Source organism: Streptococcus sobrinus DSM 20742 = ATCC 33478, from assembly GCF_000686605.1.
Lineage (GTDB): Bacteria > Bacillota > Bacilli > Lactobacillales > Streptococcaceae > Streptococcus > Streptococcus sobrinus.
In genome coordinates this window covers 1-47,364 of record NZ_JMLC01000016.1, presented here as the reverse complement: position 1 = coordinate 47,364, position 47,364 = coordinate 1, and the positions used below count along the sequence as shown (strand labels likewise).

Sequence of the window (47,364 nt, the reverse complement as noted above, 5' to 3'; positions counted from 1 at the left end):
TTTCCCATAACGTTAAGTTAGTAAGAGCCCTGAGAGAAGATCAGGTAGATAGGTTAGGAGTGGACGTGTGGTGACACATGGAGCGGACTAATACTAATCGCTCGAGGACTTGACCAAGGTAAGGTTCAGAAGGTATTGACAGTATTGGTTTAGGCTTGATACAATAGATAGGTATTCAATTTTGAGTGAGCACACTCAAGGAGTTAAGTGACGCTAGCCTAGGAGATACACCTGTACCCATGCCGAACACAGCAGTTAAGCCCTAGTACGCCTGAAGTAGTTGGGGGTTGCCCCCTGTTAGATATGGGAGTCGCTTAGCTTTTATCCACCATAGCTCAGTTGGTAGTAGCGCATGACTGTTAATCATGATGTCGTAGGTTCGAGTCCTACTGGTGGAGTTAGGAAGATGAGAGAAGCCTGTTTTGTGGGCTTCTTTTTTGTTTGGAAATGATGCTTTGACTGGTCAAGTTCTTGGGAAGCAGGGCGGAATAAGTAGTTATACTCTTTGCAACTCATACTCAATGAAATTCGAAATCTGATTAGGCAACGAGTTGAAGATAGAACTGAAGTTCATCGAAACGAGTTAACGACATCAGATTTTGAATGACGAAGAGTATCAAAAGTTTCCGATGGGTAAAGCTAATAAGGTGTTGCCTGATGACACGAGAATATCAGTGGTTTGATTTAGGACTAGGACTAGGCAAGGCGTTGCAGATAGCTTTGACAGTCTGGGGACTGTCAAAGGTTGGAAGTGAAACTTGCGTAGCAAGTGTCAAAACAGTCTAGTAGCCTGTTTGAGCTGGGGATAGAGAAAGCTCTGCTTTCTACTTGATTCATCAAGACGCGTTAACGACAGCCTAACCTAAATTCAAATCGTTATAAAACAGTTGTTCTACGATTTTATTCGGGTTAGTGCGGGTGCTAGGCAACTGCTTTGGCAGTTGCCGTTAGAACTCTGTCTCTTTAGTGGCTGAGGTCTTTGTTCCTTATTACTTCTGATTTTTAGTGAGTATAGGGATGGAAAGAGTGGGGAATTCCTTTTTTTAAGTTTGTTGCATGAATTTTTATTTGCTTTCTGGATATTAGTAACTAACTTGTAACGCTTTTTTATTTAATAATAAATTATGATTTTGGTATAATGGTATAGATATTTATTAATTTAATGCATGTTAATTCATGTTTATTGTAAAAAGAAAGGATATATATGGGGACAATTTTAAAAGTTAGTCATTTGACCAAGATTTTTGGAAAAAAGCGGAAAGCTGCTTTACAGATGGTCAAAGAGGCAAAAAGTAAGACCGAAATTTTAGAGAAAACCGGTTGTACAGTCGGTGTTTATGATGCTAATTTTGAGGTTCAAGAAGGTGAAGTCTTTGTTATCATGGGGCTATCAGGAAGCGGAAAGTCAACCTTGATTCGTTTGATTAACCGTCTAATCGAACCCTCTTCTGGTACCATTGAAATCAATGGTCAAGATGTTTCTGAAATGACTGCCAATGAGCTGCGTGAGATTCGCCGTCACTCTGTTAATATGGTATTTCAGAATTTTGGTCTCTTTCCGCATAAGACGATTTTGGAAAACACCGAGTATGGCTTGGAATTACGAGGAGTTCCTAAGGAGGAAAGAGAAAAATCGGCTGAACAAGCCTTGGATAATTCGAACTTATTGCCTTTTAAAGATCAATATCCTGATCAGTTATCCGGTGGGATGCAACAACGGGTTGGTTTGGCTAGGGCTCTGGCTAATGATCCTGATATTCTTTTGATGGACGAAGCCTTCTCTGCCTTGGATCCTTTGATTCGTAAGGAGATGCAGGATGAGCTCTTGGATTTACAAGATCGAGTTCAAAAGACTATTATCTTTATCACTCATGATCTTAATGAAGCCTTGCGGATTGGTGACAGAATCGCTCTGATGAAGGATGGCCAAATCATGCAAATTGGTACGGGTGAAGAAATCTTGACCCAACCAGCCAATGATTTTGTTCGAGAGTTTGTTGAAGATGTCGATCGCTCTAAAGTATTAACGGCTCAAAATATTATGATTAAGCCAATTACTGCAAATGTTGACAGTGACGGCCCTAATGTAGCTCTGAAGCGGATGGATGTAGAAGAAGTGTCCATGTTGGTTGCTACCAATCGGAAACGGCAGCTTTTAGGGGTTATTTCTGCTGATGCAGCTTATGATGCTCGTAAGGCAGGCAAGAAACTGGCTGATGTTGTTGATCCTAATATTCGGACTGTGCCTCAGGATATGGTGTTGACGGATATTCTGCCTTTGATTTATGACTCAGCAGCTCCGATTGCTGTTTTGAATGAAAATAAGCGTCCTGTTGGTGTTATTATCAAGGGTCGTGTGATTGAAGCCCTTACCAAACAGGGTATTGAAGTAGAAGGGTAGGTGAGAAATTTGGAAAGCTTATTATTAGCAGGGATTGGGAAATTACCAATTTCTAACTATATGGATTCTTTTGTTGACTGGCTGACTAAAACTTTCTCAGGTCTCTTTAGTGTTCTGAAAATCATTGGTGATGGTCTTATGGGATTTATTTCCAGTACCTTGACTTTCATCAATCCTTGGATTTTAATGCTTCTCATTGTGGCTTTGGCTTACCTGATTTCCAAAAAATGGAGCTTTACGATTTTAACAGCTATTGGTTTGCTCTATATTTATAATCAGGAGCTTTGGGGAGATTTAATTAATACCTTCACCTTAGTTCTTTTATCCAGTTTGATTTCGATTTTGATCGGGATTCCGCTGGGAATTTGGATGGCTAAGAATGAGACGGCTAAGAAGGTTATCAACCCTATTCTGGACTTTATGCAAACTATGCCGGCTTTTGTTTATTTGATTCCGGCGGTTGCTTTCTTTGGTATTGGCATGGTACCGGGGGTTTTTGCCTCTGTTATCTTTGCTTTGCCTCCAACGGTACGAATGACCAATCTTGGAATTCGAGAAATTCCTACTGAATTAGTTGAAGCTTCCGATGCCTTTGGTAGTACCAGTCAGCAGAAGCTCTTCGGTGTTGAATTGCCACTCGCTAAAAACACGATTATGGCTGGGATTAACCAGACTATCATGCTGTCTCTATCCATGGTAGTGACTGCTTCTATGATTGGAGCTCCTGGTCTCGGTAACGGTGTCCTTTCAGCCTTGCAGCACGCTGAAATTGGTAATGGTTTTGTCAATGGTTTGGCTCTGGTTATTTTGGCCATCATCATTGACCGCTTTACTCAAAAATTGAATGCACCAGTCGGTCAAAAACAAGCCAACAAACCTAAATGGCAGAAATGGTTGGCTCCTGCTTTGATCCTAGCCTTTCTGGCTACAGGGATTACTCAAGCGGTTGTCAGTCATACGGGCTCCCATAAGGAAAAGGTTACTCTAGCTTATGTAGAATGGGATTCGGAAGTTGCTTCGACTAATGTTTTAGCCGAGGCACTGAAGCAAGAAGGTTATGATGTTGACATTAAACCTTTGGACAATGCAGTTGCTTGGAAGTCAGTTGCTGATGGCAGCGTTGACGCTTCTGTTTCAGCTTGGCTGCCAGCTACTCACAAAGCTCAATATGACAAGTATAAGGGGCAATTGGATGATCTTGGTGTGAATCTCAAGGGAACTAAACTTGGTTTAGCCGTTCCTTCTTATATGAAGGATGTTAATTCCATTGAGGATCTTTCAGATCAAGCGGATTCAACGATTACAGGTATTGAACCGGGTGCTGGAATTATGTCTGGTGCTGAAAAAGCGCAGAAGGAATACTCTAATTTGTCCAGCTGGAAAGTTTCCTCCTCATCAACGGGTGCTATGACTACCAGTCTGGAGCAGGCGATTAAGAACAAGGATGAGATTGTTATAACGGCCTGGAAACCTCACTGGATGTTTGCTAAGTATGACTTGAAATTTCTAAAGGATCCTAAAGGTGTCTTTGGTAAGTCTGAAAATATTCACACTATTGCTAAGAAGGGACTTAAGGATGAGAATCCAGGTGCCTATAAACTTATTAATAACTTCCATTGGAGTTCTAGTGATATGGAATCTGTTATGCTAGACATCAATAAAGGAACTTCTCCAGAAAAGGCTGCACAAAAATGGATTAAAAATCATAAGAGTCAAGTAGCCGAGTGGTCTAAATAAGTACTTTAAATCAACCTTTCATGTGTGAGGTTGATTTTTTAGAGAATTAAGTTAAGAATTTAAGTGCTATTTAAGTAGCTCTGGTTATACTATAGTCATCCTAAATAAACTTTTCTTTTTCATAATCTCCGAGAAGTGGTTCAGTCTAGTCTGAGCCTCTTCTTTTTTGTTTTTAAGGGTATCAACTTTCTCTGGTGGTACTTTGCTGTACAAGGGTTCGTTGGTCTGGGCTGCTGTGGGTTTATACTGATTTAAAATCAGAACTTTCAATTTTGATACTTTCTACCCTAGCCAGTTTATTATGCTCAATGAAAATCAAAAACAGACGAGGCAACGAACTGCAGACAGTACTGACGTACGGCAAAGTGAGTTAACGAAGTATCTTTTTGATTTTAGAAGAGTATTAGTAATTAAAAGTCACTGATAAACTAGGGTAATCGCTAAAGCGAGTTCCTAGCCACCCTACTCATTCCATTTTCAAAATAGCATCGATGTTGAAAATGAAATATCGTTAAAAAGGGCGGATGCAAGCAACCTCCTCCGGAGTTTCATTGCTTAAGATGAGCCTCTATTAAGGGTCTCAAAATTTCCGTTATTCGTAACAGCGCAACTGTTACGAATAATACCACAAGGGCGAAAGTATCCCAATTTGTCTATTCTGTTTACATAAACTGAGATTAAAACAGTGGATATTCTTTGTAACAACTGCTATTTTGAATTTAAATGAGTATTAGCTGAACCTACTTGGGCTCACTTATCAATGGGGGTTCTGTGGTATAATAAGAGCATGGCTAATAAGAATAAATTACTATTGATTGATGGTTCATCTATCGCTTTTCGGGCATTTTTTGCCCTCTATAATCAGATTGATCGGTTTAAAAATCCTGTAGGTCTGCATACCAATGCCATCTATGGTTTTCACCTCATGTTGGATCACATGATGAAGCGGATTGAACCGACTCATGTCTTGGTAGCTTTTGATGCGGGCAAGACCACTTTTCGGACGGAGATGTACGCCGATTACAAGGGCGGTCGAGACAAGACCCCAGATGAGTTCCGCGAGCAGTTTCCTTATATTCGGGAAATGTTGGACCATCTGGGGATTGCCTACTATGATTTAGAAAATTACGAAGCCGACGATATTATCGGTACCTTGGACAAATTGGCTGAAAATGGAGAGTTTGATGTAACCATTGTCAGCGGGGACAAGGACCTGATTCAGCTGGCTGATGACAATACAGTCGTGGAAATTTCCCGCAAGGGTGTGGCGGAATTTGAGGAATATACGCCCCAGCACCTGATGGATAAAATGGGGATTACGCCGACCCAGTTTATTGACCTCAAGGCTCTGATGGGGGATAAGTCGGATAATATTCCTGGTGTGACTAAGATTGGTGAGAAGACGGGGCTCAAGCTCCTGTTAGAGCACGGTAGTTTGGAAGCCATTTACGATCATATCGACAGCTTCAAGCCGTCTAAGATGAAGGAGAACCTTATTAATGATAGGGAACAGGCCTTTATGTCCAAGACCCTAGCGACCATTAATACCCAGTCGCCGATAAAGATTGGTTTGGATGATACCCTTTATCAAGGACCCCACGTGAAGGAGCTGGCTCAGTTCTATGATGAAATGGATTTCAAACAGCTTAAGGCTGGCTTAGGTCTCAGAGAAGAAGAGGTCAATCAGGTTCAAATCAACTATCAGCATGTTGAGAAATTAGAAGCCACAATGTTTGGCCCAGACCAATTTTTCTATTTTGAGGTTTTCAATGATAATTACCACCGCGAGGACATTTTGGCCTTTGCTTGGGGTAATGAAAAGGCTATTTATGTCAGCAAGAACTTAGATTTGCTCAAGGATTCCCTCTTTCTTAAGGATCTTTCTCAACCAATCAAGACCTATGATTTCAAGCGGGCCAAGGTTCTCCTCAGCCACTTGGGCATTGACTTGCCGACGGCTGATTTTGATAGTCGCTTGGCTAAATATCTGCTGTCAACGGTGGAAGACAATGAGCTTTCTACCATAGCCAGCCTCTATGGACAGACCCCACTAGCCAAGGATGTAGAAGTCTATGGCAAGGGGGCCAAGAAGGCTGTGCCTGAGGACCAAGTTCTCTTCCAACACCTGGCAACCAAGTTGCAGGTCCTAGTGGAGACCGAACCAGTTCTCAAGGAAAAATTGGCTGAGCATGGCCAGTCCGACCTGCTCTTTGATATGGAATTGCCTCTGGCTAATGTCCTAGCTAAGATGGAAATTACTGGCATCAAGGTCAATCGCCAGACCCTCAAGGATATGGAAGTAGAAAACCAGGTGACCTTGGATGCTTTGACCCAGGAAATCTATGATATGGCTGGTCAGGAGTTCAACATCAATTCACCTAAACAGCTAGGGACCATTCTTTTTGAAGAGATGGGCCTACCTACTTCCATGACCAAGAAGACCAAGACAGGTTATTCAACAGCTGTTGATGTTCTGGAACGTCTAGCTCCTCATGCTCCGATTGTGGCTAAGATTCTCGAATATCGGCAAATTGCAAAATTGCAATCTACCTATGTAGTTGGCTTGCAAGACTTTATCTTGGATGATGGAAAGATCCATACTCGTTACTTGCAAGATTTGACCCAGACTGGACGGCTTTCCAGTGTTGATCCCAACCTGCAAAATATTCCCGTTCGGCTGGAGCAGGGACGGCTGATTCGTAAGGCCTTCACACCTGAATGGGAGGATAGTGTCCTGCTTAGCTCGGACTACTCGCAAATTGAGCTGCGAGTGCTGGCTCATATTTCAGGAGATGAGCATCTGATTGCTGCCTTTAAAAATGGAGAGGATATTCACACGGCGACAGCCATGCGAGTTTTCAATATTGCTAGACCTGAGGATGTCACACCGAATGACCGCCGCAATGCCAAGGCAGTCAACTTCGGCGTTGTTTATGGTATTTCGGACTACGGCCTATCTCAAAATTTAGGCATTAGCCGAAAGGCGGCTAAGAATTATATCGCCACCTACTTTGAACGCTTCCCTGGTATCAAGGATTATATGGAGCGAGTGGTCCGTGAGGCCAAGGACAAGGGCTATGTTGAGACCCTCTTTAAACGCCGACGGACCTTGCCAGATATCAACTCACGCAACTTCAATATTCGTAATTTTGCAGAGCGGACAGCTATCAATTCCCCAATCCAAGGGAGTGCCGCTGACATTCTCAAGATTGCTATGATTAATCTGGATCAGGCTCTGGAAGCAGGCAGCTTTAAGACCAAGATGCTTTTGCAGGTGCATGATGAAATTGTTTTGGAAGTGCCCAATGCAGAACTGTCTGCCATTAAGAAACTGGTCAAGAAGACCATGGAATCAGCTATTGTGCTGGCTGTTCCCCTTCTGGCAGATGAAAATTCCGGAAAGACTTGGTATGAGGCTAAATAAGTCAATACTAATTAATGATATTCAAAAACTGAATCTGTCTGCCACTCTGTAAAATTTGATACAACCATCTAGCTGCAGTAGCCCCAATGATTTTCTTAAAATTCTTTGAGTTGTTATAAGGGCCTAGTAGCTTATAAAGGAGGTTCTTATGACCTATCACTTTAAAAATCCTAGTGATGCCACCATCAAATCCTATCTGCAAGAAGCAAAGATCATTGCGGTCGTCGGTCTCTCCAATCGAATTGAAACAGCTGCCTATAAGGTGGCCCAGATTCTGCAGGAGGCTGGTTATCAGATTATTCCTGTCAATCCCAAGCTGGTCGGTCAAGAAATTTTGGGGCAGACGGTCTATGCTTCCTTGCAGGATATTCCAGTTCCTATTGATATTGTGGATGTCTTCAGACGCAGTGAATTTTTGATTGATGTGGCCCGTGATTTTGTTCAAACGGATGCCCGTGTTTTCTGGGCTCAATTGGGCTTGGAAGCTCAGGATGCTGAAGAATTTTTACGCCAGTCTGGGCGTGATCAGATTGTCATGAATCGTTGCATCAAGATTGAATACAACCGCCTCCTAGGCTCTGATGCTTGAGCGGTATCCCTAATTAAAGGGAGTTAGTAAGGAAAATCGCCAGTCCAACTTTAGTGGCTGGCCTTTAAGGTCAAGCACGTTAGTGCTCAGACCTTATTCTTCCCTCAAACAGCGCTCTTTTAGAGACCTAGTAGTAGTTTGTGCTATAATGAGAATAAATAAGACTCTTCGAAAATCAAAAGATCCGTCCTTAACTCACGTTGCCGTACCTTAGCACTACCTGCAGTTCGGATAACAGGCGACACTCAGATAGAATGGTCGTTTTCCTATTTTACCTGAATTAGTGAGCGAGCTAGGACATCGCTATAGAGATTGCCGTTAGGGAGTAGGACAGAAGGACTTTGACAATCAAATCTTCGTTGACCTCCCAGCAAGGGTGGCTATCTGTCTGCTGTATCACGAGATGATATCAAGACAGCAGTCACCTATTGCGACATCAGTTACTTTAGAGGCTGAGGTCTATGCTCCTTCCGACTTTTGATTTTCGTTGAGATAAGACTAGAGAAAATGGGAGGTGGCGATGGAAAAAGATCGCATGGCTTTGGAAGCATATGAGACTGTTCTGGAGCATCTGAGAAGCAAGCATATTCGGATTACAGAAACCCGCAAGGCTATCATCCGTTACATGATTGCTACCAAAAGTCATCCAAGTGCCGAGATGATTTATGAGGATTTGCTGCCAGATTTTCCAAGCATGAGTTTGGCCACAGTTTATAATAATCTCAAGGTTTTGGTTGATGAGGGTTTTGTGACGGAGCTCAAGCTCTGCAACTACAGTACGACCTGTTATGATTTTCTGGGCCACCATGAGGTTCACATTGCCTGTGAGAAATGTGGCAAGATTACTGATTTCTTAGATGGCGATTTGCGGGATATGTACCAGGAAGCTAGTCAGCAGACGGGCTATAAGGTGACCCGCAGTCAGGTTATGCTCTATGGTCTTTGTCCTGATTGTCAGGCTAAGGAAAGAGGCTAGGATGCAAATGAGGCTCCCATCTTTATAAAAGTTCAACCCTAATTATAAAAAGCGAATTAAGTTGGCTTTCTGCCATTCAGCATTCTACCTTATTCGCTTTTATTTTTTATCAAGTCTAAGAAGGAGGAATTTCTAAAATCAGAACTTTTTTCTGCTTATCCTGATGATTTCTGGAATTCCCTTAATTTCAGTTAGCTTTTATGTTATAATGAATCTACAGAAAATTTAGACAATAAGGAAAAGGAGAGTTTATGCTAACAGCTACTGATGTTGTCAAGGCTCACGAGGTCCTTAAAAATGTGGTTGAGCGGACACCGCTGGAATTTGACCGCTACCTGTCGGAAAAATATCAGGCCACAATCTACCTCAAACGAGAAAATATGCAAAAGGTTCGTTCCTTTAAGTTGCGGGGGGCCTATTATGCTATCCACCAACTGTCGGATGAAGACAAGGCTAATGGCGTTGTCTGTGCTTCAGCTGGGAATCATGCTCAAGGGGTTGCTTACACTTGTAACGAAATGAAGATTTCGGCCACGATCTTTATGCCGATTACGACTCCTCAGCAAAAGATTACACAGGTTAAGTTCTTCGGTGGGGCTTATGTGGATATTCAGCTAGTCGGTGACACCTTTGATGCTTCCTCTCAAGCAGCTCAAGAGTTTACCAAGGCACAGGGCCGTACCTTTATTCCTCCTTTTGATGATGACAATGTTCAGGCCGGTCAGGGGACAGTTGCCTACGAAATTTATGAACAAGCTAAGGACGAAGGGGTTGATTTTGACAGCATCCTCGTACCTGTTGGCGGCGGAGGCCTGATTGCTGGTGTTGCCACCTATATGAAGGACGTATCGCCTGACATTCGGGTAATTGGTGTTGAATCCAATGGAGCCCGTAGTATGCGGGCTGCCTTTGATAAGGGCTATCCGGTTAAGTTGGAGCATATTGATAAGTTTGCAGATGGGATTGCTGTTCAGAAGGTTGGCCAAAAGACTTATGAAGTGGCCCGACGGACAGTTGACCAGTTGATTGGTGTCGATGAGGGCCTGATTTCCGAAACCTTGATTGATATGTATTCCCGCCAAGGGATCATCGCTGAACCTGCGGGGGCGGCGTCAATTGCGGCTCTGGAGGTACTCAAGGATGAGATTAAGGGTAAGACCCTAGTCTGCATCATCTCGGGTGGTAATAATGATATCAACCGGATGCAGGAGATGGAAGAAAGAGCTCTGATTTACGATGGCATCAAGCATTATTTTGTTGTTAACTTCCCTCAAAGGCCTGGTGCTCTGCGGGAATTTGTGAATAATATCTTGGGTCCCCATGATGATATTACTCGGTTCGAGTACATCAAGCGGGCCGCCAAGGGAACGGGGCCTTGTCTGGTGGGGGTGACCTTGTCTGATAAATGTGATTATGATGGTTTGCTCAATCGCTTGGCAGGCTTTGACCCTAATTATATCAACTTGCACGGGAATGAAAGCCTTTATAATATGTTGGTCTGACTTCAGTCGGATTAGCTTATGATTACCCCAGATTTAATGTGACAGTCAGATAAGCGAGCCTATAATGCTTGATTATCTGACATAGTAAGAAGTTTAGGCCAGCCACCCTAGTGGTTGCCGTAGGAAATAGAGGCATTTTAATGGCCTATTTCCTTAACTTATTGAATGAACTCGCCTACATCACTGTGGAAAAAGAAGAAGCTTCCTAGATGCTTAGTTGCATCTGCGTCTCCTTCCCTATTTCCTGTGTGGTGCTTAACTGCTTAGTATCTTATTTGAAAGGAAAGCCTCATGGGTGTATTTTTAGTATTTTTATTATTTTGTTTGATTGTCTTTATCTTCTTTTTGGTCAGCTCCCTCTATGTGGTTCGGCAACAATCAGTTGCTATTATTGAACGTTTTGGTCGCTACCAAACGACCTCTGGCAGTGGAATTCATATGCGTCTGCCCTTTGGGATGGATAAGATTGCGGCTCGGGTCCAGTTGCGACTCTTGCAAAGTGAGATTGTCGTTGAGACCAAGACTAAGGATAATGTTTTTGTCATGATGAATGTGGCAACCCAGTACCGAGTTAATGAGCAAAATGTTATTGATGCCTACTACAAACTGATGCGGCCAGAAGCTCAAATTAAGTCTTATATTGAAGATGCTCTGCGGTCTTCTGTTCCCAAATTGACCTTGGATGAACTCTTTGAGAAGAAGGATGAAATCGCATTGGAAGTGCAGCATCAAGTAGCTGAAGAAATGTCCACCTACGGCTATATCATCGTTAAGACCTTGATTACTAAAGTTGAGCCCGATGGAGAAGTTAAACAATCCATGAACGAAATTAATGCGGCTCAACGGAAACGTGTGGCTGCCCAAGAATTGGCCGAAGCCGATAAGATTAAAATCGTGACTGCTGCGTCTGCCGAAGCTGAAAAAGACCGCCTGCATGGGGTTGGTATCGCCCAACAACGGAAGGCTATCGTTGATGGTCTGGCTGAATCTATCGCTGAACTCAAGCAAGCTAATGTTGGTATGACTGAGGAGCAAATCATGTCCATCCTCTTGACCAACCAATACTTGGATACTCTCAATACCTTCGCTAACCACGGTAATCAAACCCTCTTCTTGCCAAATAATCCAGAAGGGGTAGAAGATATCCGCACGCAAATCCTCTCGGCCCTCAAGGCTAAATAGGATTTGAATAGTTAAAAGGCCCGCTCTCATTAATGGGGGTGGGTCTTTGTCTAGGTATTCGGTATTCGTTTGTAATGAGAAAATTTTCTTAACTGAAGAGGTTTTGATTGATTAGATTGAAAAATACTCCTAGTTAGAGAGATTTCTCCTTGGGTTTAGTCTTATTTTCAGAATTCTTTAGTGGCTTGAAGCCTGTCAGGCTAAGACCGACAACCAGGCCGATGACTGCAAAACTAATCCAGCCCATATTGTAACTACCTAGTGGTAGGGTCTTAGTGAAGAAGTTGGTCAGAGCACTTGGCAAGGTGAAGAGCTGGGTTTGAGCTGACAAGGTACTGAAGGCATCAAAGAGTCCTGCAATGGCAGTGAACCCGAGAGTTGCCTTGTAAACTAGAGGGTTGTAACCAATCCATTTTTTCAAGAAGATGAGAATGACGGTTACGATAGTCAGTGGGTATAGCAGATAAAGAACGGGAATTGACCATTTGATAATTTGATCAAGGCCGCCGAAATAAAGGATAATGCCAATCAGGGTGAAAGCAGTTGCCCAGACAATGTGAGAAACCTTAGGAAAGACCTTGTGGAAATATTCCGCACAGGCAGTAATCAGACCCGTAGCCGTTGTCAGGCAGGCAAGGAAGATAGCCATGCCTAAGACAATTTGTCCTAAATTTCCCATATAGTGGGCAGCTGATTGGATAAGGACAGGGCCACCGTCGGAAATTGGAGCAGAGCCTTGGATAAAGAGCCCCTTTGACAGACTAAAGAGGGATTGTGAGGTTGCTCCCAGACGGGCAACGAAGATATAGATAGCTGCCAAAATGGCTGCAGCAATCAGGCCAGACTTGAGGGTCAGAGCAGCAACAGCATTAGAAGTTGTTGCGCCATGTCCCTTAGCGGCATCAATGACCAGGATAGCAAAGGCCAGAGAAGCCAAGGCATCCATGGTACTATAGCCCTGAATTAATCCAGCGACGAAAGGCAGGTTTTTGAAGCTATCGCCGACAGCAGGAGAAGCATTGTGAGCAGCCCCAAAAGGACCAGCAGGGAAGATAAAGGAAGCGACAATCAGAATTCCCAAGAAAATCAAGAGAGCTGGAGTCAAATATTTCCCAATCCGGTCAGCAATCTTACTTGGCCGGACGGCAATCAGGTAGGAGAGACCAAAGAAGACCAGACCGTAGATGATGTGGGCGACTTGACCGCTACCAAAGAAGGGTTTAATCCCAATCTCATAGGAAACGGCTCCGGTCCGAGGGATGGCAAAGAAGGGACCGATGGTCAGGTAGAGGGCGATAGCAAAAAAGAGAGCGTAGGCCTTGGAAGCAGGTTTGGCGATGGATTCGACATCGGTCTTACCTGAGTAGGCCACTGCTACAACGCCTAGCAAGGGAAGAGATACGCCTGTGATACAGAAACCTAGAATTGCTAGGGCCAGGTTGGTCCCAGAATAGATACCAAGATAGGCGGGGAAAATCAGGTTACCAGCCCCAAAGAAGAGGGCAAAGAGCATAAAACCGATAATCCAGTAGGTGGATTTTTTTTGCATGTGTTCCTCCAATATAGGTATGCAAAATTAGAATTGCATATAATTGTATAAAATTGTTTGACAGTTTATTATAACAAGCGAAAGTTAGGGCTGTCAAGGGGTGAAGTGCCTCTAAAACCAAGCGTTTAGAGGCACTACGGAAACTGCTACGACAGTTTCCTACTCCCCTTACTAACTCAGCAAAAGTGGTATTATCGATCACTTTTGCTTCCCGTCGCAAGAGGCCCTTGCCAGGCTATCATTTCCGTCAAGCCTATCTACGAGCCCCACTATGGCGGGTCCCTATGTCCCTTACTAACCTAGTTTGGCTAGTATTATCGATAAGCGTCACAAATGGGAAAGTCCCCCTAAAATCAAGCGTTTAGAGGCACTACGAAAACTGCTATGACAGTTTCCTATCCCCTTACTAACTCAGCGAAAGTGGTATTATCTACCCCTCTTCCCAGCTCCTCAGGTTGTCAAATTGATTGTCTGGCTTAGCCGTCATCTCTATAATGTCAACTCATTTTTTAAAAGTTCTGGGCAAATTTTGTCTGGTTTTGGTTAATGGGCGGGGTACCATATTTTCCGATGCCCAATTAATTATTTGGCAAGAAAAAAAGCTCCACAGTTTGAGGCTGTGGAGCGGTTGACTTTTCTAGATGTTTAGCCTAAGAAGCGCTGCAAGAATTCTTTGGTGCGGGCTTCTTGGGGATTTTCAAAGATTTGTTGGGGCGTGCCTTGTTCGGCAATGACTCCCTTATCCATGAAGATAACACGGTCAGAGACTTCTTTAGCGAATTCCATTTCGTGGGTTACAATCAGCATGGTCAAGCCAGATTTGGCCAGGTCTTGCATGGTTTTGAGAACTTCGCCGACCATTTCTGGGTCCAGAGCCGAGGTTGGTTCGTCAAAGAGGATGGCTTCTGGATTGACAGAGAGGGCACGGGCGATAGCGACCCTTTGCTTTTGTCCCCCTGAGAGCTGGGCGGGTTTAGCCTTCCAGTATTGTTCGCTCATGCCGACCTTTTCCAGATTGGCCTTGGCAATTTTAGTGGCCTCAGCCTTGTCCCGCTTGAGGACGGTTGTTTGAGGGACAATGGCATTGTCCAAGACATTGAGGTTGGCAAAGAGGTTGAAGGATTGGAAAACCATGCCCAGTCTTTCGCGGTAGGTGGTCAGGTCATAGCCTTTTTCCAAGACATTTTGCCCGTGGTAGAGGATTCGTCCTTCGGTCGGGTCTTCCAAGAGGTTGATAGAGCGCAGGAAGGTTGACTTCCCAGAACCTGAACTACCAATGATGGAAATAACTTCTCCCTTGTTGACACTGAGGGAGATGTCCTTGAGGACTTCATTTTGTCCGTAGGATTTTTTTAAATGCTTGATTTCTAAAATTGGCTCAGCCATTAGTGGGCACCTCCTTGGGTGTAATTATCTTGGTCCAGACGGCGTTCCAAATAACGCAGGATACGGGTTACCGTGAAGGTCAGGATGAAGTAGATAACGGCGATGATGAGGAAGGTTTGGAAATACTTGTAGGTCTGGGTTGCCACGGTATTACCAGAGAAGTAGAGCTCGACAACCGAGATAACATTAAGGACTGAGGTGTCCTTGATGTTGATGACGAATTCATTACCGGTTGCTGGCAGGATGTTTCGCACAACCTGAGGCAGGACGATCTTGCGCATGGTTTGATTGTGGCTGAAGCCGAGGGCGGTGGCTGCTTCAAATTGGCCCTTGTCAACGGCGTAGATACCACCACGCACGATTTCACTCATGTAGGCACCGGTATTGATGGAAACAATGAAGATGGCAGCCCAGGTCCGATCCAGGTTGACCCCAAAGGCTTGGGCGGTTCCGTAATAGATAACCATGGCCTGAACAATCATTGGGGTACCACGGAAGATTTCAATGTAGACATTGAGAATCCAGCCGAAGACCTTTTGCAGGAGGGCTAGCGCCTTGTTGCCTGCTTGTGGCGCTGTTCGGTAGACACCGATTAAGAGGCCAATGACCAAGCCGACCAAGGTACCGACGATTGAAATCAAAAGGGTAATTCCAGTTCCACGTAGGAATTGGTGCCAGTTGTTTTTGAGGATGGTCCAAGCCTGGCTGAGGAAGCCTGCATTCTTCTTGCTGTTAGATGGCTGCTCGGTAATCATCTTATCCATGAGCTTGAGCCGTTCTTTTTCTGGAATAGTCGTCAAGATTTGGTTGACTTTTTCCTGGGTAGCGGTGTCATCCTTGCGCAGACCAACAGAAAGGGCCGTATCTGAAGGACTAGTCTTGAAACTCTGTTTGAGGGAAATCATCTTGAAGTCCTTGCTGGAAGCCATGGCCGTCTTAGCCTCTGGTCGCTCAGAAACATAGGCATCGATGACCCCTGAGGAGAGGGCCTGCCGCATTTGCGAGAAGTCGCCCATAGCGGTCTGTTTCTTAACGCCAGAAATTTGGTCAATCAGACCATAAAGGTAAACCCCTTGTTGGGCAGTTACCTTGGCTCCCTTGAAATCAGAGAGTTTAGTGGCACTAGCATACTTGCCGTCTGACTTGACAACTAGAACAGGCTCGCTGGTGTAGTAGCTGTTGGAGAAATTGATTTCTTTCTTACGCTCCTCGGTTGGGCTCATCCCAGCGATGATGAGGTCAATCTTCTTGGAGGTCAGGGCGGGTAGGAGGCCGTCCCATTTGGTCTTGACCACCAAGAGTTTCTTGCCCATGCCCTTGGCAATTTTCTTACCGATTTGGACATCATAGCCATTGGCGTATTGCTGGCTACCTTCGATGGGAACGGCTCCGTTGGAGTCGTCATTTTGAGTCCAGTTGAAGGGAGCGTAGGCCGCTTCCATTCCGACACGCAAGTATTGGTCAGCCTTAGCCCTAGAGAGCCCTCCAAAAAGGATGGCCAGAGCTAAAATCAGACTGAAACTTATTTTTTTAATGTGATTCATCTCTTACTCCTATGAATAGCTTGAAACATAAATCAAGGCATAAATATACATATTAACCTATTTTACAGGAAATGAGGGAGTATTTCAATGGGAGGTGATTGGTATTTTTACCGGATTTTTTCTATCTTCTAAACTATGATAGAATAGAATTACTAATAGAAAAGGGGAAGCCGATAATGAAAAAGAAACTTCTGTTAACTTGCTTAGGATTACTGGCTCTGGTATTGTTTTTCCAAAAAATTTCTTTGGCTGATGATGTTGATTATAAAATTAGTCGCTATGACGGTCTTTTAGAAATTCATCAGGATAATACGGCAACCTTTAGCCAGACTATTACCTATCATTTTGATTCAGACTATCATGGTCAGTATGTCAGTCTAGGCAAGGCTGGAAATATACCACAAGACTTTGACATTGACGGGGACCATACAAAATCTGAGGTTGCCATAAATAATGGCAAGGCTTTTAGACCAAAGACGGAACTAGAGAAGCTTGATGATGGATACCGTCTGAAAATTTATGATGGTGGAGAATCAGGGGACACTGTTAAAGTAAAAGTAACTTGGCAGTTAAAAAATATTCTGACCATTCATCAGGATATTGCCGAGTTAAATTGGAAGCCCATTTCCGATGGTGATGAAGTTGCCCATAATGTGACTTTTAGGGTGAGTGGACCTGAAACTAGTCAATCGCAGCTTTTTGCCCATCTAGGCTTCTTGCAACCGAATGTTAAGGTGACAAAAACAGGCGATGCTTACCAACTATCGACTGATTATATCGGTGCTGGAAAGGCATTAGAATTACACGGTTATTGGGATTCCCAAGCCTTCTCCGTTGATAAGCCTGTTCAAGGAAAAGGCCTTCCTCACTTTAAAGAACAAGAGGAAACCATTAAGCGGAAAACGAAACTCTATCAAAAGATATTCTATGTGATCATTCCCGTCGCAGGACTTATCATCTTAGTATTAGCTCTTCTCTTATTTAGTTACTATAAACTTTCACTACGAGGTCGAGTTAGTGGTAGAGGACCCAAGTGGCTCTATTCAGCCCCGAATGACTGGTCTCCTCAGATAGTTGCTTCGCTTGTCTATAGTACGGATTGGTCAGAGGTAAATCCTATCAGTGCTGGCAGGGGAAATTTGCGTTTTGAAAATATGGTCCAAGCCAGTCTCCTAGATTTGATTGATCGGGGGAATTTGAAATTGGAATCCTCTGAAGATGGCCTTTGGCTTTGTCATGTTCATTCGGACAATCTCTCAGCCTCCGAATTAACATTTTTGGAGATGGCCCTAGGTCCGAATTTAGGTGCTAAGGTCGCAATGTCTGACCTATTTCCAACTTATCGTGTTGATAAAAGTATTAGTGTAAAAAATGGTTATCGTGTTGAAGAGGTCAATCGCTATGGTCGCAGGATGACTTCTGTTTTTGAAAAAGATTTAGAAGAATTGACTCAGAATGTTGCGGAAGACAAACGTTCCCTAGGTTTAGACGATTACTACCGACCTTTGACGGCTGGTGAAAATATGAGGCGCCGCTTCAGCCTTGTGATGCTTTCTCTGACCATAGCTCTGGTCTTTATTTCCCTAGTTTATGCTGGTATCACGAATCTTTTAAGTGGGCTAAACTGGCCCATGATTCTAGGCTACCTTGCTATGATTCTGCTAGCCATTGTTTTGTTGGTTATCCTCATAAGGTTTAGCAGATTTGATAAGCGAGATGGCGCTCCAAGAGATGAAGCCAAGACTGATTACCAAGCCTGGCAAGCTTTTCGTCGGATGATGAAGGACATCAAACGCTTTGATAAGGCTCAGTTAGAGTCCATTGTCGTCTGGAATCGTATTTTAGTTTATGCGACCCTTTTTGGCTATGCCAAACAGGTTGAGGAAGTTCTTAAAATGCAGGATATTGCAGTTCCTCCAGTCGTTAATCAGTATCTAAGCTACAATCTCTTCCCTTATCTCTATCTAAGCTCTCAAAACTTTGCCAACTTTGGTCATCAAGCTGTCGCTGCCCAGAATTTCCACGTTTCCAGTGGTGGCGGTTTCTCTGGTGGTGGCGGCTTCTCCGGCGGAGGTGGCGGCGGTGGATTCGGGGCCTTCTAGCCAAGTCACCATTGTAGAAATTTTGCCTTTATCAAGTCAGCCCTTGGGCTGGCTTTTTGGTTCTAGCCGATTGTTTTAGGGATTGCTGTTGCCATCTTATCCTCTAGTAGTGGTTGAGCCTTATGTGGCTATATACTTGAGGTAAGACAGCAAAAACAGGGTCTAAGGCTTGCGATTTTTCTTCAACTGCCATTTTAAAAACCACTGCTTTTTGTTATAATGAAGCAAATTGATTTTCAAAAAACAGGAGATATTATGCTAGTCATCGAACTGATTAAGGCCATTTTTCTCGGAATTGTCGAAGGGATTACTGAGTGGCTGCCAATTTCCAGTACCGGTCACTTGATTCTGGTTCAGGAGTTTGTCAAACTCAATCAAGGTCATGCCTTCAATGAACTTTTCAATATTGTCATCCAGCTGGGGGCCATCTTGGCGGTTATGGTCATCTATTTTGAACGTCTCAATCCCTTCCAGAAGGGTAAGACGGCTCGGGAGGTGCGGCTGACCTGGCAACTCTGGATGAAGGTGATTATCGCCTGCATCCCTTCGGCCATTATCGGTCTCCTCTTGGACGATTGGATGGATGCTCATTTCAGTAATTTCACCAGCGTAGCGACCATGCTCATCGTCTACGGGATTGCCTTTATTTGGATTGAACGTCGCAACCGCGATGTGGAGCCTCAGGTGACTGACCTGGCCCGCATGCACTACAAGACAGCTCTCTACATCGGGCTTTTCCAAGTTCTCAGTATTATTCCGGGGACCAGCCGCTCGGGGGCTACGATCTTAGGGGCTATCTTGGTTGGCACCAGCCGGAGTGTGGCAGCGGATTTCACCTTTTTCCTAGGGATTCCGACCATGTTTGGCTACAGCGGACTCAAGTTTGTCAAGTTCCTGTTGGATGGCAATCACTTAAATTTTGCTCAGTGGTTGGTGCTCCTAGTTTCTTCTCTGGTGGCCTTTGCGGTCAGCATGGTTGTAATTAAATTCCTGACCAACTTCGTTAAAAAACATGATTTTACTGTTTTTGGTTGGTACCGCATTGTTTTAGGAATCATCTTGCTGATTTATGCAGCTGCCAAGGTTTTGATGGTATAAGTTATGAATTGAGGACCGAAGGGAAACTTTCGGCCTTTTTGTCTGTTTCAGATAAGCAAGAGGAGCCCTGATAGGATTGAGTAGTTTGTGCTAGTTCTGAAACTCTGGTGCTTTCCGTTTCGTTGAACTTTTAGCCCTTTTCTTGTATAATGTAGTAACTACTCGTGCGAGGTAAAAACGATGGAAATGAAACAAATTAATGAGTCAACGCTCAAGATTTCGGTGAGTCTTGACGATTTGGACTCATATGGCATGGAATTAAAAGATTTCCTCATGCCTCAAGAAAAAACAGAAGAATTTTTCTACACAATATTGGACGAATTAGATATTCCGGATAGCTTTAAATCAACAGGGATGTTAAGCTTTCGAGTGACTCCCCGCAAGGATCGCATTGATGTTTTTGTGACCAAATCTGAGCTCAATGAAAGTCTAGATTTTGAGCAGTTGGCTCAAGATATGGGTGATATGTCAGACATGAATCCTGAAGATTTTTTCAAGAATCTTGAAAAGAATATGATGGCTCAGGGTGATACTGAGGCTCATGAAAAACTGAAGAATCTGGAGGCTATGCTGGACGATGCAATCAGCGGGCTGCCCCTTGAGGATGGTAAGTCTGGAACGACGAGTTCAGAGGATGATGAAGAGGACACTTTCTTTAAAATCAAAGAGGAGGACTTTATTCCTATTACCAGTTATGCTCATTATGTGGCTGATTTTCCTAGTTTAGAAGCCGCTATCGTAGCAGCCAAGGCTCTAGCAGTTCCAACCGAAGCTTCGGAACTTTTCAAATCTGAAGAAGGTTATCATTTGGCAGTTCTCTTTAGTGTGGAAGATGAAGATCAGCTGAGAGCGAAACAGTTGCAGGCCCATCTCTTGGAATACGGAGATCCAGCTAGGCACACCCGTGCTTACCTCTTGGAACATGCCGTCAAGCTCTTAGATCATACGGCGGTGAAACAATTGAAGCTAATAGATTTGGTGTAGGGAATGATTAGTCAATTTCGCTTACAGTATATTTTAGTTTTAATCGGTGTTTTTTTGATTCCTTTGGTTTTGACACCTCTGATACGTTTCCTAGCCTTTCACATTGGAGCTGTTGACAATCCCAATGCTAGGCGGATTAACAAAGTTCCCATGCCAAGCAGCGGTGGCTTAGGAATTTTGATTGCCTTTTTAGTTGGGACTTTGATTTTAATGCCCATTATCACGGTAAGAAATCACTATTTCATGTCCTACTTTGATTATATATTGCCGGTTACTATTGGTGGGTTAATTGTTTCAATGACGGGCTTTATTGATGATATTTTTGAGCTCAAGCCTCGCTCCAAGATGCTGGGAATTATCTTGGGAGCCCTTGTTGTTTGGGCCTTTACCGATTACCGCTTTGATAGTTTTAAAATTCCATTTGGTGGTCCCATGCTCTATTTTGGACCGGTTTTAAGTTTTTTCCTTACTGTGCTTTGGATTGTGGCAATTACTAATGCTATCAATCTGATAGATGGGCTGGATGGCTTAGTCTGTGGGGTATCGGTTATCAGTTTAACCACTATGGGTTTGATTTCCTATTTCTTTCTTTTTGACAGTAATCTCTACACAACCTTGACCATCTTTCTCTTGATTGCTGCTATTGCAGGTTTCTTCCCCTATAACTATAATCCTGCCATTATCTATTTGGGAGATACTGGGGCCCTCTTTATCGGCTTTATGATTGGTGTTCTGTCCTTACAGGGCTTGAAAAATTCGACAGCCGTAGCGGTTATTACACCGGTTATCATTTTGGGGGTGCCTATTTTGGATACCTTCGTGGCTATTATTCGTCGGAAATTATCGGGACGACCGGCAACAGAGGCTGATAAAATGCACCTCCACCACCGTCTTTTAGCTATGGGCTTCACCCATCGGGGAGCCGTCTTGGTGGTCTATGGTATTACTATGGTCTTCTCGCTGACTTCCCTGCTTTTGAATGTCTCTAGCCGTTTAGGGGGAGTTCTCCTCATGGTTGGCCTCCTCTTTACGGCAGAAGTCCTGATTGAAGGCCTGCAAATTTGGAGTGTGGGGCGGACGCCGCTCTTTGACTGTCTCAAATTTATTGGTAACAGTTCCTACCGTCAAGCTGTTCTGGACGAGTGGAAACGAAAGTTTAAAAAGTAGTTCAAATCCGTTCCTAGTGAGCGGTTTTTTGTTATAATGAAAGGGAAATTGAGCAAGAAGGGAACTTGGTTAGTTACCAAGCCAATGCTCAATTAAAATCAAAGTTAGCATTTTTGCTACTTTCTTAAAAAGTGCGGACGCAAGCAAACTCCTCTTGGAGTTTCATTGCTAAATTTTGAGACTCGGTCTCAAAATTTCCGTTACAAGCAACTATTATGATTGTTGCTTATAATACCACTTTGGCGAAAGTATCACTTTGCAACTGTTTTGTTAGTTAAAGATATATATCCATTTTCCAGATGTAATCATATTGACAGAGTGAATCGCTAGTTTTGAAGTTTGGTGAGTATAAGCTTTTAACTTCAAGCCTTTGGACTGCCAAGTTTTCGAACATCTGGTGGTTACTTTACTACTTTTCAAGTTCCAACCTTACGACCGACAGCTTTAGCATGGTCCCATCTGACTAAATTGCAGAGCTCCTTAGTCGATAAGGTATGGGCGGAGTGCTACTTAGGCCAAACTGGTAGTTTTGATTTAATTCAGTAGTCATTTCCCTTCTTGCCTTAAAATTGTTGTTGAGCTTCTTTGAGAAGCTGTTTTTATAGATAGAGGAGGAAAGTTTTGTCTGTACTCGAAATTAAAGATTTGCATGTGTCTATTGAAGATAGGGAAATTCTCAAGGGCCTGAATTTGACCTTGAAGACGGGTCAAATTGCTGCCATCATGGGGCCTAATGGGACTGGGAAATCAACCCTGTCTGCTGCCATTATGGGGAATCCCAACTACCAGGTGACCCAGGGGCAAATTCTCTTTGATGGTCAAGACATTCTGGAGTTGGCAACTGATGAAAGAGCTCGTCTGGGGCTTTTCCTGGCTATGCAATACCCTGCTGAAATTCCAGGGATTACCAATGCCGAATTTATTCGGGCAGCCATGAATGCTGGTAAGGAAGATGATGAGAAAATTTCTATCCGCCAATTCCTGACCAAATTGGACGAAAAGATGGAACTTTTGGGCATGAAGGAAGAGATGGCCGAGCGGTACCTCAACGAAGGTTTCTCCGGTGGTGAAAAGAAACGTAATGAAATCCTGCAGCTCCTCATGCTGGAACCTAAGTTTGCCCTCCTAGATGAAATTGATTCAGGTCTTGATATTGATGCTCTCAAGGTCGTGTCTAAAGGGGTTAATGCCATGCGGGGCGAAGGCTTTGGTGCCATGATTATCACCCACTACCAACGCTTGCTCAACTATATCAAACCTGATGTCGTTCATATTATGATGGATGGCCGCATCGTCATGACGGGGGATGCTGACCTAGCGGCCCGTCTGGAAAAAGAAGGTTATGCTCATTTGGCTGAAGAGCTGGGTATTGACTATCAGGAAGAAGTCTAATGATGAAGAGCTTTCTAATGCCCATTTAAAGTCAAAATTTACACTTTTGATACTTTCTAACGTAGCAAGTTTATCAGTGATTAAAAGTCACTGATAAACCACGGTAATCGCTATGGTGACTTACCTAGCTACCTTACTAATTTCCTTTTCAAAATAATATCGATTTTGAAAAGGAAATGTCGTTTAAAAGTGCGGACGCAAGCAAACTCCTCACAAGATACAGAGCCGTTAAGCACCACAAAGGATTAAAAAGGTCTGGGAGACCTTTTTTACCCGAACTCGAAAATAGTAAGGTGAGGCAGGAAATCTGACGAAGGAGCAACAGAGCTTCAAGGCAGATTTATACCTCAAGGTAGCCGCGGCTGTAGATTGACTAAAGTCAAAACAGCCACCTCTCTTTTTCCACAGTGGTGTAGGCGAGTTCAATTGCGGAGTTTCATTACTAAATTTTGAGACTGGGTCTCAAAATTTCCGTTATTAGCAACAACCATCTTTGTTACTAATAATGCCATTTTGGCGAAAGTATCATGCTATCTTTGCAGCCTTACTCAAAGGACGATGTCTTTTTAACAAGGTAGGACTTTGCAAAGGATGTAATCTGAAATTTTGAACTTAAAAAGTATGAGGCCTGATTATAGAGCAGGTCCCCCTTGCTCAAGGTCATTTAGAAAGCTAAACAATTAATCTTTTACTCGAAATATTTAGCTAGAAATGGAGTAAGCATCATTATGACAAAAGAAGCCATTATAAATTTTTCTCAGCTCAAGGCTGAACCAGCCTGGTTGCAAGACCGCCGTCTGGCTGCCTTTGAGCAAATTGACCAATTGGAGTTGCCTCGGATTGAAAAGGTTCGCTTTAACCGCTGGAATCTGGGTGACGGTAGCCTGGCTGAAAATGAGGCGACTGCTAATGTTCCTGATTTTGCAGCCCTGAGCCAGAATCCTAAGCTGGTTCAAGTGGGTAGCCAAACCGTTCTGGAACAATTGAGTCCTGACCTGATTGACAAGGGCGTGGTCTTTACAGATTTCGCAAGTGCTCTGGAAACTATTCCAGAAGTTCTGGAAGCCAATTTCGGCAATGCCCTGCCCTACAATGAAGACAAGTTGGCGGCCTATCACTATGCCTATTTTAATAGTAGTGCCGTCCTCTACGTGCCGGATAATATTGAGATTGACCAACCCTTGGAAGGTCTCTACTACCAGGATAGCGATTCCGATGCCCCTTTCAACAAGCATGTCTTGGTCATTGCTGGTCGCAACAGTAAGTTTAGCTACTTGGAACGCTTTGAATCCATTGGCCAAGCTGGAGCCAAGGCGACAGCCGATATCAGTGTGGAAGTCATTGCTGGAGCTGGCAGTCAGGTTAAGTTTTCAGCCATTGACCGTCTGGGCCAAAATCTGACCACCTACATGAGCCGGCGAGGTCGTCTGGACCGCGATGCCAGCATTGATTGGGCTCTGGGAGTCATGAATGAAGGTAATGTCATCGGCGACTTTGATAGCGATTTGATTGGGGATGGCAGTTATGCCGACCTCAAGGTTGTTGCGGCCTCTAGTGGTCGTCAGGTTCAAGGGATTGATACCCGAGTGACCAACTATGGTCGCAATTCTGTCGGCCATATCCTGCAACATGGGGTTATCCTAGAAAAAGGAACCCTGACCTTCAATGGCATCGGCCACATCGTCAAGGGTGCCAAGGGTGCCGATGCCCAGCAGGAAAGCCGGGTTCTCATGCTTTCGGACAAGGCTCGCTCGGATGCCAATCCTATCCTTTTGATTGATGAAAATGATGTCACCGCTGGGCACGCCGCTTCCATCGGCCAAATTGACCCAGATGACATGTACTATCTGATGAGTCGGGGCCTCAAGCATGAAGAGGCTGAACGCTTGGTTATCCTCGGTTTCTTGGGAGCCGTGATTACAGAAATTCCAAGCAAGGATGTGCGTGATGAAATGATTGCCGTCCTTGACCACAAGTTAGATAAACGTTAATAGTCAATGAAAATCAAAAATAGGATGGCACAAAGCAGGTAAAATCGCCCCGGTTTGTTTAGCATGGCCCAGTAAGAAAGTGCTGGCCATACTAAACTTTAAGTCGGGCAGAGTGAGCTAACGATGTCAATTGAAAAAAGAAAAGGCAACTATCGCTGGGCTTCCCCTTTGGTGCTCGTGTCAGAGGCAGGGGCGGACCGCAAGAGCGACTTGCCTTGCCTATCAAGATTTTTTCATCTTTGACCTGCTTTCACAACTAAATCTATTGATTTTCGATAATAATAATTACCTCAAGGAGGTTGTCCTTGTTAGATACAAACACGATAAGAAAAGATTTTAAAATTTTAGACCAAGTCGTTAATGATGAACCCTTGGTCTATCTGGATAATGCCGCAACTACCCAAAAACCTCAAGCCGTCCTTGAGGTTTTGCGTGCTTATTATGAGACAGACAATGCCAATGTTCACCGTGGTGTCCATACCCTAGCTGAGCGGGCGACGGCAGCCTATGAAGCCAGTCGGGAGAAGGCTCGGGCCTTTATCAAGGCTAAGTCAACCAAGGAAGTCCTTTTTACTAGAGGGACGACGACTGGTCTTAACTGGGTTGCCTCCTTTGCCAAGGAGGTCTTGCAGCCGGGGGACCAGATTTTGATTTCCATCATGGAGCACCATTCCAATGTCATTCCCTGGCAGGAGGCCTGTCGGGCGACGGGAGCCCAGTTGGTCTACGTCTACCTTAAGGATGGTCAGCTGGATATGGCAGACCTGAAGGCCAAGCTCAGTGAGAAGACCAAGTTTGTCAGCATCGCCCAGGCTTCTAATGTCCTAGGCTGTCTCAATCCTGTCAAGGAAATTGCCGGACTGGCTCACCAGGTCGGAGCTTACATGGTTGTTGATGGAGCCCAGTCTGCCCCCCACATGCCGATTGATGTTCAGGATTTGGACTGCGATTTCTTCGCCTTTTCAGGTCACAAGATGCTGGGGCCAACCGGTATCGGGATTCTTTACGGTAAGGAAGAAATCCTTAACCGCATGTCCCCTGTTGAATTTGGCGGTGAAATGATTGATTTCGTCTACGAGCAGGAGGCCAACTGGAAGGAACTCCCTTGGAAATTTGAAGCGGGCACGCCCAATATTGCCGGAGCCATTGCCCTGGGAGCGGCTCTGGATTATTTGGATGAGATTGGCATGGCGGAAATTCACGCCCACGAGCAAGAACTGGTCGCTTATGTTTTACCTAAGTTGCAGGCAATTGGGGGCTTGACCCTTTACGGCCCTGAAAATCCTAGCCAGCATACTGGAGTCATCGCCTTTAATCTTGATGGCGTCCACCCCCATGATTTGGCGACTGCTCTGGATTATGAGGGCCTAGCTGTTCGGGCCGGCCACCATTGTGCCCAACCCCTGATTAACCATCTGGGTATTCATTCGGCCGCTAGGGCAAGTTTTTACCTCTATAATAGTAGGGAAGATTGCGATAAATTGGTCCAGGCAATCTTAGCAGCAAAGGAGTTTTTCAATGGCACTCTCTAGTTTGAATAATCTCTATAAAATGGTCATCGCTGAGCATTCGCAAAGCCCCCATCACCATGGATTCCTAGAGGGGGTGGAACAGCTTCAACTCAACAATCCCACCTGTGGTGATGTCATCAATTTGTCGGTCAAATTTGATGGTGATGTTATCGAGGATATTGCCTTTGCTGGTGACGGTTGTACTATTTCAACGGCTTCTTCCAGCATGATGACCGATGCTGTCATCGGTAAGACCAAGGCTGAGGCTCTGCGTCTGGCAGAAATTTTCTCTGAGATGGTGCAAGGTCAAGAGGATGACCAGCAAAAAGAATTGGGAGAAGCCGAGCTTATGGCCGGCGTTGCCAAATTCCCCCAAAGAATCAAATGCGCCACCCTCTCCTGGAATGCTCTGAAAAAGGCTATCGAGAGAGATGGTCAAAACCAGCCCCAATAGGGCCCAAATAAATCAATAAAGAAGGACTTCGTGAGAGGTCTTTTTATTTTGCCAGAAAAGTGATAGGTCGAATGGCATTAGCGGGGCTGTTTGAAAAATCCAAATCAACTGTGCGGGGTGGGAGTAGAGTTTTTGTTCAGTGGCTAAAAACTTCCTGAGTCTGGAAGTAAAGAAGCGAGGGGAGTCTGTGATAGACTTTTAGTTTGCGACAGATTCCTTTCAAACTTGCTGATTATTTGCAAGGAATGTAGTAGGAAAGGCAGGTAGTTCGCAAAATAGCGTCTCCTGTAGCGACTCGCTTGAAGCCTTAAAACTAGGGAGTGAGGGGAGATTGCTGGCTTCGTCAGAGCAATTTCCGTTCCCCTTTTTCTAATCCTTTTACGAATAAATAGGTGAGACATATTTGTGAATTGAACTTGCCTACAGCTTTGCGGAAAAAGGAAGTCTGCTCCAATAGTTGCCATGTTACCTCGCTTCCTTATTTTCAGGATCGATTAAAGAAATCTACAAGACTTTTTAATTCTTTGAGTTGTTTTATGGTTGGGGATACGAAGATAAAGCAGTCTACTGCTTTATCGGACATAGAAAGCTTAGATGGTAGCTTTCGTAATCACTCTAAAGCGTAAAACTGGAGTGACTTTGGCTGTGGCAATACGAAAACCAGACAGTCGGAATTACTGGCCGTTTGGAGTTGTCAGGGAGCTAGGCAATCAGACCAGCGATTGCCGTTAGCTATCTCTTGCTTGGTCAAGAAGATGCCTTTTCTCTCTGATACCTTAAGAAAGGAGTTGCTAGTTGTGAAAAAAGAGAAATTTCTATCACTGATACTTCTATTCATCTTGTCGGGCTCTTATCTGGCTCCAGGGGTAACCTTGGCAGAGACTGTCGGTAGATTAGCTCGTAGGCCTAGGCAGGAGCAGGGCAAATTTAGAGACCATGAAAGTAACGAGGTAAGCACCTCGGAAGATGGAAAAGAATCTGAGAATGAAGAGGCAAGAAGTGAGTCTGGGGAGTCCGCTGAGGCACCATCTCAAGGTGCTAGTGCAGGTTCTTCATCTCAGGACAAGCAAGAACAGAAGCCGTCAAATTCTCAAGCCAATCAAGAAGAGAAACGGGCAGATTCTAAAACAAGCCAGGATAGTTCAAGCTCAAGTCAGGGGGAGGCTTCCCTAGAACAGCCCTCTGATGGGCAACCAGATAGCCGTCAGGGAGCCGACCACCAAACTGAACAGACCAATTCTTCTAGTAGCACCGGGTCGTCTTCAGGAACAGGCTTTGGTTCTGACCAAGATCAGCAGACAGAATCTAAGCAGGTAGATCATAATCAGGCTAAACAGCTAGAAAAATCAGAGTCCAAGGCGAAGGCAAAATCAGGTCAGCCGGCTGGCAAGTCCAAGTCAATTCCTGCTCACCAGCAAAATCAAGCATCGTTTGGTCAAGCTGATATCCTAGTTAGTCCCTTTTTTGACGGCTATCGGATGAGTCAGCCTAATGCTACTTATTTGTCTGATGATGATAAGAATTCTAAAGGCCCCCTCACCTACACCACCTATGTAGAGCACTGGTCAGGTTCGGATGCTTATAGTCACAATCTCCTCTCCCATCGTTATGGTATCAAGGCAGAGCAGTTGGACGGTTATTTGCAGTCCTTAGGTATAGCCTATGATCAGCGGCGAATTAATGGACAGCTCCTGCTCAAGTGGGAGAAGGAAACGGGGCTTGATGTGCGAGCCATTATTGCCATAGCTCTTCACGAGAGTTCCCTAGGGACAGCTGGGGTGGCAACCCTGCCAGGCTCTAATATGTTTGGCTATGGGGCCTTTGATAGCAATCCCAATAATGCCAGTCATTTCAGCGATGATCAAGCCATTCACAAAATGGTGGCCCAAACCTTGATTCAAAATAAAAATTGGACCTTCAAAATACAGGACGACAAGGCAGCCAAAAATGCCACAGGACAGTTAAATGTCCTTCTTGATGGGGGTGTCTATTTTACTGATACTTCAGGAAGTGGTAAGAGGCGAGCTCAAACCATGCAGGACATTGATACTTGGATTGACCAGCATGGTGACACTCCGAAAATTCCAGAAAAGCTCAAGCACCTAACAGGAAACAGCCAAGTTAATCTACCAGCAGGTTACCGACTGTCATGTCCCATAAATCCGAAGACCTATCTGGCCAATTCCTATCCATGGGGTCAATGCACTTGGTATGTCTATAATCGGGCCTATGAACTGGGCTATAATTTCGATCCCTATATGGGCAATGGTGGTGACTGGCAATTTAAGTCAGGTTATGACCTCAGCCATCAGCCCAAGGTGGGCTATGCCATTTCCTTCGCACCAGGTCAGGCTGGTGCAGATCCAGATTATGGTCATGTGGCCATTGTTGAGCAGGTAAAAAAGGATGGTTCCATTCTTATTTCTGAATCCAATGCCTTGGGTTCAGGAGTCGTTTCTTATCGTACCTTTACGGCTGATCAGGCAGCCGAGTTGACTTATGTCATTGGCAAAAGATCTTAGTTAAAGTTTGTCATGTTTTTGGAGCTTTTTGCCTTTCCAGAGATTAGAGTAAAAGCTCGGCTTTTTCATCTATCCATGCTATAATGGTCGAAGATTTGTTTTTTTAACTATTATACTTACTCGGGATAAGGAGTCTTTATGACCTATTTTGAAAATTTTATCAAGGCTAATCAGGCCTATGTTGATTTGCACGGAAGGGCTCATCTTCCTATCAAGCCCAAGACCAGGGTGGCTATTATAACTTGTATGGATTCCCGTCTCCATGTTGCTCCTGCTCTAGGCTTGGCTCTGGGGGATGCCCATATTCTGCGGAATGCTGGTGGTCGAGTAACAGACGATGTGATTCGTTCCTTGGTTATTTCCCAGCAACAGCTGGGAACTCGGGAAGTTGTTGTCCTTCATCATACCGATTGTGGGGCTCAAACTTTTAAAAATGCTGATTTTGTAGCAGACTTGGAGGAACGATTCCAAGTAGATCTGCAGGACAGGGATTTTCTGCCCTTTGAAAATGTAGAAGAGAGTGTCCGTCAGGATGTTGCCCTTTTGAAGGCCTCACCCTTAATTCCGAAAGATATTGCCATCTTCGGAGCCGTCTACGATGTTGATACTGGACGGATTTCACCGGTTCAATGAATTTTTTCAGTCTCAGTCTCGGGGCTGATTTTTTCTCTAGTGTATTGACAGCAGAGGAAACCGGCAGTTATACTAGTTTTTAAGCCTAGAGAAAAGTGAGGTGGTCCTATGTCAGATAATCACATGAACTATCGGATTGATAGCAAAATGCAGTTCCCCTTAGTTGAGATTTTCCTTGAAGCGGGGGAGTCCGCCTATATTCAGCGGGGGAGTATGGTTTTCCATACGCCATCAGTGACCCTCAACACCAAGCTCAATGCCAAGGAAAGTGGCCTAGGTAAATTCTTCAAGGTGGTCGGGCGTTCTATGACTTCTGGTGAGTCTGCCTTAATCACTCAAGCCATTTCCAATGCAGATGATGGCAGGTTAGCTATTGCTCCCGCCACGCCTGGTCAGATTATTGCCCTGGAATTGGGAGTCAAGCAGTACCGCCTCAATGATGGAGCTTTCTTGGCTCTGGATGGTTCAGCTCAATATACTATGGAGCGGCAATCCCTTGGTCGGGCCTTCTTTGGCGGTCAGGGTGGTCTATACGTTATGTCGACGCAAGGTCAGGGAACCCTTCTGGTTAATAGTTTTGGCTCCATCCAGAAAATTGAGCTCAAGCAAGAGGAAATGACCATTGATAATGCCCATGTTGTAGCCTGGTCCAGCACGCTAGATTACCAGATTCATGTGGAAAATGATTTCTTGCAATCGATGGGCAACGGTGAGGGGGTCGTTAATACTTTTTCTGGTAGTGGTGAAATCTATGTCCAAAGCCTCAATATCGAGACCTTTGCTCAAGTTATCGGCGGTCACTTGGCCAGCCCATCCACCAGCAGCAAGGGCTCTGGTGTGATGGATCTATTATAGGGTGAGTTGGCCTTCTAATCCCCTAATACTCTTCGAAAATCAAAACTATCCATCGTTAACTCACTTTGCCGTACCCAAGTACTGCCTGCAGTTCGTTGCCTCGGCTATTTTCGATTTTCATTGAGTATAAAGATAAAACTTGCCATCTCAGCCCTCATTCCTTCTTCTTAATCTCCCAAATTTCCCTCAGCCCATCTCTAGAAAGGCTCCCCATGCGAAAGTCAATTTTAGGAATCCTTTTGATTCTGCTAGCCCTCCTCATCCTCTTTCAAGCCTTGTTTGTTCCAGCCCTAATTGATGGCTGGGCTCTTTTGGGCCTCTCCTTTACGGCTATCTGGTTTCTGGGAAGTCTCCTATCTGCTGCCTTTACCAGTAGTTTTCTAGGATTAGCCTTCTTCCTGATTATCCTAAATAGTCAATGGCATTTTCTAAATCTCCCCAATGCGACCATTTGTCTCATTGCCTTTCTGGCCGGTCTGGGCCTGGATATTCTATTTAGGGGAAAGAAGGCTTGGCGTTTTAGATGGCGCCCCCAGATAAATAATAGCTACAGCTATCAGCCTTACACTAGTCATACGGTTCATATCAGAGATGATAATTTTATCTCTGACGGGGCAGAAGTATCCTTTGGCAAGAAGGTAATCTATCTTGATGAGGCTGTTATTTTGGGGGACATTGCTAACTTTGAGGTTGCAGTTTCCTTTGCCAGTATGGTTCTCTATATTCCTAGAGATTGGTCGGTTGTTTGTAAGGTTTCAAGTCCTCTAGGCTCCATCAGCCTGCCTAGCCAATCTTCTAAAGGGAGCAAGACCTTGGAGTTGACCGGCAGTGTGTCGTTCGGAAATCTAGAGGTTATTTATCTTTAGTTAATTATTTATGATTAAAAAATAGGTTCACTTTAAGCTGTGAACCTATTTAGATTAAATTTTTAATGACTGTTTCCACATTATATCTTCCCCAGATTGATAAATTTTCAAGGAAGTCTCCGAGTTCAGGGCTGGCAAAATGACTTTTAATTAGATAACAAGCATGGCCAGATATTTTATAAAATTCATCAATTTGAGGGGATTTTGTGATGAAGTTCTCGAAGTTTTTGAAATCATTACTGTCCATGTAAATCATAATAAATTGTTGGTTGGGATAGTTAATAGTGGTAGAGAAGGCGGCAATCGTACCGTCTTCTTTTAATTTCATAATGCGTTGTCCCACAGCTTGGCCGGTCAAATGCACTTGTTTGCCGATTTCTTTGTTGGTTAGCTGGCTATTGGCTTTTAGAAGTTTCAAAATCTCTTTGTCAATTTTATCCATGTTTACCTTTTTCAAATTGAAAGTCAGATTATCAATATAATTTCATCAACTTATATACGATTAATATATTTAGCATTATACTAATCATATCATAATTTAAGGAGATGTAAGATGCAGCAAGGACTATTAGTGATAGATGTACAAAACGACTATTTCTCGGGTGGAAAATGTGAGTTATTTCAATCACAAAAAGCTCTAGAAAATATCAATCTGTTAGTAGAGAGTTTTAACCAAAAAGGGTCACCAGTTATTTATATTCAACATATTAAAGATGATGAAAATGCAGACTTCTTTGCCAGAAATAGCGATGGAGTCAAGTTACATAGAGATTTAAGGATGGCCCAAAACAACAGGCTTGTTACGAAAAAATTTCCAAATAGTTTTTTAGGAACTAATCTTTATGGTATATTGAAAGAATTGAAAGTGGAGCAACTTGTTATTGTTGGTATGATGACACATATGTGTATTGATTCGACAACTAGAGCAGCTAAAGAAAAGGGTTTTAGTCCTATTGTGGTTTCTGACTGTACTGCAACCAAAGATTTATCATATCTTGATAGTTCTGTAGATGCTGAAGCTGTTCAAACCAGTTTTTTATCTGCTCTTAGAAATTTTGCTTTGCTTCAATTGACTAACGAGTTTTTGAATGAAAATTGATGTCCTCTTATTCACTCCCTTTTTTCCTTATTTAGTGCTATAATGATAAGGATTGAATCATTTTGAAATAGGAGACGCTAAAGACTATGTCTAATGAAATTCGTGTGCGTTATGCACCAAGTCCAACGGGTCTGCTCCATATTGGGAATGCCAGGACTGCCCTTTTTAATTACCTCTATGCCCGCCACCACGGGGGAACCTTTGTTATCCGGATTGAAGATACCGACCGCAAGCGTCATGTCGAAGATGGCGAACGCTCCCAGTTGGAAAATCTGCGTTGGTTAGGAATAGACTGGGATGAAAGCCCAGAAACTCACGAGCGTTATCGGCAATCGGAACGCCTAGACCTTTACCAAAAGTATATTGACCAGCTTTTGGCAGAAGGCAAGGCCTACAAGTCCTATGTGACCGAGGAAGAATTGGCAGCAGAGCGGGAACGCCAAGAAGCGGCTGGCGAAACTCCTCGTTATGTCAATGAATACTTGGGCATGAGTGAAGATCAAAAAGCTGCCTACATCGCAGAGCGAGAAGCAGCTGGTATTGTTCCAACTGTCCGACTGGCGGTTAATGAGGCTGGTATCTACAAGTGGACCGATATGGTTAAGGGCGATATCGAGTTTGAGGGTAACAATATCGGTGGTGACTGGGTTATCCAAAAGCGTGATGGCTATCCAACCTACAACTTTGCCGTTGTCATTGATGACCACGATATGCGAATTTCTCACGTTATCCGTGGGGATGACCACATCGCCAATACACCTAAACAGCTCATGGTTTATGAAGCACTCGGTTGGGAGCCTCCACAATTTGGTCACATGACCCTGATTATCAACTCTGAAACCGGCAAGAAACTGTCCAAACGTGATACCAATACCCTGCAATTTATTGAAGATTACCGCAAGAAGGGCTATCTGCCAGAAGCTGTCTTCAACTTTATTGCCCTCTTGGGCTGGAACCCAGGTGGTGAAGAGGAAATCTTCTCCCGTCAGGAATTGATTAAGCTCTTTGATGAGACTCGCCTCAGCAAGTCGCCAGCGGCCTTTGACCAAAAGAAAATGGATTGGGTCAGCAACGACTATATCAAGAAGGCTGACTTTGACACCATCTTTACCCTCTGTAAGCCTTTCTTGGAAAAAGCTGGTCGCTTGACTGATAAGGCTGAAAAGTTGGTGGAGCTCTACAAGCCTCAGCTCAAATCGGCTGATGAGATTGTCCCTCTGACCGATCTTTTCTTTGAAGACTTCCCAGAACTATCCCAGGAAGAAAAGGACTTTATGGCTGGTGAGACTGTACCGACCGTCCTAGAGGCCTTCAAGGCCAAGCTGGAAGCTATGTCAGATGCGGATTTCCAAGTGGAAAATATCTTTCCGCAAATCAAGGCTGTTCAAAAGGAGACGGGTATCAAAGGTAAGAACCTCTTTATGCCAATTCGGATTGCTGTTTCCGGTGAAATGCACGGTCCAGAATTGCCAGATACCATCTACCTCCTAGGCAAGGAAAAATCAATCCAACATATTGAAAATATGCTGAAAAGCTTATAGTAATACCCTTCGAAAATCAAAATTTACCGTCGTTAACTCACCTTGCCGTACTTACTGAGGAAAGGAAAGCAAGGCTTTCTGCATCTCCAACCTCAAAAGGTCTCCCAGACCTTTTGAGCTGTCTTCAGTTCGTGCGATGCGGAGCAAAATTGGTCGATTTCACCAACTTTGTGAGGTTAGTAAGAGAGCTAGGCAATCGCTATGGAGATTGCCGTTTGACATCAGTTACTTTAGTGACTTGATGTCATTGCTCCCTTCCTCGGCTAATTTCGATTTTCATTGAGTATAAACCCAAAAGGACTGAGTAAGAAGGCTCAGCCCTTTTATCATGCTCTCAATATTCATCCATGACATTATTTCGGGAAAATTTAGTTAAAAATTTAATAAACGATTGACATCTGCTTATTCGAGGATTATAATGGTTCTCAATAATAGTAAATTTACTATTATTGAGAACTAAGAAGTCGGCAGATTGGCTGCTTCATTTAATAGAAATAGAGCGTTGCATCCGCAAGTCACTGGACACGGCTCTCTAAAAACAAAAGGAGTAATCATGAATTATTTTGAAAGAAAAATCAAAGGTATCCGTACAACTTGGCAAGAAATGTCACAGGGCTTACAGATGATTGTTAAAGGATTGAAGGAGCGGCCTCTGGCAGAGAGCCTCAAGCGCTTCTGGGATGACCTTTTTGCCAATCGCAGCCTGCCCCAATGGCTCTACTTGCTTGTTTTGGGCAGTTTTCCGCTTTGGTTAGAACTTTATTACAATCATCAGGTGAGGGACTGGGTCGGCATGACTTGCAGTCTGACCGGCATTATCTGTGTCATTTTTGTATCGGAGGGGCGGGCCAGCAACTATTTCTTTGGCTTGATTAATTCCGTCATTTACCTGATTTTAGCTTTGCAGGAAGGATTTTATGGTGAAGTACTGACGACCCTTTATTTTACGGCCATGCAGCCCATTGGTCTCTTTGTCTGGATCTATCAATCCCAGTTTAAAAAGAAGGAGCAGGAATTCGTTGCCCGTAAATTAACGTTTAGCAATTGGCTTAAGTACCTTCTGATTACTGCCGTCTGGTGGCTGGGATTTGGCTTAATTTATCAGTCTATCGGGGCTAGGCGGCCTTTCAGAGACAGCGTTACTGATGCTACCAATGGAGTGGGCCAGCTCCTGATGACTGCTGTCTATCGTGAACAGTGGATTTTCTGGGCTGCTACCAATATTTTCTCCATCTACCTTTGGTGGGGAGAAAGTCTGCAAATACAGGGGAAATACTTTATCTATCTCATCAACAGTTTGGTCGGCTGGTACCAGTGGTCTAAGGCCGCCAAAAAAGACGGAGGAAGTGTATGATCAGTCGTCAAGACTATCAGGATAAAACAAAATGGAAATACGAACGTCCCAGTTTAGCAGTAGACAGTGTCCTGTTGCGCTATCATGAAGAAGAACTGCAGGTCCTGCTCTTAAGGCGGACGGCACGGTTTGACGGAGATGATCAGGCGGGGAAATTAGCCTTAGTCGGAGGATTTCAGCCTAATGGTTTAGCCCTAGAGGATAATCTTATCCAGAAGATTTTTGAAAAGACGGGTTTCCAGCTTAAAGCTAGCCAGTTTGAACAGCTGGCTACCTTTTCGGAGCCTGAACAAGACAGTCAGTTATGGGTGGTGTCTGTGGCTTTTTTGGCTTATCTGCAGGTTGGCCAAAAACAGGCTGTACCGACTAATTTGACAGACGAGCTTGTCTGGGTCAATCTTTGGCTGAATCAGAGAGGGAAGCTGCAGTTGGAAGCTAATGGGCAGGTCCTGCTCAAAGAGTATCTGGCCTTTGATCACTTTCATATTTTGCAGACAGCCCTGCTTCGCATCAAGGGACGTCTTTCCTACCAGCCCACAGTACTGTCCATCTTGCCAGCTAAGAATACCATGTCAGCTTATCGGAAATTTTACGCTTGCTTTTGGCCTGGGTATAAGATGATGAATTCGACAGATTTTTGGCGTAAACACAAGCGTTTTTTTACTAAGACCGACCAGAAGGTCAAAACTAGCAAGCGTCAGGCAGCCTTATTTACCTGGCAAATTGATTAATTTTTTGGAATAAAGGATAGCCTTTTGTTACCATTGCACAAGCTTTTTCACTGTTACAGCTTCTCAAAAAGGAGAATCCGAAAGTTTTTGCTAAATTTACGGTCATTTTACTTTCTGTTACAGGAAGGTTATGATATACTGGATAGGAATTAGTGATAAGTTTGCTTGCTGTTGAAGCTGGTAGTGTGGTGGAGACCTGTCCTTGAGAATGGGGAGAGAGATTTCTCAGGGTGCGAATCAGTATTCCTAACCTTTAACCAGTCATAAGAACATGCTGTTCACTGAACGTGATTGCCCTCCCAAGTTTTTGGGAGGCTTTTTTATTTTCAATTGAAAATAATTTTTGTAATTTTAAGTGTAAAATAATATAATATTAACTGTTATAGAGCGATGACTAGAAATGGAAAAAGTTTATGAATATATTTATTTTAGAGGATAATTTAATCCAGCAGACGCGGATTAAAACTCTGGTGGCAGAGATTTTGCGGGAGGATGGCGTGTCCGCCCGTCAGTTTGAGGTTTTTTCAAAATCGCAAAATTTATTGGATGCGATTGTTGAAAAGGGGAATCATCAACTGTTTCTTCTGGATATTGAGATTAAGGGAGAAGAAAAGCGGGGATTGGAGACTGCAGCGGACATCCGTCAGATTGATTCTAATGCTATCATTGTTTTTGTGACTACCCATTCAGAATTTGCACCAATTAGCTTCAAGTATAAGGTGTCTGCCCTTGATTTTATTGATAAGACGGCTCCTGATGAGCAGTTCAAAGCCGATTTGCGGGAGGTCATCGCCTATACGGCCAATAATATGCATCGTTCTGAGGAAGTTGATGAAGTCTTTACCTTTGAGTCCGCCCAAGCGCGTGTTCAGCTCCCTTTCAAGGATATTTACTACTTTGCGACCTCCCCAACTCCTCACAAGGTTATGTTGATTACGAGGAATGAGCGGCTTGAGTTTTATGGTAGTCTGTCAGAAATTGTTGAAGTTAATTCCAAACTCTTCTCCTGTCACCGTTCCTTCCTGATAAATTTGGATAATATCAGTCGTGTTGATAAGGCCAACTTACTGGTCTATTTTGAAAATGGAGACTTCTGTCCAGTATCGCGTTTAAAGATGAAGGCGCTTATGAAGGAGTGGGAAGCTAGACAGGGCAAGACCTAAGGTACTTACATAGTTCATAAATCTTTACACAGTTGGTGTAGAAATTTTTTATGATGAAGTTTGTCACTATCAAAGATAAAATTTATGTTGAAGAGATTTCAATCAGGCAAAGAATATGGCATTTTAAGACAAAAATATGTTATTTAGGAAAAAATTTGACATTTCAAGATAAAAAAACGACAATTCAAGATATTTTGGTTCAAATATCTTTTATTTGAGATATACTAACCAGCGTAGGGATGAAGTTTTCTACTAGATTCTCTCTCCCAAAATTTTAACTAGTAGAAGACAGACGCAAACTTATCCCGAACTTCTTATTTATTCGAAACCCATTTCTCATCTCTCTCCCAATATACTGTGAAATGGAAAGGAACTCGCGACGGCGGGTTCTTTTTTTGTCTTGAAAAACCGTTCTTGATATTTTGGCTCTTTATTAACTCTAGTAGATAACAAAAATTCAAGGTCTACAAGGTATCAGATTTCGACCTTTCATTCTGCCGTTGAAGAGATTAATCTGATTTTTTGTTGACAGGGTTGGCGGGTAGACGGTCTCCTGCTGGCATCAGCACTAACATGGGTAACTTGGGAGGCATTTGGACTAGGATGTCAGCTCACATTTATCAGAATGAATATTTTTCTGTATATTCGGTCGGAATATGAATAAAAATCAAAAAAAGATAAAAAAATCGAAAAAAAATACAAAAAATCCTTGACGAGTGAATAAAAATACCCTATAATGGGTTTCGTAAGGTTGAGATATACAAAAACAACCAAAAAAGAAAGAAAAGAGAAAATAATTATGTCAAAAGAAAAAGTCATTCTAGCTTACTCAGGAGGTCTTGATACTTCCGTTGCCATTACCTGGTTGAAAAAGGATTATGATGTCGTTGCTGTCTGCATGGACGTCGGCGAAGGTAAGGATTTGGAATTCATCCACGACAAGGCCTTGACCGTTGGTGCGGTTGAATCCTACGTCCTTGATGTTAAGGATGAATTTGCAGAAGAATACGTTCTGCCAGCCCTGCAAGCCCATGCCTATTATGAACAAAAATATCCTTTGGTATCTGCCCTTAGCCGGCCAGTTATTGCTAAGAAATTGGTAGAAATTGCTCACAAGACTGGAGCAACCACCATTGCCCACGGTTGTACCGGTAAGGGAAATGACCAAGTTCGGTTTGAAGTGGCTATTGCAGCCTTGGCACCTGAACTTAAGGTTATTGCCCCAGTTCGGGAATGGAAGTGGTCTCGGGAGGAAGAAATCGACTACGCTAAGGAAAATGGTGTACCGGTTCCTGCTGACCTTGACAACCCTTATTCTGTTGACCAAAACCTTTGGGGTCGGGCCAACGAATGTGGGATCTTAGAAAATCCTTGGAACCAAGCTCCAGAAGAAGCTTTTGGCATTACCAATTCTGTTGAAGAAGCTCCTGATACGCCTGAATTTGTCGATATTGAATTTAAGGCTGGTAAACCCGTTGCCATCGACGGTCAAGAAATGAAATTGGCTGACCTCATTCAAAAATTGAATGACTTGGCTGGTAAGCACGGGGTTGGCCGGATTGACCACGTGGAAAATAGGCTAGTTGGTATCAAGTCTCGGGAAATTTACGAATGTCCTGGTGCCATCACCCTCTTGACAGCCCATAAGGAAATTGAAGATTTGACTCTTGTTCGGGAAGTCTCTCATTTCAAACCAATTCTGGAAAATGAATTGTCCAACCTGATTTATAATGCCCTTTGGTTCAGCCCAGCAACCGATGCTATTTTGGCCTACATCAAGGAAACGCAAAAGGTGGTTAACGGGACTACCAAGGTTAAACTCTATAAGGGTTCTGCTAAGGTGGTCGCAAGGAAATCGCCAAATTCTCTCTATGATGAAAACTTGGCAACCTACACTACAGCTGATAGCTTCGACCAAGATGCTGCTGTTGGCTTCATCAAACTTTGGGGGCTACCAACTCAAGTTAACTCTCAAGTTAATCACAAATAATTTTATTCTCGGTAGGGTGCAACAAACCCTTTAGAATTCAAGAAAAATCTTCAGATAAAAGGGGTCAGAGAGCCCCATCTGGACCTCTTTTCTTTAAACTTTATACTCAAGGAAAATCAAAAGTTGGCGAGGCAACGAGCTGCAGGCAGTACTATGGTACGGCAAGGTGAGTTAACGACGGAAGATTTTGATTTTCCAAGAGTATAACCTGACTAGGTTGTCCAGTGAGCCAACCGACAGGCTTGAAAGGGGAGATGATTTCTTCCTTTCAGGAAAATGTTCTGTGAGACCATCAAAACTAGCTATGACATAGGCTAGTTTTTTTGATATGATAAGAAAGAAGAAAGCTAGGCAAGCAAATGATTCTGTTTGGCCTTGCATAAAACTGTGACACTAAAGGAAGGGAATGTTCGCTGCTTAGGCGAACCTGGTAAAACTATGGCAGAAAATCATAAACTCTGGGGCGGTCGTTTTGAGGCCGGTTTGGAAAAGTGGGTGGAGGAATTTGGAGCGTCCATTTCTTTTGACCAGAAGATGGCAGAATTTGACTTGAAGGGATCGATTGCCCATGTGACCATGCTGGGGCAAACTGGTATCATCGCTCCAGAGGAAGCTGGTCAAATCAAGGCAGGGCTAGAAGAGCTCCTGCAGGAATTTCATGCAGGACAACTGGGGTTTGATGTTTCCAATGAAGATATTCACATGAATCTGGAGTCTCTTTTGACCCAGAAAATTGGTCCGGTTGCTGGTAAGCTCCATACGGCTCGCTCTCGTAATGACCAAGTTGCAACCGATATGCACCTCTATCTCAAGGCTAAATTGGCTGAGGTTTTGGATAAATTACACAATCTGCGAAAGAGCCTGGTGGATTTGGCGGATAAGCATGTTGACACAATTATGCCGGGTTACACCCACCTGCAACATGCCCAACCCATTTCTTTTGGTCACCACCTCATGGCCTACTACAATATGTTCACCAGGGATAGCGAACGTTTTGACTTCAACCAAAAGCACACCAATCTCTCGCCTTTAGGGGCTGCAGCCTTGGCGGGAACGACCTTCCCCATTGACCGCCAGCTGACTAGTGATTTGATGGGCTTTGATGCCCCTTACAGCAACTCTTTGGATGCTGTCTCTGACCGTGATTTTATTTTGGAATTTCTGTCCAATGCCAGCATTCTCATGATGCACATGAGCCGCATCTGTGAAGAAATTATCAACTGGTGTTCCAACGAATACAAGTTTATCACCCTGTCTGATACCTTCTCAACCGGATCTTCCATCATGCCTCAAAAGAAAAATCCTGATATGGCCGAGCTCATTCGTGGGAAGACTGGTCGGGTTTATGGTAATTTAACCGGTCTCTTGACCGTTATGAAATCCCTGCCTCTGGCCTACAATAAGGACCTCCAGGAAGATAAGGAAGGGATGTTTGATACGGTGGAAACCATTACGGTGGCCATTGATATTCTGGCTGGTATGCTGTCCAGCATGACCGTTAACGATAGCCACATGGCTGAATCTACCGAAAAAGACTTCTCCAATGCTACCGAACTGGCCGACTATCTGGCTGTCAAGGGTTTGCCTTTCCGTCAGGCTCATGAAATCGTTGGTAAGCTGGTCTTGGAATGCACCAAGAATGACCATTACCTCCAAGATGTCCCTCTGGAACGCTACCAAGAAATCTCCGATTTAATTGAGGAAGACATCTATACCACCCTCCAATCCAAGACTGCTGTCCAACGTCGCAATTCTCTTGGCGGAACTGGCTTCGATCAGGTTCGCTGGCAGATTGAAGAAGCTAAGAAAAATCTTTAAGAGGGGCAGTTGTCTGGTTGCTCAGTCGCAAAAAGCTCCCACTAGGGAATTGCTAGTGGGAGCTTTTATGTTAGTCTTCAAATACAACAAAAGAAGAGAGGCAATCGAATCTAAAAATAGGGGCTCACCAAGAAGTGAACCCCTATTTTTGTGGGATGAAATAGCTTTATCCCAAGCCAATTTGAAAGCTCTTAATTTAATGACGTTTTGATTTTGGTAAGAGACTTACAGCAAGGCTACTGATGAGCAAACCGGTCAGGCTCAAGCCCCAGCTAGATTGGCCATTTGTCTTTGGCAATTGGGCATTCTGATTGGTTTTAGTCTTAGTTGGCCTCCTTGTCTGATTTTGTAAGGATTGATAATTTTCGGTGACCATTTGCAGGATGGCTTGTCGCTCTTCAAGGGACAAGCCTGTTTGGCCTCTTGTTTCTTGCCCCTGGACTTGTTGGGTTTCAGGAGTGACCGGACTAGCTTGGCTGACTTGGTCGCTGTAAATGTACTTAAAGTCGCCAAAGCCATTATTGCTTGGGCCGGCAGCAACAAATTGAATCGTTGAGCGGTTGCCTAGGAGGTTTTTGGCCCGTTCGGCCGTACGGAAGTGGACATCTAAGCCCTTGATGGTATCAGCCAAGTGCCAATTGTTATCAGCTGTGGGATTGATGGTCTTTAGGGCTGTAATGTAGTTGATAAGGACTTGACGGTTTTCCAGGTTGAGCAATTGGTTTAGGCTAGCATTCCTTACACCAGGAAAGTTTCCGCTGGCCCGATAGTTATTGGTGGCGACCATAAATTCTTGGTCATCTTTGACGGGTTCCCCTTGGTAGGTTAAGTCCTGGACACGATGGGCATCTGGATTAACGAGATTGCCATCACTATCATATCTATTTGGTTGCGTAACATCGAATGTATAGTTGACCCCATCAATCACATCAAAATTGTAGGTACGGTAGTCAGGGTTAATCAGTTCTTGTGCTTCAGTCTTATTTGGGTCAATTTGATTAAATTGGCCAGCAGACATTTCCAACCATTCCCGCAAATCTTTACCTGTCACCTTGAGGACGGCGGTGACATTGTCGTAGAGGTAGAGGTCAGCGACATTCTTGATGGCGATTGGGCCTGCTGGAATATCTGTGTAGGAAGAAGCATCGTTGCGGGAGCCAGCTTTAAATGGAGCAGCTGCGGACAAGAGAGGCAGGCTAGCTTCTGGTGTTCCGGCCAATTGGTCTTTAACATACCAAATTTGGGCGTTATTGACGATTTGAATAGATGGGTCATCTTCCACTAGGGCGAAGTAACTATTGATGGGAGCAGTAGTCGTCCCCACTTGTTCGCGGACATAATCAGTTGTCAACTAGAACAGAATTGGGATTTTCTTTTTCAGCCTGATTAATCAGTAGGGCGGTCTTAGCTAGTCCGATATTTTGAGCGGCCTTGTCTTGATAATAGTCGTAGTTGACCAGATTGGTATGGAGGTCAGTTGTTGAAAGGATCTGAACATCCACCTTTTCTCCTTCAACTGGCTTTAAATCAGCAGGATTGGTTTGATTGGCAGTTTGAGGTGTTGAGTTCTGAGCCAGGGCCTGGTTCTGATTATTGGGAGCCTGCTCAGCAGATGTGCTTGCTTGAGAGCCCTTAGAGTCTTGATCTTGGTTTGAATCAGGAATTTGCTTGCTGGTTTGGCCATCGCTAGCAGCCTCTGGAGTCTTTGGAGATTCCTGGTTTAAAGGGCTAGTCTGGTCACTGGTCTGATTCGCAGTTGCGTGCTCTGTCGGAGTGCTAGCTGCTGTCTGATTTTGATTCAGAGCTGGATTGGCCTGACCGTCAGCCTGAACTTGGTTAGCAACTAGCCCAGCTGTAATCAGGGATAGGACCAGGGCACTTTTTCTGAGATAGTATTTGGACATAGAGAAACTCCTTGCTAAATAGTTGTTGAAGATATAGGCGGCCACAAAAAGGAGAGCAGGGTTGGGTCTTGTAAGCCCGATATCAATGCAATAAGTTGTCCTATCACCTCTTAATGTTCGTCTATGAAGTTTTCGATTGCTATTATGCACGCGAATTTATATTGAACAAGTGCCAAAGCCGAACTTTATTTCTATAATAATCATTTTCTATCGTATAACAGTCAATATTTTCCTGGGCTTACCTTTTACCTTGATCTAGTTGCTGGGGTTAGATTCGGCTGGCATTTGCGACTAACTAGTGATAAAATATAACTTGGTGATAGAAGTCAATTAGAGATGTCAATAGGCATTAAATCCGAGCGGTTTTGGGCTTTTTGGTCTTTTATGATATAATAAGGGATAATTTAGAGGATTTGGAGACTGAGTTGAAGAAGACCTATCGAGTAAAGCGAAATCAAGACTTTCAAGCTATTTTTGGGCAGGGGAAGAGTGTTGCCAATCGAAAATTCGTTGTTTATAGTTTGGAAAAAACGCAAGGACATTTTCGTGTCGGTCTATCTGTCAGTAAAAAGTTGGGGAATGCTGTGGTTCGCAATCGGATTAAGCGCAAATTGCGGCATGTCTTAATGGAATTTTCCCCCTTTCTAACGACGCATGATTTTGTAGTTATCGCTAGGAGAGGTGTAGAAGAGCTCAATTATCATGAGGTCAAGCAGAATTTGAAGCATGTTCTCAGCTTGGCTGGTCTCTATCAAGACTAAATCTCTCTTCTTCCTCAGAGAATGCGACAGTCAGATAAGAGGGCCGATAGTGCTCGATTATTGGACTTAGTAAGAAGTTTAGGCAAGCCGCCCTAGTGGTTGCCGTAGGAAATAGAAGCTGGGATAAAAGTCCTCACCTCGTTACTTTTGTCATCAACAAACAGTTTGACGCAGTGGTTGATTTGTGATGAGTGACTTGACACTTTAGTGTTTAGTCACTCACATGCCAGTGAAACGGCGGTAAAGTACTTGTCCCCTTCGGGACAGCGTTCTTCCTAATAAACTGTGCGGGGGTGAGAAAGAAATAGTCTGAGGATAGACTATTTCTTCCCGAACCTTGAAACTAAAGAGTGAGGCAAATCGATTTCGAAGAAATCACGATTGTTGTCTCACTCCCATTTCCTTAACTTATTGAATTTAACCCGCCTACAACTCTGTGAATTTAGATGAAATCACCTAGGTGCAAGCACCTGCGTTGATTTCCCTAAAATTCTTTGAGTTATTTAACGGCTTGGCGACACAAAAACCAGCCAGTCGAAAATACTGGCTGGTTGAAGTTAGTCAGCTCTTGTGTGGACAAGATGGTGGCTTTGCTCCGTGGTATCTTATTTGAAAGGATTATTTTTGTGAAGAAAAAACTTAGATTAAGCGGCCTAGCACTAGCGGCCTTGGTGGTCCTATCGGCCTGCGGCCGTAGTTCTGTAAGCAGCTCATCAACCGGCTGGGATCAATTGGTTTATGCCTTTGGGCGTGCCATTCAATGGCTGTCCTTCGGCGGTTCGGTCGGTATTGGAATTATTCTCATTACCCTGATTGTCCGGATTGCCCTGGTACCTCTTTACAATCGACAAATGAAGTCCAGTCGGGAAATCCAGGAATTGCAGCCTGAGCTCAAGCGGATTCAAAAAGAGTATGCGGATGATCGCAATACGCAATATTTGAAGACTCAGGAACTCTACAAGGCAAATGGTGTTAACCAATGGGCGGCCTTTCTGCCTATCCTGATTCAATTGCCAGTTATGATGGCCCTTTATCAGGCTTTGATTCGGGTTCCTGCTCTCAGCCGGGGTAACTTTTTAATTTGGAATCTGGGGAAAAATGATGGCACCTTTATCCTGCCAATTTTAGCGGCCCTCTTTACCTTCTTGTCCATGTGGCTCAGCAACAAGGCCACTAAGGAAAAGAATGCCTTTATGACAGCCACTAGCATCATCATGCCCCTCTTTATTCTTTGGATTGGTACCCGCTTTACTAGTGGTATCGCTCTCTACTGGGCGGTTGGTAATGCCTTCCAGGTTGCTCAAGTCCTGGTTTTCCACAATCCTTTTAAGATTATTGCCGAACGAGAACGGAAAGAAGCGCTGGAAAAGGAAAGAGCAGCTAAAATCCGCAAAGCCAAGAAAAAGGCTCATAAAAAACGTAAGTAAGCGCGACAGAAAAAATGTTGATTCTAAAAGCAGTCAAGGTATTGAGGCCTTGATTTGATTGAGAGAAAGATTTAACTGTTAGCCAAGGAGTATAGATATTATGGTAATATTCACGGGTGACACTGTTGAAGAAGCAATTCAAACAGGTCTTAGTGATTTAGGCATTACTCGTACTAAAGCCTCCATTAGAGTTTTATCTCGTGGAAAGAAGGGCTTTTTGGGCTTTGGTAAAAAACCAGCTCAGGTGGATGTCGAAATTATTAGCCGGACAACGGTTTCACAAGCTGATCAAGATATTGTCAGAAGCCTGCCTCAAGCTCTTAGCAAACGCGAGGCTTCTGAGGAGGCCCTTAGACAAGAGGCTGCTGAGTCCCGTAAGGTGACTAGCATTATCAATTATTTGGAAAAACGTGGTCAAATTGTTAATGAGAATGTCAAATCAGAAATGCTGGATGCTAGACGTTCCATCACTTCTGTGCTCAGCGATTTGCTTCCGGATGAAATTGTCGAGGAATATCGGCGTAAGAAGGAAGAGCTGGACAAGGAAGGTCTTGACTGGGAAGATGAATTGGCAGAAGAGAGCTACGAAGGTGCTGGCCAAGCTGATGTCGAACTTGTCTCTCAAGAGACGGCGACAGCACCTGTAACAGCGGCTTTAGCTGACCAAGAAGATTCTGCTCAAGCCAGTCATGAAGCATCGGAAGCCAACAATACTGTCCAAGATTCTGAGACCAGCGAGGCCCAAGTAACAGTTTCTATGGATAAGCAGAACATTGAGGAAGCAACCGGCTCTGTGACCGCCTACCTAGAATCCATTATCTATGAAATGGATGTAGAGGCTAGCCTACATACTAGCCATACCAGCCGTCAGATTACCATTCAGATTGAGACTCCAGAAGCTGGTCGGGTGATTGGTTACCATGGTAAGGTACTCAAATCTCTGCAAGTCTTAGCGCAGAATTATCTCCACGACCACTTTTCCCGCTCCCTGTCTGTCACGGTCAATGTGCACGACTATGTTGAGCGTCGCATGGAAACTCTGATTGAGTTTGCTCATAAGATTGCTGAGCGTGTCCTTGACAGCGACCAGCCCTATCGTATGGATAGCATGTCCAATGATGAACGTAAGATTATCCATAAGACCATCGCTAAAATTTCAGGCGTGGACAGTTATTCAGAAGGTCATGACCCTAAGAGGTACGTGGTGGTTGCTCCAAGTAAGCCTTAGATTTTATTTAGTGTTTCGTCTATCGCCTACCGGCAGCTGTTCTCTCATCTGCTTCTAGTCACTGATTTTTTATAATGTTTATTTCAGGCATCTTTTGGAAGCCAAAATAGGATTTGAACTGGTCAATTATTATTGAATCTAAAAAAAGTATATGGGCCTGGGACAAAACCCATTTGCCCCCATAAAAACAGAGGATCACTTGTTGGTGACCCTCTGTTTTTTAGGTTTGGTTGCTTCTCCTGTTGTATTTGAGGAGATTATTGACCATAAGGGCCAATCCCATATCAATCTTGACCTGTCGTTTCCCCCGCAGATGACATCTTTTGTAACCCAAACAAGCCTTTATCTGCCCAAAGACAGGCTCCACATCAACCTTGCGTTGTGCGAAAACTTGACTGCCCTCAGGAGATAAAAGCGCTTGAACTTCTTTTTGCTTTAAATATTGGTACCGTTCGTTGATGTAAAGCCCCTTTTGAGGAGCTA

The 47,364-nt window shown here is 43.9% G+C and carries 37 protein-coding genes, 1 tRNA gene, 2 rRNA genes and 1 pseudogene; 32 read left to right on the top strand and 9 right to left on the bottom strand.

Annotated elements, in window-relative coordinates; all coding sequences use genetic code 11:
* The 5 genes from BS63_RS0106595 to BS63_RS0106575 form a co-directional block, all read left to right on the top strand.
* Window positions 1-117, top strand: a 23S ribosomal RNA gene (locus BS63_RS0106595); the annotation flags it as partial.
* Between the two features lie 86 nt (window positions 118-203).
* A 5S ribosomal RNA gene (gene rrf / locus BS63_RS0106590) occupies window positions 204-319 on the top strand.
* 5 nt (window positions 320-324) lie between these two features.
* A tRNA-Asn gene (locus tag BS63_RS0106585) sits at window positions 325-398 on the top strand.
* An 806-nt stretch (window positions 399-1,204) separates the two neighbouring features.
* On the top strand, window positions 1,205-2,401 hold the full coding sequence (locus BS63_RS0106580; RefSeq protein WP_002963228.1) for a quaternary amine ABC transporter ATP-binding protein: 1,197 nt from the start codon (window positions 1,205-1,207) through the stop codon (window positions 2,399-2,401).
* A complete protein-coding gene (locus tag BS63_RS0106575; protein ID WP_019769844.1) occupies window positions 2,402-4,138 on the top strand; it encodes an ABC transporter permease/substrate binding protein in 1,737 nt (578 codons plus the stop codon).
* Window positions 4,139-4,222: 84 nt separating this feature from the next.
* On the opposite strand, the gene BS63_RS0106570 is transcribed toward BS63_RS0106575, so the two are convergent.
* The gene (locus BS63_RS0106570) at window positions 4,223-4,408 is read right to left on the bottom strand and encodes a hypothetical protein (RefSeq protein ID WP_019771986.1); all 186 of its coding nucleotides are present in this window, start codon (window positions 4,406-4,408) and stop codon (window positions 4,223-4,225) included.
* A gap of 517 nt (window positions 4,409-4,925) precedes the next feature.
* Here BS63_RS0106570 and polA point away from each other — a divergent pair.
* The 5 genes from polA (at window position 4,926) to BS63_RS0106545 (ending at window position 11,811) form a co-directional block, all read left to right on the top strand.
* Window positions 4,926-7,562 carry a DNA polymerase I gene (gene polA / locus BS63_RS0106565; RefSeq protein ID WP_002960689.1) on the top strand — a complete coding sequence of 879 codons (2,637 nt, stop codon included), beginning with the start codon at window positions 4,926-4,928 and terminating at the stop codon, window positions 7,560-7,562.
* Window positions 7,563-7,710: 148 nt separating this feature from the next.
* Window positions 7,711-8,151 carry a CoA-binding protein gene (locus BS63_RS0106560; protein ID WP_002960687.1) on the top strand — a complete coding sequence of 147 codons (441 nt, stop codon included), beginning with the start codon at window positions 7,711-7,713 and terminating at the stop codon, window positions 8,149-8,151.
* A 520-nt stretch (window positions 8,152-8,671) separates the two neighbouring features.
* Window positions 8,672-9,127, top strand: a complete 456-nt coding sequence (gene perR / locus BS63_RS0106555; protein WP_002960685.1) for a peroxide-responsive transcriptional repressor PerR — start codon at window positions 8,672-8,674, stop codon at window positions 9,125-9,127.
* A gap of 251 nt (window positions 9,128-9,378) precedes the next feature.
* Entirely contained in the window at window positions 9,379-10,629 is a 1,251-nt protein-coding gene (gene ilvA / locus BS63_RS0106550) for a threonine ammonia-lyase IlvA (protein ID WP_002960682.1), read from the top strand.
* A 291-nt stretch (window positions 10,630-10,920) separates the two neighbouring features.
* A complete protein-coding gene (locus tag BS63_RS0106545) occupies window positions 10,921-11,811 on the top strand; it encodes an SPFH domain-containing protein (RefSeq protein WP_002962893.1) in 891 nt (296 codons plus the stop codon).
* 133 nt (window positions 11,812-11,944) lie between these two features.
* Here the strand turns inward: BS63_RS0106545 and brnQ are convergent, their stop codons facing one another.
* The 3 genes from brnQ to BS63_RS0106530 form a co-directional block, all read right to left on the bottom strand.
* Window positions 11,945-13,360 (bottom strand): branched-chain amino acid transport system II carrier protein, encoded by a 1,416-nt coding sequence (gene brnQ / locus BS63_RS0106540; RefSeq protein ID WP_002962896.1) that lies wholly within the window; start codon window positions 13,358-13,360, stop codon window positions 11,945-11,947.
* 645 nt (window positions 13,361-14,005) lie between these two features.
* Window positions 14,006-14,746 carry an amino acid ABC transporter ATP-binding protein gene (locus tag BS63_RS0106535; RefSeq protein WP_002962898.1) on the bottom strand — a complete coding sequence of 247 codons (741 nt, stop codon included), beginning with the start codon at window positions 14,744-14,746 and terminating at the stop codon, window positions 14,006-14,008.
* Window positions 14,746-16,290: an ABC transporter permease subunit gene (locus BS63_RS0106530; protein WP_002962900.1), complete on the bottom strand. Its 1,545-nt coding sequence runs from the start codon at window positions 16,288-16,290 to the stop codon at window positions 14,746-14,748. The genes BS63_RS0106535 and BS63_RS0106530 overlap by 1 nt, the downstream gene beginning before the upstream one ends.
* A gap of 176 nt (window positions 16,291-16,466) precedes the next feature.
* Here BS63_RS0106530 and BS63_RS0106525 point away from each other — a divergent pair, with 176 nt between their 5' ends.
* The 8 genes from BS63_RS0106525 to sufU all read left to right on the top strand — a co-directional run bounded on the left by BS63_RS0106525 (window position 16,467) and on the right by sufU (window position 26,989).
* Window positions 16,467-18,392, top strand: a complete 1,926-nt coding sequence (locus BS63_RS0106525) for a DUF2207 domain-containing protein (protein WP_019775862.1) — start codon at window positions 16,467-16,469, stop codon at window positions 18,390-18,392.
* Window positions 18,393-18,647: 255 nt separating this feature from the next.
* On the top strand, window positions 18,648-19,490 hold the full coding sequence (locus tag BS63_RS0106520; protein WP_002962906.1) for an undecaprenyl-diphosphate phosphatase: 843 nt from the start codon (window positions 18,648-18,650) through the stop codon (window positions 19,488-19,490).
* A 180-nt stretch (window positions 19,491-19,670) separates the two neighbouring features.
* Complete coding sequence (locus tag BS63_RS0106515; protein ID WP_002962907.1) at window positions 19,671-20,474, top strand: adaptor protein MecA; 804 nt, start codon at window positions 19,671-19,673, stop codon at window positions 20,472-20,474.
* Window positions 20,475-20,477: 3 nt separating this feature from the next.
* Complete coding sequence (locus tag BS63_RS0106510) at window positions 20,478-21,641, top strand: glycosyltransferase family 4 protein (RefSeq protein WP_002962908.1); 1,164 nt, start codon at window positions 20,478-20,480, stop codon at window positions 21,639-21,641.
* A 621-nt stretch (window positions 21,642-22,262) separates the two neighbouring features.
* Window positions 22,263-23,033: a Fe-S cluster assembly ATPase SufC gene (sufC, locus tag BS63_RS0106505; RefSeq protein WP_002962472.1), complete on the top strand. Its 771-nt coding sequence runs from the start codon at window positions 22,263-22,265 to the stop codon at window positions 23,031-23,033.
* Window positions 23,034-23,761: 728 nt separating this feature from the next.
* Window positions 23,762-25,024, top strand: a complete 1,263-nt coding sequence (gene sufD, locus BS63_RS0106500) for a Fe-S cluster assembly protein SufD (protein ID WP_002961583.1) — start codon at window positions 23,762-23,764, stop codon at window positions 25,022-25,024.
* A 305-nt stretch (window positions 25,025-25,329) separates the two neighbouring features.
* Window positions 25,330-26,556 carry a cysteine desulfurase gene (locus BS63_RS0106495; protein ID WP_002961585.1) on the top strand — a complete coding sequence of 409 codons (1,227 nt, stop codon included), beginning with the start codon at window positions 25,330-25,332 and terminating at the stop codon, window positions 26,554-26,556.
* On the top strand, window positions 26,543-26,989 hold the full coding sequence (gene sufU, locus BS63_RS0106490) for a Fe-S cluster assembly sulfur transfer protein SufU (RefSeq protein WP_002961586.1): 447 nt from the start codon (window positions 26,543-26,545) through the stop codon (window positions 26,987-26,989). The genes BS63_RS0106495 and sufU overlap by 14 nt, the downstream gene beginning before the upstream one ends.
* Window positions 26,990-27,132: 143 nt before the next feature.
* Here the strand turns inward: sufU and BS63_RS0106485 are convergent, their stop codons facing one another.
* On the bottom strand, window positions 27,133-27,453 hold the full coding sequence (locus BS63_RS0106485) for a hypothetical protein (RefSeq protein WP_002961588.1): 321 nt from the start codon (window positions 27,451-27,453) through the stop codon (window positions 27,133-27,135).
* A 333-nt stretch (window positions 27,454-27,786) separates the two neighbouring features.
* Here BS63_RS0106485 and BS63_RS0106480 point away from each other — a divergent pair, with 333 nt between their 5' ends.
* The 4 genes from BS63_RS0106480 (at window position 27,787) to BS63_RS0106465 (ending at window position 31,865) form a co-directional block, all read left to right on the top strand.
* Window positions 27,787-29,511, top strand: a complete 1,725-nt coding sequence (locus tag BS63_RS0106480) for a CHAP domain-containing protein (protein ID WP_002961589.1) — start codon at window positions 27,787-27,789, stop codon at window positions 29,509-29,511.
* Window positions 29,512-29,649: 138 nt separating this feature from the next.
* Window positions 29,650-30,144 carry a beta-class carbonic anhydrase gene (locus BS63_RS0106475; RefSeq protein ID WP_002961591.1) on the top strand — a complete coding sequence of 165 codons (495 nt, stop codon included), beginning with the start codon at window positions 29,650-29,652 and terminating at the stop codon, window positions 30,142-30,144.
* A gap of 108 nt (window positions 30,145-30,252) precedes the next feature.
* Window positions 30,253-30,999 carry a TIGR00266 family protein gene (locus BS63_RS0106470; protein ID WP_002961593.1) on the top strand — a complete coding sequence of 249 codons (747 nt, stop codon included), beginning with the start codon at window positions 30,253-30,255 and terminating at the stop codon, window positions 30,997-30,999.
* A 212-nt stretch (window positions 31,000-31,211) separates the two neighbouring features.
* Window positions 31,212-31,865: a hypothetical protein gene (locus tag BS63_RS0106465; RefSeq protein ID WP_002962456.1), complete on the top strand. Its 654-nt coding sequence runs from the start codon at window positions 31,212-31,214 to the stop codon at window positions 31,863-31,865.
* A 49-nt stretch (window positions 31,866-31,914) separates the two neighbouring features.
* Here the strand turns inward: BS63_RS0106465 and BS63_RS0106460 are convergent, their stop codons facing one another.
* Window positions 31,915-32,307, bottom strand: a complete 393-nt coding sequence (locus BS63_RS0106460) for an Lrp/AsnC family transcriptional regulator (RefSeq protein ID WP_021674258.1) — start codon at window positions 32,305-32,307, stop codon at window positions 31,915-31,917.
* Between the two features lie 111 nt (window positions 32,308-32,418).
* Between BS63_RS0106460 and BS63_RS0106455 the strand changes: the two genes are divergently transcribed.
* The 7 genes from BS63_RS0106455 to argH all read left to right on the top strand — a co-directional run bounded on the left by BS63_RS0106455 (window position 32,419) and on the right by argH (window position 41,561).
* Window positions 32,419-32,964, top strand: a complete 546-nt coding sequence (locus BS63_RS0106455) for a cysteine hydrolase family protein (protein WP_002962460.1) — start codon at window positions 32,419-32,421, stop codon at window positions 32,962-32,964.
* A gap of 86 nt (window positions 32,965-33,050) precedes the next feature.
* Window positions 33,051-34,505, top strand: coding sequence for a glutamate--tRNA ligase (gene gltX / locus BS63_RS0106450; protein ID WP_002962462.1), 1,455 nt, complete (start codon window positions 33,051-33,053; stop codon window positions 34,503-34,505).
* Between the two features lie 553 nt (window positions 34,506-35,058).
* On the top strand, window positions 35,059-35,859 hold the full coding sequence (pnuC, locus tag BS63_RS0106445; RefSeq protein WP_002962375.1) for a nicotinamide riboside transporter PnuC: 801 nt from the start codon (window positions 35,059-35,061) through the stop codon (window positions 35,857-35,859).
* Window positions 35,856-36,590, top strand: coding sequence for an NUDIX hydrolase (locus tag BS63_RS0106440; RefSeq protein ID WP_002962372.1), 735 nt, complete (start codon window positions 35,856-35,858; stop codon window positions 36,588-36,590). The genes pnuC and BS63_RS0106440 overlap by 4 nt, the downstream gene beginning before the upstream one ends.
* A 413-nt stretch (window positions 36,591-37,003) precedes the next feature.
* Complete coding sequence (locus tag BS63_RS0106435) at window positions 37,004-37,753, top strand: response regulator transcription factor (protein ID WP_002962370.1); 750 nt, start codon at window positions 37,004-37,006, stop codon at window positions 37,751-37,753.
* Window positions 37,754-38,552: 799 nt separating this feature from the next.
* Complete coding sequence (locus BS63_RS0106425; protein ID WP_002962368.1) at window positions 38,553-39,743, top strand: argininosuccinate synthase; 1,191 nt, start codon at window positions 38,553-38,555, stop codon at window positions 39,741-39,743.
* Window positions 39,744-40,112: 369 nt separating this feature from the next.
* The gene (gene argH, locus BS63_RS0106420; RefSeq protein ID WP_019769029.1) at window positions 40,113-41,561 is read left to right on the top strand and encodes an argininosuccinate lyase; all 1,449 of its coding nucleotides are present in this window, start codon (window positions 40,113-40,115) and stop codon (window positions 41,559-41,561) included.
* Between the two features lie 196 nt (window positions 41,562-41,757).
* Here argH and BS63_RS1000000111370 read toward each other — a convergent pair.
* Window positions 41,758-42,909 (bottom strand): annotated as a pseudogene (locus tag BS63_RS1000000111370) (5'-nucleotidase C-terminal domain-containing protein); the annotation flags it as partial.
* Window positions 42,902-43,465 carry a hypothetical protein gene (locus BS63_RS1000000112480; RefSeq protein ID WP_412774914.1) on the bottom strand — a complete coding sequence of 188 codons (564 nt, stop codon included), beginning with the start codon at window positions 43,463-43,465 and terminating at the stop codon, window positions 42,902-42,904. The gene BS63_RS1000000112480 and the pseudogene BS63_RS1000000111370, both read right to left, overlap by 8 nt.
* Window positions 43,466-43,890: 425 nt before the next feature.
* On the opposite strand from BS63_RS1000000112480, the gene rnpA reads away from it, so the two are divergent.
* From rnpA to BS63_RS0106395, 3 genes are all read left to right on the top strand, one after another.
* Window positions 43,891-44,226, top strand: coding sequence for a ribonuclease P protein component (rnpA, locus tag BS63_RS0106405; RefSeq protein WP_019770847.1), 336 nt, complete (start codon window positions 43,891-43,893; stop codon window positions 44,224-44,226).
* A gap of 626 nt (window positions 44,227-44,852) precedes the next feature.
* Window positions 44,853-45,653 (top strand): YidC/Oxa1 family membrane protein insertase, encoded by an 801-nt coding sequence (locus BS63_RS0106400; RefSeq protein ID WP_019786899.1) that lies wholly within the window; start codon window positions 44,853-44,855, stop codon window positions 45,651-45,653.
* A gap of 100 nt (window positions 45,654-45,753) precedes the next feature.
* Entirely contained in the window at window positions 45,754-46,881 is a 1,128-nt protein-coding gene (locus BS63_RS0106395) for a Jag family protein (protein WP_002960671.1), read from the top strand.
* Between the two features lie 220 nt (window positions 46,882-47,101).
* On the opposite strand, the gene BS63_RS0106390 is transcribed toward BS63_RS0106395, so the two are convergent.
* Window positions 47,102-47,364, bottom strand: a 263-nt coding sequence (locus BS63_RS0106390; protein WP_028798499.1) for a transposase, incomplete at its 5' end; no start/stop codon positions are given.

Coding starts and splice junctions, on each gene's coding strand:
- perR (WP_002960685.1), top strand. CDS start 8,672: ATGGAAAAAGATCGCATGGCTTTGGAAGCATATGAGACTGTTCTGGAG.
- BS63_RS0106485 (WP_002961588.1), bottom strand. CDS start 27,453: ATGGCAACTATTGGAGCAGACTTCCTTTTTCCGCAAAGCTGTAGGCAA.
- BS63_RS0106510 (WP_002962908.1), top strand. CDS start 20,478: ATGATTAGTCAATTTCGCTTACAGTATATTTTAGTTTTAATCGGTGTT.
- gltX (WP_002962462.1), top strand. CDS start 33,051: ATGTCTAATGAAATTCGTGTGCGTTATGCACCAAGTCCAACGGGTCTG.
- BS63_RS0106440 (WP_002962372.1), top strand. CDS start 35,856: ATGATCAGTCGTCAAGACTATCAGGATAAAACAAAATGGAAATACGAA.
- pnuC (WP_002962375.1), top strand. CDS start 35,059: ATGAATTATTTTGAAAGAAAAATCAAAGGTATCCGTACAACTTGGCAA.
- BS63_RS0106455 (WP_002962460.1), top strand. CDS start 32,419: ATGCAGCAAGGACTATTAGTGATAGATGTACAAAACGACTATTTCTCG.
- sufU (WP_002961586.1), top strand. CDS start 26,543: ATGGCACTCTCTAGTTTGAATAATCTCTATAAAATGGTCATCGCTGAG.
- sufD (WP_002961583.1), top strand. CDS start 23,762: ATGACAAAAGAAGCCATTATAAATTTTTCTCAGCTCAAGGCTGAACCA.
- BS63_RS0106515 (WP_002962907.1), top strand. CDS start 19,671: ATGGAAATGAAACAAATTAATGAGTCAACGCTCAAGATTTCGGTGAGT.
- brnQ (WP_002962896.1), bottom strand. CDS start 13,360: ATGCAAAAAAAATCCACCTACTGGATTATCGGTTTTATGCTCTTTGCC.
- ilvA (WP_002960682.1), top strand. CDS start 9,379: ATGCTAACAGCTACTGATGTTGTCAAGGCTCACGAGGTCCTTAAAAAT.
- BS63_RS0106520 (WP_002962906.1), top strand. CDS start 18,648: ATGCTAGTCATCGAACTGATTAAGGCCATTTTTCTCGGAATTGTCGAA.
- BS63_RS0106435 (WP_002962370.1), top strand. CDS start 37,004: ATGAATATATTTATTTTAGAGGATAATTTAATCCAGCAGACGCGGATT.
- BS63_RS0106395 (WP_002960671.1), top strand. CDS start 45,754: ATGGTAATATTCACGGGTGACACTGTTGAAGAAGCAATTCAAACAGGT.
- BS63_RS0106525 (WP_019775862.1), top strand. CDS start 16,467: ATGAAAAAGAAACTTCTGTTAACTTGCTTAGGATTACTGGCTCTGGTA.
- BS63_RS1000000112480 (WP_412774914.1), bottom strand. CDS start 43,465: ATGTCCAAATACTATCTCAGAAAAAGTGCCCTGGTCCTATCCCTGATT.
- BS63_RS0106545 (WP_002962893.1), top strand. CDS start 10,921: ATGGGTGTATTTTTAGTATTTTTATTATTTTGTTTGATTGTCTTTATC.
- BS63_RS0106425 (WP_002962368.1), top strand. CDS start 38,553: ATGTCAAAAGAAAAAGTCATTCTAGCTTACTCAGGAGGTCTTGATACT.
- polA (WP_002960689.1), top strand. CDS start 4,926: ATGGCTAATAAGAATAAATTACTATTGATTGATGGTTCATCTATCGCT.
- BS63_RS0106535 (WP_002962898.1), bottom strand. CDS start 14,746: ATGGCTGAGCCAATTTTAGAAATCAAGCATTTAAAAAAATCCTACGGA.
- BS63_RS0106475 (WP_002961591.1), top strand. CDS start 29,650: ATGACCTATTTTGAAAATTTTATCAAGGCTAATCAGGCCTATGTTGAT.
- BS63_RS0106560 (WP_002960687.1), top strand. CDS start 7,711: ATGACCTATCACTTTAAAAATCCTAGTGATGCCACCATCAAATCCTAT.
- BS63_RS0106470 (WP_002961593.1), top strand. CDS start 30,253: ATGTCAGATAATCACATGAACTATCGGATTGATAGCAAAATGCAGTTC.
- BS63_RS0106460 (WP_021674258.1), bottom strand. CDS start 32,307: ATGGATAAAATTGACAAAGAGATTTTGAAACTTCTAAAAGCCAATAGC.
- BS63_RS0106530 (WP_002962900.1), bottom strand. CDS start 16,290: ATGAATCACATTAAAAAAATAAGTTTCAGTCTGATTTTAGCTCTGGCC.
- BS63_RS0106465 (WP_002962456.1), top strand. CDS start 31,212: ATGCGAAAGTCAATTTTAGGAATCCTTTTGATTCTGCTAGCCCTCCTC.
- BS63_RS0106580 (WP_002963228.1), top strand. CDS start 1,205: ATGGGGACAATTTTAAAAGTTAGTCATTTGACCAAGATTTTTGGAAAA.